Below are 55,563 nucleotides of genomic sequence, written 5' to 3' on the forward strand. Positions count from 1 at the left end.
GACGCGGGCGGCGATGACGACGCGGGCGGCGATGACGACGCGGGCGGCGATGACGACGCGGGCGGCGATGACGACGCAGGCGGCGATGACGCGGGTGGCGGCGATGACGACGCTGGTGGTGACGACGCTGGTGGTGACGACGCTGGTGGTGACGACGCTGGTGGTGACGACGCTGGCGGCGATGAGGTTGGCGGCGGTGCGGGCGAAGAACTGGATGCCGATTCCGACGACAGCACCGGTAGCTGGGAATTTGCCGAGGTGGAAGACGAAGCCGCGCGCGAAGAATTGGACGATCGCGACGAAGTGGACACTGACCGTGATGGCTTCCGCTATCGCCGGAGCGAGTTTATTGCTCTCGACCTAACCGAAGAAGACCTCTCCGAACTGCGCGAAACCGGGTTCGAAGTGCTTTCCACCGATCAATTGGCCAGTCTCGATAGCACGCTCCACCTGCTGCGCGGCCCGGCCCAGCTCTCCGATGAAAACGCACTGGATGCGCTTTCTGCCATGGCTGATCCAGATACCATCGGCCTAAACCATTTGTTTGATTCCAGCTCTGTCAGAACCAGCCGCGCGCGCGGCACAGCGGTCCCGCAACGGTCTGCCTGCGGCTGCGAGATCGGTCTGATCGATACGGGCGTCGCATCCAGCCTTTCGTATTTTCGCCACGTCACTCTGAACCAGCGCGCTTTCAACGGCAGGAACCCCCAGCCGCGCTTGCATGGTACGGCCGTTGCACATTTGATCGCCGGAACCCGCAGCAATTCTGCTCGCCCCACGAAAATCCATATCGCCGACATTTTCAGCGGGCCACGCGCGACCTCCGGGTCCAGCCATGCCTTGATCCGTGCGCTTGACTGGATGGCCGCGCAGGGTGTGCCGGTCATCAATGTCAGCCTGTCCGGGCCGCGTAATCCCGCGGTCGCTGGCGCGGTTGCAAGGGTCGCTCGGCAAGGTCACATAATTGTCGCCGCCGCGGGGAATGATGGGCCGGCTGCGCCCCCGGTGTTTCCCGGTGCTTACAGTGGGGTGGTAGGCGTGACGGCCGTCGATGCCTCTTCGCGGGTCTATCGCTATGCCAATCGCGGCGATCATGTCGACTTCTCGGCACGCGGCGTTGCAGTGACTGCCATCGATGCGCAGGGGGCGGTGCGCGATGCAACCGGCACGTCATTTGCTGCCCCGGTGATTGCAGCTCGGCTGGCCGGGCAATTGCAGCGCCCCGATGCCACCGCTGCGCAGCGGGCCATCCGCAGCCTGGAGGCGCAGGCGCTTGACCTTGGGCCGCGCGGGCGCGACCCGATTTATGGCGCGGGCTTTATCGGGGAACGTGACTGATGTTCGCGCTGTTTGCTGCCGCACTGGTGCTGCCCGGACTGAGCACCGCACCCGCCTATAATCCCGGTGACGCCTTCGTTTTTTCAAACGGGAGGGTCGAACGGGTTGTCGCAGCTGAAGATGATCGGATCACCTGGTCGGGACTGACTGGTACCAGCTACGAACGCAGCCGCAGTTTCTTCGTTCCGATCCTTGCCTGGCGCCGGGGACGCGGCACAGGCATGCGCGAAGTGCGCGGCAATCCGGAACGGCTGTGGCCGATGACTCAGCCAAAAACCGTGCGTTTCCGTGCAATCACCGAAACGCGAACCTCGCCCATGGCCAATGCAAAGCGCTCGGTCAGCCTGTGGGTTTGCAAGACGAATCGGGAAAAGTCGATCACGGTTCAGGCGGGAACTTTTGCGGCAGTCCCGGTCCTTTGCGACCGCTACTCAACCACCACAATGCGGCTGATTGAGAGGCGGGGATGGGATTATGCGCCCGAGCTGGGCCATTATGTCCGCCGCACGTCCATCAATTATCTGCGCGGCACAAACACCAGCATCGAACTGGTCGCGGCGCTTACCGGACCAGCGGCAACAACCGCACGGCTGACCGCGCTTGCACGCCGCGCACGGCAATCCGCTGCGGCGCAACGACGCTAATTCCACGTTCTAGCGGACGCGCAGTTGTTTCGTCATTCGTTGACGATTGGCAAGGCCGCTTCGTCGCTGATCGTAAGGTTGGCGAAATGGGCGCGCGATCCGTCACCAACCCATAGGCCAATCGGTCCGGTCACGTCCGGTTGGCGCAAGTCATCAATCGACAACACCAAAGCATCATCGACAAAGGCTTGCAGTGCCGAACCCCGAATGTGCAACCTTAAGCGGTGCCATGTACCAAGAGCCACATTTGCGGGCTGTTCGTAGTGATCCGGACGCAACGCGCGTGAATCGGCGAAATGAAAACCCGGATGCGCCACATATTGCACCGCTCGCGCGTTGCGCGGCGAGGGTGGCAATGGGTCGTTGGCAGTGCCATTGGCCATCCGCAGATAGACCGCTTCGAATTGCTCACCATCTGCTGACACGTGGAAAGCAATGCCTGCAAAGCCTCGCGCATCCCTGCCCCCACGCCCGTTGATTTCCGCCGCCACATCGACTTCGATCACGCCATTGGCGAAGGGGAAATCGAACAGGGCAAATGTCGGGCGGTTTCCGCCAGCCCCGGCCAGTTGAGCAGCTTGTTCTTCATCCGACAGTTCGACGCGTAGCGCTGACCGACCCTGGTGTTCAGCGGGCTCGAAGATCACGCCGATGGCTTCCGGCGATGGCGGATCAGCCAGCGCCGCGGTCTGAACGAGAAACGCAAGCGCAAGAGTTACGGGCAGTTTCAACATTCTGTCTTTCCTCTAAATGTTGCCAGGATCCTCGCAGCGTTTGCCAACTCCTGAACCGGCAAGGCCCATCTGGCAAAACGAATTCCGTCATAGTCCGCCTCGCCCGCGCGGCGCGCTCCAATGCGTGCCAATGCGCGCGGTGAGCGCGACAATGGCAGCAACACACTCGCGTCGCGGATGGACGTGTTGTGCACCAGCCAAGCGCAAGCGGCGCGAGTGATGACCATACCTAGGGAAAAGAACTCGGCGCGCAGCACCAGACCATAGTCCCAGTCTGGCCCCTCTTTTTGAAAGCCGCCCCATCCTGCATAGGCGCCGTCAATCATGATCGCCCAATGGCCCAGACCATCGCGCGCCCACGCCGCTGCCTTATCGGACAGAAACCGGGTGAGCACGGCGTCATCCCATTGCGCCCTTAACAAGGGCAGATGGCGCGCAATTCGCGGATCTCGCATATGGGCCATAAGATCGGTGCGAGGCACCGATTCCAGTGCGATGAATGTGACTTGCGGCGCAGGCCTGCAGTTTTCTTTTACCGGTTGCATCAAAACCTGCCGCACAGTTTCCAAGGTTTCTTCAGCCATTATTCGCGTCCGTATTGCTATGGGTTACTGACACGCCCGCCAGCCTTAAGAACCGCAACGACGCGCGCCTGCAATTGCGGGATCAGGTCCCGTTCAAACCATGGGTTGCGGGTCAGCCACATGCGGTTGCGCGGGCTGGGGTGCGGCAAAGTGACAGACTTCGGCAGGGTCTCCCGCCAACGCAAAACCCGGTTGGTCAGCGTCTCCTTGCCACCGGAAAAATGCCAGGCGGCGGCATATTGCCCGACGATGATCGTGAGTTGAAGGTTCTGCATCCGCGACAACAATGCATCGCGCCACAAATTCGCGCAAATCGGCGGCGGTGGCAGATCGCCGCTCTTTCCGCTGCCGGGAAAGCAGAATGCCATCGGCACAATCGCAAAGGCCGCAGAATCATAAAATGTGTCGCGCTCCACTCCCAGCCAATCGCGCAACCGATCACCCGACGGATCGTCGAACGGAATGCCCTTGGCATGGGTGCGGCTTCCCGGGGCCTGGCCGGCAATCAAGATCGGTGCAGCACGATCCCATTGCAATATGGGCCGGGGACCAAGCGGCAGATCCTGACACTGCGTACACTTCCGTATTGCACTCAGCAATTCGCTATCGTTCAGGCCTGCCGCTGTGATCATCGGGTTCGCTCCTTTGCGTGCTACCTTCAAGTCAATTGGATACCAATTGCGAGAATTGCAGCCCAAGACACCAGATAGCTCGGCGTGCGCAGATACGGGATACCAAGCGAATAGACGATGTAATGGACGACGCGGGCGTAATAGAACACCATCGCGCACTGGCCGACAAAGCCTGCGTCAACCCGGTCCGGCAGAAACCCTGCCGCCACGATCACCGCCACAAATGCCGGGAGCGTTTCGACCATGTTGAGATGCGCACGCTTGACCCGCTGAGCCCAAAGCGGGGGTTCGGGTTCGACTGCTGGAAAGCGATCAGGGTAATTGTTCAGAAAGTCCCCGATTCCCCACACGAATAGGCGCGAGAGGATGTAGGGAACCCACATCAGGACGGTGAACACCCCCGACAGGGCCAAAAAGTAATATGCCTGTTCCATATCTTGTGCCCTTTCTTAGGCTGCGAAACCGTTGTGGATCGCTTCGAGTTTGTGCCCGAATGGGTCGCGGACGAAGGCGGTGTAGACATCGCTGGCAGGGTAATCGGGACGCGGCCCCGGTTCGCCAGCGCAGACCCCGCCATGCTGTATGGCGACCGCATGGAATTGATCGACAGCGGCCGTCGCTTCGGCGCGAAAGGCAACATGGGTGCCGTTGCCGCGCGTATATTCCTCACCGTCAGTGGGTATCATCAGCAGGAACTGCACCGCGCCTTTGCCATAGGCAGCAAAGGCTTCATTGGCTGCCATGCAGGACAGGCCAAGCGCCTCCATTGCGGGATCGTAAAATTGCCGGGCGGTTTCGATCGACGGAACGCCAAGGCTGATATGGTCGAGTGTGTTCATTGGATTTTTCCCTGTTAGATGGATGGCGGCAGCTCCGCGCGGCCTTAGGGGGAAGCGGAGGACCGGCTGCGAAGCCGCCGCCATCCGGGCTACCGCATCAAAGTTCTGCGGCAGCCGTGCTGCGGATCTGGCGCCAATTGGCTGCTGCCTTGCGGATCGTTCCGGCTTCATCCTTCTGGAAGGCTTTCAGAATGTCCTCGTTGAGGAACACGTAAAGCTTACCATCGACGACAGCGGCGTAACGCGGGTCACCGTCGAATTTCTTGCCGACCGAAACGCCGAACGTGCAGTAGCCGCCATTTTGAGGCGTGAACCGGCCGGGAGTGGCCTGGAACGCATCGAGGTTTTCCTGCGAGGTAAAGTAATAGGCGACGCCTTCATGCACTGCGGTGAATTTTGCAGTGCCTTCGATGCGGTTGCCCAGCGTGACGAAAGCGACAGGATCGACCCCGTGCAGGCCCAGCGGGGCACCGGCAGCGGTAAGTCCGTTTGACACATTGTTTTCTTCGACGGCCAGTGCCGGCGATGCAAAACTAACAAGCTGCGCCGCAATCAGCGCGGCAATAATCGGCTTCTTCATGATTTTACTCCAATAATGTTGGGGTTGAGAAAGTGACTGTTCAGGCAGCCTTGGTCGAAACAACCGGGAAATCGATTTCGGTTGCAGCGATGTGGTTGAAATAATTGGTGAAGATGTTCATCGCGGTCACGGCGATGAGCTCTGCGAGGTGACCTTCATCGAACCCGGCACGGAAAAAGGCTTCGATTTCACCGTCACTGATGACGCCGCGCTGGCTGACGATCTTGCGCACCATGGTCACCAAAGCGCCCTTGGCATCGGCCAGTTCGCCGCCTGCAACGACGGTCTGCATGTCGGCTTCGTCGAGACCTGCCATCTTGCCCAGCGCCGTATGCGCCGATGCACAATAGTCGCAGCTGTTTTCGCCAGCCGCTGCCAAAGCGATCAATTCGCGCTGCCCGGCGGTGAACCGACCACCAGATAGCGCCTCGCTCAGACCCAGATAAGCCTGAAGCGCGGCGGGCGATGCGGCCATCGTTGCCATGATGTTGGGCACGCCGCCCATCTTTTGACGGATAGCTGTGAACAAGGGAGCCACCGCTGCGTCTGCGGTGTCGGCCGGGATTGCGGAAATTCGTTGCATGGAAGTGTCTCCGTGTTTGCGTTGTGAACGCGGCGGAGATGCTACCAATGGGACGAAAGGGCAATATACCGGCTATATATTGGGATTATGGGTTAATCCAATAGGACGATATGCAAAATCAAGCCGCCATTCGCATGCGGAATCCTGTCGGGGTTTCGCCAAACATATTGGTGAAAGCGCGGGTGAAGGCGGCGGGTGACTGGTATCCGATTCGCCCGGCGACCTCTTGCACCGACAGGCGTCCCTCGCGCAGCATCGCGCAGGCTTTCTGCAACCGCCATTCCGCAAGATAGGTCAGCGGGCCGCAGCCGACCAATTCCTGAAACCGCGCGGCAAACCGGCTGCGTGACATGGCCGCCTCGCCCGCCAGAGTGTCGACGGTCCAATGCGTGGCGACATCGCGGTGCATGGCCTGGATCGCACGGGAAATCTTTGGATCGGCCAAAGCCTCCATCAACCCGCTCAATTGCTCGGACTGCGCCGAACATGACCGGATGGTTTCGATAAAGATGATCTCCGACATCCGCCGGACGACCGCGATGGAGCCCGGATTGTCGTCTGCCATCTGCCTTGCCATCAACCGCAGCGCTTCATCCAGCCAGAACGACGCGCTGCGCATACCGGCGCTGAGATGGATCATAGCGGGTAGCGAGCGCAGCAGCGGGTGGTCCCCGCCCTCGGCAAAGGTGAAATGTCCGCACATCAATTGCGTGGCAGCGCGCTCACATCCGTCGCCCACGATAAAGGTGCCATTACCGGTATAGCCATTGTCTTGCATGACCGTTTCAAGGCCAACGGGCCTCCGTTCGGGCGTGTCGGACAACACATGTGCCGCGCCGCAAGGCACCAGCACCAGATCGCCTTGCCTGAGATGGATCGGATCATCGTCGCCAGCGCGCACGTAACATTCACCCTGCACCGCAAAGTGAAACCGGATCGCAGCGGCATAATCCGGAACCCCGATGGACCACGGGCTGTTGAAACAGGTTCTGAAATAGAACTGCCCCTGAAGGGCGAGCGAATCAAGAATATCGCTCAAAAGGTCCATCGGCGCTGCTCCCGGTTAATTTTGGCAAGGACGGGACCGATGCCGCGCACCGGCCCCGCATCATGCTTAGAAGTTGTAGAGAATTCCCGCCAGCACCTGATGCCGGTCCCAGCTTGCGCCGCCGGAACCCAGATCACTGTAACGATATTCGACGCGGGTGCGGATGGCATCGCCAAAGCCATATTCCAGGCCCCCGCCTGCCAGCCACCCATCGGCATTGTCTGCGTCGCGCACGGTGGGCGAACCGGTCTCGATCAAAGTCGCTTCGACGCGGCTGTTCTGATACCCGCCGCGAAGATAAACGAGCGCCTTATCGCTGACAAGATAACCGGCGCGGGCGGTGAATTCGAACGAATATTCGGGATCGAGTTTGATCGACCCGGAGGTGTCCTGCAGTTGTAATTCATCCTCTGCACCAATGCCGATGGCTGCCTCCACGCCCAGCCGGACCTTGGGCGCGACTGCGTGATCGTATCCGGCAAATAGCTGGAAATAGGCCGCATCTGCGGTCAATTCATCGGGCAGCGCGGCACCGTCACCCAGTTGCGGGCCGATTTCGTCGCGATTGTATCCGGCGGCTGCGCCGACAAATGGGCCTTCGAACTGTTCGGCCTGCGCCGGTGATGACAGCGTGATGATGGCAAGCGGCGCAATCAGGATCGCACCAAAACGGGTATTCATGTCCATTCCTTTATTGATCAGCGCCCAAGATCAGCGCAACCGCGCACCTAGGAAAGTTGGACGCGATGACAATTCTATGGGTGGATATTGGGATTTGACGCAAAGAAAATGGGACGATGCGCAAGTCATTCGCCTGGGCCGGCACCTGCAGACTGCAAGTGCACGCTGATCGCAAGGGCTAAACGAGACCAGCCTGATGATCTTCCAGATTGGTTCCGAAAGCCGCTATCATCCCAAGGATAAACGGAACCGCGCCTCGCGCTGCTGGCCATTCGCTCCAATCACGACGAGGCGAATAATCCACACCGCAGAGCCGCGGAAACGCTCCGCCGGAACAATCCCAAGCCGCCCGCCAGGATTGGCAGCGACAGGGTCGATCACCCGCGTCCATTGCTGCGGATCTTCGCCCGCCCCGATCTCGACATAGGCAGCCGAAAGCCGGTCCGCGGCCACACTGCCGTTGACAGCAACGCCGGTGCCTTCGGCGGTCTGGACCACCTCTACGCCGCTGATCGCAGCGGTGACAAAGCTGTCAGGTTCGGCCTGCAACGCCGCTGCCGCATTGACCATGCCATAGCCGCTGAACTGGTCGACACCCGGAATGCCAACATCGCGCGCCGTTGAAATCAGGATATTGCGGAGCTGCGCAGGCGTAAGCTCAGGCCGAGCCGACAACAGCAGCGACGCGATGCCGGTTACAATTGGCGCGGCAAAGCTGGTGCCAGAGGCGCGGTAATAGCGGCGATCCTCACCGACATAGGCCGCGCCCGGAGTGTAGTTGGCACCCGGTATGTCGCGCAAGGTATCGGTCCGCCGCGCGCGCAGCGAGAGGATATCGACCCCCGGTGCCAGCAAGTCGATGGCCGAACCGTAATTCGAAAAAGGCGCGCGCAGATCGTCAAGCCCAGCGGCCCCCACCGTGATAACCTGTTCAGAGCTGGCCAGCCCGAAACCTTCGACCGGCTGGCCGTCATTGCCCGCAGCGACCACGATCAACACGCCTTTTTCGGTTGCATAGCGCAGCGCCTCGCGCTCCACCTCGGTCAGGCCCGGGCCGCCAACCGACATATTGATGATGCGTGCGCCATTGTCCGCTGCATAGACAATCGCCCGCGCGAGATACGAGGCGCGGGTGTTGCCAAAGGTGTTGAGCGCGCGCAGCACCATGATCCGCGCATGCGGGTTCACTCCGGCAACGCCCACGCCATTGTTCCAGCCAGCGGAAATCTGTCCGGTGACAAAGGTGCCGTGCCCGTCATGGTCCCAAGGCTGGTTTGAATTGTCGAGAAAGTTCCAGCCGATCATGTCGTCGACATAACCATTGCCGTCATCATCAACGCCGTTGTCGGCGATCTCGCCGGGATTGGTCCAAAGTGCATTCCAGTCGACGTCCAGATGGTTCCAGTCGAGACCGGAATCGATCACCGCGACAATCACCGGCGCGGGATTCGCTGGCAGTTGCCGCCATGCCGACTGCGGGCCGCTGCCCAACCCGACGCGATCGGCCCACCAACTGTCGGGATAATCCTGCTGCCAGGTGCCGTTGCTGGCCATGAAAGGATCGGCGGGGACTTGCGCCTGTGCCTGACCGGCCAGCGTCAACAGCGCCATCATCGCAGCAGCAAGGGCGGCTCGCATGTTCAACCGGCTCATCATTCGTGCTCCTCGTGAAATTGCGCCAGATCGAGCGCGGTTCCGGGCAGTTCTTCGTGCGGATCGGGCGGAGTGAGCACCCGCGCACCCGCAGGCGGGACGCGGTCGCCCAGCTTGCAGGCATGGTATTCGGTGACCGCCGCCGGTTCCTTGATCCGGCACAGGTTTGGCTCGATCAACAGGAACGGAAATTCGAGCCGCAATTGCGCGGTGATCCGCTCGCCCTGATCCTTGTCGAACATCAGCGTACCGAAGGTAAAACCACCAATCGTCCCAAAGTCCGAAAACCGCCCGAAGAGCGCTTCGCGTGACAATACGCCGGCCAGATGTTCGGGCCTTTCAGCGAGCACATTGACGCTGTCTTGCGGGGTCGCATCATATTCCACACGGATGCGGCCGCCCAAGGTGACGCCGCTGTCGCATTCGCGCGAGGCATCGAAATTGAACCGGAGGCGCTGGCTGACCTTGGTTGTTGGAGTGCAAGCTTCTTGCCCCGCCTCGTCATAGGCCAAACCAATTCTGCCTGACCCGGGAAGCCGAATATCCGAAGGCACCGATAATTGCGCATCGCCATTGCGGTCGGTCACCGCCTGCACCGGATCGGCGGCGTGATCGTCCTGCGGACGCGCGCCGCCGGGGGTGGGTAGAGCTTGCGCGAGCTGCGAAGGGGCAAAAAGGCGGACCACCTGACCGCCCAGTTCGCTGGCGTCACTGCCGCGCGCGATGGCATCCGAGGTAGCCTTCACATTGACGATAACCGGCGGCGTGACGGGCTGAGGCCGCGGTTCAGGCTCTGGGACAGGTTCTCCGGGATCAGGCGGTTCTTCGCCGGTGGGAAAGGGGCGTTCCCGCGTGCGCTGACATTCGGGGAACACTTCGTCCAATCGCATTTCCAGCGCATCTGCCCGCGCCTTCGCCGCACGTCGGTCCTCTGGGCTGAAGGCAGGATTCATGGCGTCGCGGACCTCCTTTTCGAGGCCATCTCGAAGCAAATTGAATTCCTCGCACGGAGGCAGGTCTTCAGGGATCGGGGCGGAGGGGAACGGCATTTCGCGGAAGGGGCCGCCGCTGGGGGGCTGCTCTTCTTCTCCCTGCTCGGGAGGCGGTTTGGGCAGACATTCCTCAGCGATCTGACGAACCCGCGCCTCCAGTTCCTCGGCCCGGTTCAAAGCCGCCAGCCGATCTTGCGGAGAATAATTCTCGTTGGCGGCGTCCTTATATTCCTTTTCGATCGCTTGCCCCAGCAGGTCTAGCTGCTCGCAAGGCGGCAAATCCTCCGGCAGCGGGGCCGAGGGGAATGGGCGCTCGCGGAAGATCCGCTCACCCGGCTCACCCGCAGGACCGGGATCTTCGCCCGGTGGCTCGCTTGGCGGCGGCACTTCACCGACCGGTGGTCCTTCTCCAGAAGGCGGAGGCACTGGTTCTTCCAGCGGCAGGAAAAACGGAATGAACAGCGGATTGGCTTCGGTGAAGGTGCAGAACGTTGTGCTGTCGAAAGCAAAGGTCAGTCCGGTTTCGGGAAATGTCAGCGCCGCATCATCGTCTTGCGGGCAATCATCGATCAGTCCAACCGGTTTCAGCAAAGGCCGCATCTGCTCCACTCGCTCCAGCAAGACAGTCAGCGCGCGGCCCCAGCTTTCACGCCGACTGCCATCGGGTAATTGATAGGTAAAGTCGGGCAACCCAGCAGAGACAGGTTCCCGCGAACCGGGCCCGCAATTGGCCCGCAACATGCAGCCAATCAAATCAGCCTGCACACCGCGCAGGGCGGCCAAGGCATCAATGGTGGCAAAACGCCGGTCCTGAACCTTTTGCAGCGCGATGAAGGCCTGGCCGCGCACGGCTGCCTCGCTACCCGATTGCTGGATCAGATCGGCAAGCCTTTGCTGACGTTCGGCCAGTTGTCCCTTGGCATATGTCGAAAGCAATTGCTGAACGATCTCGCCCGCATCCGCCAGCGAGCTGGTGGCTCTTGGAGCCGGACCCGAACCTGAAAATCCGATAACGCTGCCGCGCAGCGCCTGCGCGGCGGTTGGTGCGCGCGCGGTGACATTGATGCCTTGCGCCGCGATGGCGGACTGAGCGCTGGTCGCAGCCTGCCGCAGCGCGGCCTCGGCCGCCTCGACCTTGGTCAGTGCTCCGCCAAGAGAGCCAGTGACCGCCGCTGAATCGCTTACCTCCAGCCCGCGCAATTGTTCGGCTATCAGCCCCAGCTTGAACGCGCTCAGCAATTTGTCCGCGCGGCTGCTGTCTCCGCTGGCCAGGCTTTGCACCGAACCGATGACGGTTGCGATCTGTGCGAGCGAATCGGAGAACCGGATCAGCGCATCCTGCACCGCTATCGCTTCGATCAATGCCGCTTGCTGCGCGCCCGTGGTGGATTCGTTCGCCACCAGATTGCTGAAATGCGCAAGAATATCGCGGTTCGCCAATTCGAGATAACGCTGCTGCGTTTCGAGCAAGCCGATCATGATGCCAACATCGCGTTCCAGCTGGCGCGCGTCTTCGCAGGTCTGAAACTGGGGACACTCCATCGTCTTGCAGCGCTCTGCCATCTCGGCAAGCACCTGAGCGCGGGCGATAATATCCTGAAGGTCGGCGATCCCGGCTGCGCCCAGTGCGCGGTCGATGGCGCTGGCCTCGCGCTCGATCACATCGGCGGGCAGCGGCGCGGGCTGGCCCTGCGCCAAGGCCGGGCTGGCCCACAAGGATGCGACCGCTATTGCCGAGGCAGCAAGCCATCCGGATCGGCGAAGGGTCATGCGTGATTGGATCATGGTTGCCCCCAGTCTGCTGATTCATTCAAGCTGAGCGCGGCACCCGGCAGTCCCTCGCGCGGATCGGGCGGAGTAAGCAACCGCGCACCGGGCGGCGGCGCGCGTTCGCCCAGCTTGCACGCATGGTATTCGGTCACCGCAGCCGGTTCCTTGATGCGGCACAGATTGTCCTCGACCTGTGCGCCGGGAAGGGCGTGCTCGATGTAACCCCGGATCAGCTCATCAAGGTCCGTGGGATAGACCAGAGTGCCGACCTGATAATCGCCGATCTGATCGACTCCCACCGTGTAATCGTCGAGACCAAAGCCAGCTAGGGTGTCTTGAAGTATAGCGCTGTCTCGCGGAGCAATCAGGTTGATGCTGGTATGGCCGGTCACGTCAATCGTCACTTCGATGTCGAAACCGCCGTGATGCGTGGGGTCCGGGTTGCCGAAGAAATCCAGCAGACCCGCCGTCAGCTGTGCGTCGCCATTGCTGTCGGTCACCGCCTGAAGGGGATCGGAATCATGGCCTTGCTGCGAACGCTGCGCCTGCTGTTCGCCCCCACCTGGCGTTGGCAGCGCGACGTCGATCTGTTCGGGCGCGAACAGGCGGATCACTTGCCCAGCGGTTTCCTGTGCCCGCGCCCCCTGATCGAGCGCATTGGAAGTCGCCTTTACGAATATATTGGAAGGCAGCGCGGGCGGCGTTTCGCTGATCGGATCTTCCGGATCTGTCGGCGACGGCGCAGGTCCAGGCAAATTTGGCGGTTTGCAAAGCTTGACCAACCGCGCTTCTTCCAAACGAAGTTCATCGGTACGATTATAGGTCCGGCGCACCACTTCTGCATCGAGTGGGGCGCTGGCGGCGCTGGCCTGTTCGATGAGTATGCGAATCTTGCGCAATTCTTCCTGCTCCTCGCGTACCCGGCGAAGTTGTTCGCATGGATCGCTCTCACCAGTTGGCACCCCACCTGCCAATGGCGGCTGTGCAGGAGGTGCACGGGGCGGCAATTCGTCAACGGGGTCTTCGGGATCTATCGGCGGCGGTGTAGCGGCAGGTGTTTCTGGCGGCGGATTGCAAAGGTCTACCAGCCGCGCCTCCTCAAGCTGAATTTCCTCGGCACGCAGGATGGATTTGCTGGCAACGTCAGCATCGATCGGGGCTCCGCTTTCGCGTGCTTTGGCAATAAGTTGCTGAATTCTGAGCAGCTCAGCCCGTTCCTGACGCAATCGGCGAAGTTGTTCGCACGGGTCGACCTCGCCTGATGGCGTTCCGCCCAAAGGAGGCGGTGCCGTGGGCGGTTCTCTGGTCGGAGGGCTGCTGGGCTGCGGGGTTTCAGCAGGCGTTGTTACAGGGCCGGAATCAGGCGTGACGAACACAGGCGTAAAAACCACATTGCCATCTCGGAACGTGCAGAAAGTGGTGCTGTCGCTGGCCAGAGGAAGCGCAAGATCCAATACGAACCGGCCCGCTGTGGCTGCACCAACCGCATCTTTGGGACCGCAGCGCGCCTTCAATTCCGCGATTTCTCGCACGGCAAGTGCTATTCGCTGGAGCAAGAAAAACTCGGCATTTCTTTCCCGTTGCGCAACCTCGCCAAGTATCGCCGATATCCGTTGCTCAGACGCAAACGGATCGTCGGTTAGCATTCGCTGGAGTTCGGTCCTAAAACGATCAGGCAGCCCAGCCTGCTCAATCTGCAATTCCTTCAGATTTTGCTCAAGCCGCTGAAGTTCCTCAGCATAAGAAGAAGGGCAAGGCGTAATTATTGGATTCGACCGAGCCGCGACGGAAAAGCCCGAAGCGTCGATTGTCGGATCGATAGATCGGGATAGGTCTGCTGTTGGACCAACCGGCAAGAGAGCACATGCCCTACGCAAACTATCCAATTGGGGCTTAAAACTCTGATTGAATTGAAATGCGACGAATGCTCTTTGATTTTCTGAGACAGCTTGTTGCAGCGAATTCAAAAGATCCCCAGCCTGGGCGAGGCGAATACACGGATCGCCCCCTCGATCAATGATCTGCGTCAATTCGGGAAGCGCCTCATCTACCCGCGTCGCGATCCATTCCTCTTCATCCTTCGTCAAAGATTGCGAGACGGTGCTCTGCGCATTCTCCAACGCCCTCGTTTGCGCCGCGGCGGGGTTGGGAACTGCCAACCCGGCTGCTGCGGCAATCGCTATCCAGATCAGGCGGAATCGCGCCTGCACCGATCATTCCAGCCCGATGGTCAGCAACACAAATGCGCCGTAACTGGTGCCCGAATCGAACCCGATTGCGGTCGGCTGATTTCGCACGAACAGATCATCACCGGTGCGCGGGTTGACGATTTGCGCGATCTTGTCCCGGTGATTGGCAAAGCCGTTGACCGAGACCGCCAGATTGCCGCCCAGCTTGACGCCAATTCCGGCAAATCCGCGCGCCGCAAAGGCAGTGCCGTCGCTTTCGTCATCCACCAACAGGGTGAAATTCGCATCCGGCCCGGCGCACAGATTGCAGATGACATTCTGCCTCGATTCAAGTGATACATCGTAGAAGTCGAGACCCAACCCCCCTCCTGCATGAAAGAACACACCCCTTTCCACCGTCTGGGAACCGTCATAGTCGAGGTTAAAGAACACGGTGATGCGATCATCATCCAATGACTGATCGTAATCCGCGCTGATGTCGTTCCCGAAAGTGGGAGAGGTGACGCGGGCAAATATATCGGTCTGCGTGCTGGCATATTGGAACGTAAATCCGAGGCCGACTTGCCCATCCAACCCGACCGGATGACGGTAGCCGCCGCCGACAGAGAAATGCTCCACTTCGCGCTCAATCGCAGTGTCGAGCCCGACATTGCCAAGGAACAGGCCAGTCGATCCGCTTGGCGCGAAATCGGTGAAGACGATGCCTGTGTCGATGTCGCCGCCGGGCGGGGTGGAATTGCTCGCCCGGTCACTGCCGTCGGCATAGCGGAAATCGAGGTGACCTGATCCGCCGAACATCGGGAAACTGGCCGAACCCCCGCCCACCGGGCCGCTGACACGGTCATCGGTCTGCGCGGCGAATTCTTCGCCATTGCCAAATATCAGCGTGCCTGCGCCCACGGGAGGCACGAACATCTCCCCATATCCGCCAAACAGATTGATCATCACGCGAGGGGTGTCTGGCCCGCCGGGCATATCACTGGGACCGCGCGGCACCGCCCGCGCGCGGTTGCCGGGCAGGTCGATCACCAGATCGCTGCCTCCGGGAACCATCGGCACCGCGATCCGCCGCTGCGGCTGACCGGGGACCGCCACAATCAGCGTTCCCGGCTCTGCTGTATCGCCGGGAAAGACGATCACGAGCGAGCCGTCGTCATCTTCTTCAACCGGCGCGGTCGTGCCATCGGGCAATTCAAAGCTCAAGCTGCCGCCCGGTATCTCTTGTCCGGTGCCGGTATCAACGATGACGCGCTGATTGAAAGCTGCCATCGCTGGCGCTGACGCGCCCGCGAGCAGACCGAGCACAATCGCAGATTTAAGAATTACCTTCTGATAACGCATGATTGCCCCCAAAGACAGTTGGTGATGAGTCGATGCGCAACCTAACAAGGCTCGCGTCGGGGGCCGTCATCAACATTAATGATGCGAACAGAATTTCCTGTCAGCGCAATTGCGCAGCGGTAATCACCCTGCGCACCACGGCGGCCTGATCCGGCGCGTCCAGTTTCATCTTTACCTGTGCAAATTGGGTGCGCACCGTATTGATGGAAATGCCGTTCGCCCTGCTATAAGCAGAAAGCGACAATCCGCCCGCAAATGCAATGGCAAGCTTGGCTTCGGCATTGGTCAATCCATACCAATCGATCAAACAGCGCGCGTCGAGCTGCAATTGCTGCTGTTCGGGCAACAGCCGCAACACCACCACCGGAGGAGCGGATGCGGCATCCTGTTCCAGTTGCAACTGGCTGGATCGGACAAACAACAAGGCACCATCCTTGCCATCCTGCAAGCGCGCCAGATGCATTTGTGCCTCTCCGGTTTGCCCATTTGGAACGAGCGCACTGGCGATGGCCGCCTCCAGTTTTGCATGCGCGGCGGGAGTGTTGCCTTGCAGCACACCCTCGCGGCAATGCAGCCAGCGTCCGCTTTCCAGAATATCCCTCGCGCGGAAATCGGCAAAGATCACCTCACGCGTGGCGCAAATCATCATGATTCCGTCTTGAGCTGATGAGGCATGGGTTTCAATCAGGGCTTCCACCAGAGCCTTGCGCCGATCGACGGTGCCAGACATGGTCAGCCGTTCGCGGAAGAACCGGGAGAGCCAGGTTTCGTTCTCGCGTTCGGCCCAAGCGCTGATTTCCTCAACCCGGCGCTGCAAGGTTGCGCGCAATTGGGCGGGTGTCACCCGGCTGACAGATGCCGATAGGTCGGCGGGCTCGCCTTCTTCGATCACGCCGCCATATCCCCAAAATGCGGATCTGGAATGGCCGCTTTCAAAAACTGCCCGATAGAGGCGAGTGAATCGCTGGCTTCGGGAATATAGGCCGCCAGTCGCTGCCAGACATGCGGCATGTTGCGCCAGATATCGAGCCGGGCCCGCCCGCCTGCGGCACGGATGCCATCCACAATGCGCCGGGAATCGTCGAGCAGCAGATCGGTGCTGCCGACATGCACCAATGTCGGGGGCATACCGTGCAAATCCGCGAGCGCCGGTGAAGCCAACGGGACTAACGGCGAATGGCCTTGAAGATAAAGTTCTGCACAGACCGAGACAAACTCCACATCTGACATGAAGGGGTCGCTGTTTGCGTTGTAGATCACCGAACCGCCTGAAAACGTAAGGTCGGCCCAGGGCGAAAGCGCAGAAAACGCCGCCGGCATGGGAATGCCGCGATCGCGCATCGCCACAAGCGCTGCAAGCGCGAGCCCTCCGCCCGCGCTGTCGCCAACCACCGCAATGCGGCCCGCCGGAGTTCCGGTGGCGAGCAAGTGGCGGTAGGCCGCGACAATATCCTCCACCCCCGAGGGGAAGGGATGCTCCGGGGCCAGCCGATAATCGACAGAAAGCACCCGCGCATCGCTTTCGCGGGCGATATGGGCGGCCAGAACATCGTGCAGCGCGTTGCGTTCCAGCACATAGGATCCGCCATGGACATACAGCACCGTGCGCGCCGCAGAATTGCCAATTCGGCGTGCCGTATCGCCAAACCATTCGCTTGGCACCGGAATGTCATCCGCATCGGCCCGCGCCACGTCGCGCGGAAATTTGGCCGCCACCCCTTCAAATCGCGCGAATCTGCGCCGCGTCCCTTCCCAGTCGTAATCAGGTGAGCGCATGTCGCGGCTGGGCAAGCGCCGCATCAGCCATACCATGCATCGGACATAGAACACTGCAAGACGGCCGCGCCATTCGTCAGGGTGAACCGGGGCTTCCTCTGCCCACCAGGCAGAAGTCAGTAGCGCGTTAAGATCATAGACCGCCGCAGCCATCGCTTGTCCCGCCGTCAACTCTCCCCAAGAACCAAACGCTAGACCTGTTTGCAAAAGCCGGTCAACCGCCCAAATGATGCGCCGTTGAATTGCCTTGAGATTATCGTTGAACGCAAAGGCGCCGCGCTCGTCTCACAAGCGAAAGCATCATCTACGCAGGGACCGCGATAACCTTCCCGCTGAACACCGACTGCCAATTCTGGATTTCTGCAAAGACTGCATCGTCAGTGGCGCGAACAATCTCGGTTGCGGCATCATAGGTCATGGCATTGCCCGGCGCTGACAGGATGGCATCGATACGGGTAGCGATCACATCGAGTTTTTCTGCGGTTACCTGGGAGATTTCGGCAAAGCGTTCAAAGTCCCCAAAATAGCGAATGCCTGCCAATGCGCTGCCAAGGGTGGGGAGCGCGACCGCCAGAACCGTAAACCATTTGGCCGCAAATTTGAGCCAGTCCGGGTCGACCAAACCGATCGCCGAAAATCCTGCCATGAACAGATACAGGCCCACGAATACAACCGCGCTGACAAACAGCCTTTCCGACAGCACGTCCAATCCATGATGCGCCCGGTTCAGTCGCAAGAACTTGGCGCGATGATAGGTCCGCTGAGGCACTACATGTTGGTCCCTCAAGGTCTCCAATGCGGCCCGAAGATAGGCCTTGTCGATCCTCGCTTCGGGCAAACCAACCGCTCTGACAGAGTGTTTCACATACCATTCCGGCCACCAACTGTTCGTGCCATGCGGCCATGCCCCGTTGGGCCGGGACACCCCCATCACCGCGAGCATCGAGCTATGCCGGAGATACTCGGCCGCGCGGCGCGTCTCAAACCAGCGGTCATGCAGCCGCATCTTTCGTCCCGCAGCGGTGTTGATCAGAATGGCAAGAAGGAACAACAATTCGCAGCCGGCAAAAATCCACTTCTGATCCGTGCTGACCAGCGGCAGATACAAAATACCCGAAATAATCGCACAGGCACCAAGGATGAAATTCACGGTCATGCCGGAACGATGGCGGTCAGACAGATTTGACGAAATCCCGTTGAGCCATGCAAACCGGGTGAGGATTTGAGCGTCGATGCTGCCTACGGTTCGATCATCACCAGCTGACATTGATCGGACAGCCTCCAACAATCCCTTTGCGCTTCCCTCCCCAATCGCGTTGGGGGCTTCGTAACGCTGCCGGACAGATGCCAATCGCTTCGCCCAAGTGGCCTCGCCGAACAGCGCCTCTACCCGCCGGAAAGCATGCCCAAGCAGAAGACTGTGACCGCGCCAGCGTTCCCTGCCCAGCCCGGCCAGACCAGTCTCTGTGGGCTTATTGCCGGGTCGCAAAGGCGAAACGGCCTGCGACACCACTTTCGCCAATGCAGACGCCTGCACATTGGCGTCCGTCTCGAATGTGGGACTTGCTAAGGCTTCGGGTGAGTGATGGACGGCCCAATTCTGCGGCACGGCAGGGTTGATCCAAAGCACCGGCACACCTGCTTTCAGCGCCGCAAGGGCTGTATGGCCCGTGCCGCCGACAATCGCAGTCGACTGTCCATCCCAGATCGCAACGATCAGGTCGGACTGTTCTATCAGAATTCGCCCGGCGATTTCTGCCCGGCGACCTATCTCGGCGGCAAAGGCGCTCGCCGCAGCCTTGTCTTCGGGAGCTTCCAGCGCCGTGCAGAACAAGTTTGAAAGCCGCTCGTCATTATCGGCCAATTCGAACACTTTGCCGCGGGCCGTCAGCCCTTTAATCGCCTCAATGCGCGCCCTTGTCGCTGGGTCCACGATCTCTTCGCCGCGCAAAATGGCCTTTGCGTCGCGCGCCTTGGCTGGCCTTGCATTGATCGCGGTGTTGAGCGCCCGGCCGAAGGGAAGCGGAATGGCGAGGTCCCAGCCGCGCTCCAGCCCCAGCCGCGCAGCCAGATGATCGGCACCGTCCGATAACAGCGTCAAGAGCCGTGGATGGGCCACCGCCGAGGGGATTTCGCGCCCTTCCAACGACTTCAAGATGGCTCTTATCTGCTCCAAGATGCCTGCAAGCGCGGCGGCAAGCGCTGCCTCGTCGGCAGGATAGGAGGGATGCGAGGCCCGGTGGCCCGTCACGCCAACCGCAAAGACAACATCTGGCAGCGGCGGAGCCGTTCCCTGTTGGCCTGCGCTTTGTATCTCTGCGGAAATGACCCGATGCCCCCAGTGGTTTACCATCCAGTCCGTCGCCGACCATCAGGCTTGGAATTTTTCCGTTACGCAATTCAGGATAGCATTCCAACCATAAGGGCGCAGCGTTCCCCATTCATTTCCTCATTTCAGGGATATGTGTGCCGCGTTCTTGCATTGGCGCGGCGCGCAGCGATCTTGGCGCCTTCTATCCACCCGAGGTAATAGGCGACATCGACATAAAGCGACGGCGTGTTCCGCAGGCCGCAGCCTTTCCCGCCGGACACCAACCCGACAAGCGTGTTGGTGTCCCGGTCAACCAGCGGCCCGCCGCTGTCTCCCCGGCAGGAATCGGTGCCCACCCTTGTCCCGGCGCACAATTGTCCGGGGTAAACCCTGATCTTGTTGCGGCGAAAGACGGGATTGTTGCTGCACTCGGTGTCATCGAACAATCTGAGCATGCCGCCGCGCAAGGTTTCGGCTGCCCGGTCCTGAAACTCTCCATCTTGAGCGATTGGATCGCCGGCGTCGATTGTCGGTCGAATAAAGCCCCAACCGCTCACCAGAAGGCCAGCCCTTGGAGGAGCAAATTCCGCTGTCAGAGGCAGGTTCACCTGCCGCATTCCCGCAAAACTCGGCACTCGCTTCAGCTCAATCAGCGCAATGTCATTCCTTAAAGTGCGGCTGTCAAAACCAGCATGCGTGATGACCGAACGGATCTCCACCAGATTGTGCAGACCATCAATCCGCTGGCTTCCCAGTCGGATGCGGCGACCGTCGAAAAACCTCTGGTCGGGAAGGGTGCTGACCACGCAATGGGCTGCGGTCAGAACCCAGCGGTTGCCGATATAGACCGCACCGCAAGTGTGATTGATTTCCCAATCCATAAGCGCGCGGCCAAACTGACGGACCTGATTGGCGCGCTCTTCGGCAGTGTGATACGCTCTCGTGCTGGGGCCAAACAGCGAAAGTTGCGCCTGATATTGGGCCTCGCCCGACTCCAATTCATAACCACGGGTGACATACTCGGTCGAAGGGAAAAAAGCCGCACGAAGCTCCATTATGGGTTCACTACACAGCTGCCAATCACCGGGCGTATAGGCGACACATTTGTCCGAATCTTCGAGAAATTCGTTGCGGACATTGGCAATGTCTTCTTGGCCGAGCACATTCAGCAGCACCTCCCAATCCGAATATTTGCGTTGCCGCAGAACATCGGTGGCATAGGTGAATTGTTCGGGTTCAAAACTGTCGAACAAGGCCAGAAATTGATTGGCTGGCTCGGTCTCTGCGCGCGCCAGCAACAGCCCGAGAGTTCCGCGCTGGCCTTCCTCTATGCGCTCCGCAATCCGGGCAAAAACCGCCACGCCTTCAGGCGTAAGCTTCTGATAGAAAGCATCAAATTCTGGGTCTTCGTCGGCGTAGAGCTCTTCTGCGACCGCCGCATACACCTCATCGGCAGGCACGGTCCCGGCGATGGTCGCATTGGCTGGATTGGCTGCAAACACAGAAAACAGCACCAGCCAGCACAGCAGCAGCACCCTGCCCCGGCTGCGCTGACGGGCGCGTTCATTTTTCATCAGATGCGGCACCTTTTCCAAAGCGGGCAAGGGCGGGCATGGGGCCAATCAGCCTATTTTATTGATCGACGGGATTTCCGTTCTGGTCCAGTTTGCCGGGCTTGCTATCGTCATCTGTGTTATCATCTGCGTCGTCTTCGATCTCGATGGTTTCCGGCTCAGCCGTATCGCCCGCTTCCTCAGCCGCAGGCGTGCAAGCGGCAAGGCCAAAAGCGGCCCCAAGAACTACACTGGTCAGGATAAACTTCTTCATCATTTCCCCCATTCAAACACATTACGCGAACCCGAGACGCTGTTGTAATGACTGAAATTGCGGAGTTTGTCGAACGGGATCTAGATTCTGGTCTGTATGCGACAAGACCAGACCAGCATCCCCCACTTCATAAGCGCGTTCGAGTGTCGCCAGCGCCTCTGCACTTTGCCCCCATTGCGCCAGCACTTGCGCCTGTTGATACAGACTGTTGTCGCCAAATTGATCAACCATCCGGTCAAATTCGCGTTGCGCCGCGGTGCGATCGCCCGCTTGTTCTTCCAGCATTGCCAGGCTTGGCAATTTCGAAAGCAGGCTGGTTTCCTGCACGTAGAATGATCGCGCCTCTTCAATTCGCCCCGCAAATCTTGCGATGTCGCCGAGGATGCGATTGACGACGCTTGTTTCCCTGTTCAGCGAAAGCGCCCGCCGTGCCGCTTCGGCGGCTCTGGCATAATCCCGCGCAGCCAGTTCGAGCACGGCCGCTGCGCGGAACACCGGCGCGTTGAGCGGATCGAGCCGTTCGGCCCGCTCGATTGCATCGCGCCCCTTGGCGAACGCGCCGATGTAGGAGGCAAACAAAGTGTATCCCATGAGGATCCTTGCATTGCCAAAACCCAGCTCAAAGCTTCGTTCATAAGGTCGCCGCGCCGCCGCCATATCGAGCCGCCCGTTGGCCAGAATCGATCCGAGCGCGTCGTGCCCATCGGCAAGATCAGGGGCAATCTCGATGGCGCGCTGCGCTGCATCCAGAGCATTGCTGTAGTAAGTCTTTGTCTCGTCGCCGGCGGCGTGGCGGTTGCCAATCGCCGTTAGCACCCGCGACCGCCCGGCATGTGCGGCGCCGAATTCGGGATCGAGTTCAACGGCCCGATCAAGCGCGGCAAGCGCTTCTCTATCGGACTTTTCCAGCGCGCCTGAACGCCCGTAAAGATCAATCCCGCGCAGATAGGCGTCCAGCGCATCGGCGTTCTTTGTCCCACCAATGCGGCTGGTCCCCAGTGCGCCCGCGCCCGAAATATTGGCGATCAGCGAATCCACGACGCGGGTGGCGATTTCAGTCTGAACGGCGAGTACATCGTCCAATTCGCGGTCGAATTGTTCGGTCCACACTTCGAGATCGTTCGCCCCGTCGATCAGCCGCACCGCGACCCTCAGCCGGGTGCCCGCTCTTCGCACGCTGCCTTCCAGAACATTGACCACAGCTAACGCTTTGGCGATCGCGCTGGCGGTCTGTTCGCCTGCGCTGAATTTGTCGGTGGAGGTTTGCGCCGCGACGGTAAGCTGCGGATTGAGGCTCAAGATGCTGCGCAATTCCTCTGACAGTCCGGCGGAAAAATATTCCTGTTCCGGGTCATTGCTGAGGTTTTCAAAAGTCAGGACAGCGATGCTGTTGGGCCGGCTTTGCCCGGCAAACATCCCTGATTGCCAGATCGCGAAGCCGCCACCCGCCGCCAATAGGCCAATTCCGCCGCCCACCATGAGGTTTCGCCGGTTCAGCGCCCCGGTCGGCACCATGGTCGGCGTATCCTGCAACACCTTCGGCGCCTGCGCACTCACCGCGCCGCCAAATTGTTCGAGCGCTTCAAGAACGCGGGGAAAACCAGGGCGCAGCGCCGCATTGCCTGCGCCCGACAAATCGACATATTGAATCTGGCGAAATCCCAGCGGCGGCTCCGTGCCGTCAAGCGAAACCGACAGCAGTCGCCTGCAATCCCTGCCCCGGGTTGCCTCATCGCGCACCCAGTCCGAATTGACCGATGTCTGGGTCCACATCACCAGCACCACATCACAGGATTCAAGCGCGTTTTCAGTAACCTGCAGGAACCGGTCGCCGCCTTTGAGCAAACCGTCCCACCAGACAGAATAACCCGCCTGTTCCAGCGCAGGGATTATCGGCAGGACCTGTTCGCGGTCAGTCCGCGAATAACTCAAGAATATTGAGCGCGTGCCATCGCCGACGGGACTGATTTCGCTCAATTTCCCCCCCTTTGCAAATGCAGACAACAGCTCTTCGTATAGCATTGTTGCAAGCTTGGGAATTGGGCGCAGTTTTGCGGGTGAAGGCGCAGCCATTGCCGATGCTGAACCCGTGTTATGCCGCCAGTGGGCAGAGGCGCAAATCGCGCTATTCTGTGCGAATGATCGGAAAGGGTTGTTGGCGGAGCGGGTGGGATTCGAACCCACGAAAGAGTTGCCCCTTTACACACTTTCCAGGCGTGCGCCTTCGACCACTCGGCCACCGCTCCGCATGCCGTTGCTGGCAAGAGGGCGCGGATAGACGGACCTTTGCTCTTTCGCAAGCGCGTTGGTGGTGGCACATGTGGCTGCATGAAAAACATCGCCATTTCAGCCGCCGCGCTGGCGCTCGCCTTGCCCTTGTCCGCGCAGGTCGTTCCAAGCCCGAACGAAATTGTAAACGCTGCCGTGCCTGAGGAATGGGTGGCGATCCCGGCAGAGGATTTGCTGGTGATGACGCTGGCGCCGGATGCGGACGGCAATGCGCGGCAGGTGGTGATCCAGTTGATGCCCGCACCGTTCTCGCAAGGGTGGGTGCACAACATCCGCCTGTTCGCGCGCTCGGGCTGGTATGACGGGATTACGGTCAACCGGGTGCAGGACAATTACGTCGTCCAGTGGGGCGATCCGAACTACGACAACCCGGAAACGGGCGGTGAGGCAAAGCCCTTGCCCGAGGGGCTGCGTGTGATGGGGGAGGAGGATTACAGCACGCCGACCAGCATCATCTCCATCCATGAACGCCCGGCAGAATCGATCTCAAATAGCCACAGGTCGAGAGGGGACGCCTACGCCGAGTTCACAGGTTTTGTGCGCGGCTGGCCCGTCGCCCGGGACCATCAGCGCGACTGGCCCACCCACTGCTACGGCATGGTCGGCGTGGGGCGGAACTATTCGCCGGACACCGGCTCGGGCGCGGAGCTTTATACTGTCATCGGACATGCGCCGCGCCATCTTGATCGCAATATCGCCCTCGTAGGACGGGTCATCGCGGGGATGGAGCACCTCTCTTCGCTGCCGCGCGGGTCGGGCGCGCTGGGGTTCTACACCGCCGAGGAAGCCGCCAAGCGCACTCCGATCCTATCCGTCCGCGTCGCCGCTGACCTGCCCGAAGGCGAGCGCCCGCTGTTCGAGTACCTTTCCACCGAAAGCGACACCTTCGCCGCCTACGCCGAGGCGCGCGCCAATCGCCGCGATCCATTCTTTATCGCTCCCGCAGGCGGCGCGGATATCTGCAACATTCCGGTGCCGGTCAGGCCGTTTGAATATGCGGAATGATACGCATCCGCCAATGCGAGGTGGCCCCAACTTGTTTCGGGGCGACGCGGCAATCCAGAGCGCCGCGCGAGGCCGCATTGGATTGCTTCGCAACGCTCGCGATGACGAATGAATGACACCGTCTCCGCCGCCCTCCCCCTCACGAGCTGGCAGGGGGAGAAGGCAACCTACCACCTCGTCATCTTCACCGGCCCAGAGGCCGAGGCGCTGGCTGGCCATGCCTTAATGCAGCGGCTTGAATTTGGACGGCGCGCGGGCTTCGGGTCGATCAAGGTCACCGCGCGGATCGGGGCGACCGCGTGGAAAACCTCGGTCTTCCCGCAGAAACATCAATCCCAATGGGTGCTGCTGATCGGCAAAAAGGTCATGCGCGCCGAAGGCCTCGCCCCCGGCGACACCATCGAAGTCGCGGTGACGCCAGTCTGATTATGCGCGCAGACGCTGCATGATCTCGATCCGGTTGCCAAACGGGTCTGCGGTGAAAAAGCGCGCATAGCCCGCCACCGGCTTGTCCTGAACGATCGGATAGCCTGCCTCCGCCAGCGCCTGCTCCAATGCCGCAATATCATCGACCAGAAACGCCGGATGGGCTTTGGTTGCTGGGCGAAAATCGGGATCGACGCCGATATGCAGGCGCAGCGACCCGCTTTCAAACCAGCATCCGGTGGGCGACAGATTGGCCGGCTTGGCGACCTCGCGCATCCCCAGAATGCCGGTGTAGAATCCGCGCGCGGCGTCTTCTGCGCCTGTGGGAATGGCGATCTGAAGATGGTCGAGGCCGGTCACTGCCATCAGATCCGCTCCGGTCAAATACGCTCGGCCTGGGCCACAGCGTCGCTGGCGCGCAGCGCGGAAAGGATGCGGGTAAGATGCGCCAGATCCTGCACCTCTGCGTCGATATTATAGGTGGTAAAGGGGTAATCGAGCTGGGTCTGGATCAGGCTGGTCACGTTGATCTTGTTCTGCGCAAAAATGCCCGCCATTTCCGCCAAAGTGCCAGGCCGGTCGTAAATCGTCACCGTCAGCCGCCCGACCGCGCCGTGCGAACGGTTGCCCCAGTTCAGATCGATCCAGTCATTGTCCACGCCATTGGCCAATTCCAGACAATCGATGGCGTGCACCGCCACGCGCGCGCCTTTACGCCGCAACCCGACGATACGGTCACCCGGCACCGGATGGCAGCATTCCGCCAATTCGAACGCGACCCCCGGCGTCAGCCCCCGGATCGAAATCTGGCGTTCGTGGCGCGACCAATCCTCGTCTTCCTCGAATTCCGAAGTGCAGCCCGGCACCAGCGCTTCCATCACTTCGCGGTCGGTCAGCTTCGCCGCGCCGATCGCGAACATCAGGTCTTCGGGTTCGTCCATGCCCAGCCGTTCAATCGCCGCTCGGATCGCCTTTTTGCCGATCCGGGCGGGCACGCGGCTGGCGATTTCGTCGAACAGTTTCGACCCGATCTCTGCGACTTCGCTGCGTTCTTTCAGCCGCACCGCGCGGCGGATGCCCGCCCGCGCCTTGCCCGTCACGACAAAGCCGAGCCATGACATTTGCGGTTCTGCGCCCGCCCCTTTGATAATCTCCACCACGTCGCCATTGTTAAGCTGCGTGCGCAGCGGCATGTGCCGCCCGTTGATCTTGCCCCCGACACAGGCCAGCCCCAGATCGGTGTGAACGGCAAAGGCAAAATCGACCGCGGTTGATCCCTTGGGCAGTTGGAACAGTGCGCCCTTTGGGGTGAAGGCAAAGATGCGGTCCTGATACACCGCCAGCCTTGTGTGTTCGAGCAATTCCTCGGCATCGTGGCTGGCATCGACAATCTCGATCAGATCGCGCAGCCAGCCGACCTGGCCATCGGCCTTGTCATGCTGTTTATAGGCCCAATGCGCGGCCAGCCCGAATTCGTTGAGGCTGTGCATTTCGCGGGTGCGGATCTGCACCTCCACCCGCATCGAATTTTCATACATCAGCGATGTGTGCAAACTGCGATAGCCATTGGTCTTGGGGGTGGAGATGTAATCCTTGAACTTGCCGGGCAGGAATTGCCAAGTGGTGTGCAAGATCCCCAGCGCGGCGTAACTATCCGCCTCGCTCTGGGTGATGACGCGAAACGCCATGATATCGGTCACCTGTTCAAAGCTGACATGGCGTTCCGACATCTTTTGCCAAATCGAATAGGGGTGCTTCTCGCGCCCGGTGACTTCGACTTTCAGACCCGCTTCGGCCAGCGCCTGTTTGATCTTGAGCGCAATCGCATCAACCTGTCCGCCATCGGTGCTGCGCAATTGTTCAAGCCGCCCGGTGATCGTGGCATAGGCTTCGGGTTCAAGCTCGCTAAAGGCCAACGCCTGCATTTCGCGCATATATTCATACATGCCCACGCGCTCTGCCAGCGGGGCGTAGATATCCATCGTCTCGCGCGCGATCCGCTGACGCTTCTCGGGCGATTTGATAAAATGCAGCGTGCGCATATTGTGCAGCCGGTCCGCCAGCTTGACCAGCAGAACGCGAATGTCTTCGGACATGGCAAGCAGGAATTTGCGCAGATTTTCGGCCGCGCGTTCATTCTCTGGCATGGCCTCGATCTTGGACAGCTTGGTCACCCCATCGACCAGCCGCGCGACCTCGGGGCCGAACAGCGCCTCGATATCCTCGATCGTGGCGAGCGTATCCTCGACCGTGTCGTGCAGCAATGCGGTGATGATCGTATGCTGATCCAGTTGCAGGTCGGTCATCAATCCGGCGACTTCGATCGGATGGCTGAAATAGGGATCGCCGCTGGCGCGCTTCTGGCTCCCATGTTTCTGCACCGTATAGACATAGGCGCGGTTCAGCAGCGCCTCATCGGCGTCAGGGTCATAGGCCTTGACCCGTTCAACTAGTTCATATTGGCGCAGCATTGGCATGAATATGGGCGCGGCGATGATGGGGGGCAAGCGCGATTGTTACAGTAGCGAAACGAGTTGCTTGGCTTTGCGGCAGAGCTTCGTTATAACGACCGTATGAACAAACCCACCACCCACGCTCGCAACCTGAAAATCACCAAAATCGGGAATTCCGCCGGGATTATCCTGCCCAAGGAATTGTTGGCTCGTCTGCGGGTCGAAATCGGTGATGATGTCTATATTTCCGAAGCTGCGGATGGACTGCGCGTGACCGCGTCCGATCCCGATTTCGCGGCGCTGATGGATATGGCCGAGGGAATCATGCGCAAAGACCGCGACGTCCTTAAAGTTTTGGCGAAGTAGGCCGCAGTGCGATGAACGCGGACCGAAACGAGCCAGTCTGGCTCGACAGCAAGATTGCGCACGCCATTCATGACCGGCAGCTTGCCGAACATGGCGGCGGAGTTGGGCTGCGCGATGGGGGTGCGCTGGAATCGGCGCTGACGCGTGCCGTAAATCAATGGGCCTATGGCGAGGACGATTTGTCGCAGCTCGCCGCTGGCTATGCCTTTGGGGTGGCCCGCAACCATCCGTTTGCCGACGGCAACAAACGGACCGCTTGGATTCTCGCTCGCCTGTTCCTGTTGGCCAATGGGATGGAGCTTGAATTCGACAAAGTCGAAGCAATCAATATCGTGCTCGCCCTCGCCGCAGGCGAACTCAGCGAATATGAACTCGCCGATTGGTTCCGTCAGCGGGTGGTGACCGCGACCTGAGTCCGCGCTACGCTCTGGTCGCGCGTTAACTCCAGGTTGCTCTGGGCGGCAGGCTCATCAGGATGGCTTCGATATTGCCGCCGGTTTTCAGGCCAAAGATCGTGCCCCGGTCATAGACCAGATTGAATTCGGCATAGCGGCCCCGGTATTCGAGCAAAGTCGCCTCATCCTCGGCAGAAAAGGCAGCGCCCATGCGTTTGCGCACCAACCGCGGATAGATGTCGAGAAACGCCTTACCGACATCCTGCGTAAAGGCGAAATTGCGATCAAAGCTGGCATCGTCACTGCATTCCAGATGATCGTAGAATATCCCGCCCACGCCCCGGTGCACTTCGCGGTGAGGGATGTAGAAATATTCGTCGGCCCATTTCTTGTAACGATCATAATAGGTCGGGTTGTGCCCCATACAGGCGGCGCGCATCACCGCGTGAAATTCGTCCGTATCCTCGGCATAGGGGATCGGCGGATTTAGGTCAGCTCCGCCGCCGAACCACGCCTTGCCAGTGGTCAGGAACCTTGTGTTCATGTGCACTGCGGGCACATGCGGATTGGTCATATGCGCAACCAGGCTGATACCGGTCGCGGTAAAGCCGGGGTTGTCTGGGTCCGCGCCGTTGACGCTGGCGGCGAACTCCTTGGGAAAATTACCGCGCACGGTCGATACATTGACGCCGACCTTTTCAAACACTTTGCCCTTCATCAGGCCCTGAGTGCCGCCGCCGGGATCGTCATTGCCTTCTTCGGAGCGCTGCCAAGGGGTGTATTCAAACGTCGCATCCGAACCGGCGTCGCGCTCGATGCTTTCAAATGCCGCGCAGATCGAATCGCGCAAACCTTCAAACCATGCCTTTGCCCGGTCTGTGTGGGCCGCCCATTCATTCATCAAAATTCCCCGTCGTTAGTGCCATAAGCATGAACCATAGGGCAGCGGTGTCAACGGGATTTGACGCGCATCAAACTGCACTGCGAAACGCTTGCCAAATGGCAGCTGGCGCGCCACAGAGCGGGTATGGTTCCTGTTTCGTTCGCGCCATTTGGCTTTACCGGCGAAGAGTTCGTGCTGCTTAAGAGCAACGCGCTTTATTGGCCGCAAGAGCGCGCGCTGCTGGTGGCGGACCTGCATCTGGAAAAGGGCAGCTGGTATGCGGCGCATGGCCAGATGTTGCCCCCCTATGACAGCCGCGAAACGCTGGAAAGGATTGCCGACGCGGTAAAGGCGACCGGCGCGCGCCGGGTCATCACGCTGGGCGACAATTTCCACGATGACGCGGGCGCCTCGCGGCTTGATCCCTATGCCGCCGGGATGCTGGAGGCGCTGACCCGCGCACTCGACTGGGTGTGGATCACCGGCAATCATGACGAACAGATGCAGCGCAAATTCGGCGCGGAGCTGGTCGCAGAACTCGAAGTGAACGGCATCATCCTGCGTCACGAAGCCAAGCGGGGGGAGACGCGCGCCGAACTGTCTGGCCATTTCCACCCCAAGATGCGCGTCGCCGTGCGCGGCCGTCATATCGCCCGGCCCTGCGCCGTTATCAGCCGCCGCGACGGGGCGGACGCTATGGCAACAGAACGCATGATCCTGCCCGCATTTGGTGCCTATACCGGCGGCATGGACGCAGGTTCGCCAGCGATATTGCGCGCGCTGCAACCTGCCAGCACGATCGACGCGGTGCTCCCGGCAAAGGGCAAACTGGTGCGCTTTCCGCTCTATCGCAGCGCGGCATAAGACTCATCTGGTTTTTCCGCGCCGAAGCGCTTACATAGCGCCGTTCCAAAGACTCAGGCTGTAACAGGAGAACACACATAGCCCGTCCACCTCGGCGTACGATGGCCCCGCCAACTAAAAGCGGCCCTCGTTTCGATACTTTCATCCAGGTTCCCAAAGTCCGCGTTATTGATGACGAAGGCGAGAACCTTGGCGTAATGTTCACCCGCGAAGCTATGGAGCAGGCCAATGAAAAAGGTCTGAACCTGGTCGAAGTGTCCCCCAATGCGGACCCGCCGGTGTGCAAATTCCTCGATGTCGGCAAATATCGCTTCGAAGCGCAGAAAAAAGCCAATCTGGCGCGCAAGACGCAAAAGACTCAGGATATCAAAGAGGTCAAGATGCGTCCCAATATCGACACGCATGATTATGACGTGAAGATGCGCAACGTGACCAAATTCATCGGCAACGGTGACAAGGTGAAGATCACCCTGCGGTTTCGCGGACGCGAAATGGCGCATCAGCACCTCGGCATGGACCTGCTGAAACGGGTGCAGGATGACGTGGTCGAAGTAGCCAAAGTCGAAGCGTTTCCCCGTCTCGAAGGGCGGCAGATGCTGATGGTGCTCGCGCCGAAATAGCGCCCTTAATCTGGCGAACACATCAAGACGCAAAGGGGCGGAAGCGCGGATCGCTTTCGCCCCTTTGCTCTGGTTTCTGGATGCAAATGCATTTGGTCCTCGACGAAACGCTGGTGTATTCGACAAATGCCACACCGCAGCCGATTGGCGGGAACAAATCTGCGCCAAACTGTTCTATAGACTGGATTATGAGGCGCCGGACCGGTCCTTGCCCGCCACCCGCCGGGTATTCCCCCGCTGGATCGGTCCCGCCTCATACCCGAAATGACCTGCCCCGCAGTGGGGTGCCCCGCCTACGCCCATTATCTGGGTCCGCGCTTCGCACAATGGAGTGATACAGATGCCCCGCATTCAGTTCCTGATCTCGGCAACCCTCGGCGCGGCCTCGGCGCTGGCGCTGGGCGCGGCCCCTGCTTTGGCGCAGGACAATTCGGCAGAGTCGCAATTCGCAACTTTCGCGCCCACCAACAATCCGAACAATGACGGGATCGATTATTCGATCTGGGACGAAGCGATGAAAAACCTCGTCGTGTCGATGGGACCATCGCTGCGCGAAACCGCCGGGCGGCCTGACCCCAGCTTTGGCACCCGCCGCCAATATGGCCACGTCTCGCGCTATCGGCTCGAAGGCACGCGGTTGATGTTCAGCTTCCTCGACAGCGACGTGATCGCCAGCTTCACCGAATATCGTCAGGATCTGGAACGCACGGCCGATATCGTCGATATTCAGGCGCTCAGCCGCAACGAACAACTCGCGTACTGGATCAACCTCCACAATGTCGCGCTGATCGAACAGATCGCCAACGCCTGGCCCGTGCGCCAACCGCGCGAGATCATGGTCGGCGGGGTTCCGCTGGACGATGCGCGCTTTATCACTGTTGAAGGCATTGCGCTGTCCCCGCGCGACATCCGCGAAAAGATCGTGTTTGCACATTGGAACGATCCCAAGGTTATTTACGGTTTCTGGCGCGGCGAAATCGGCGGCCCGTCGATCCAGCGTGAGGCTTTCAACGCTGATAACGTCGCCCGCCTGCTCGACCGCGGCGCGCGCGATTTCGTCAACTCATTGCGGGGCACTCAGAAAAACGGCGACACGCTTGAAGTGTCCGAATTGTTCGCCGAGGCCGCGCCGTATTTCTTCGGCAATTTCGACGCCGACCTGCGCGCCCATCTTGCCCAATATGCCGATGAGGACACCGCTGCGCTGCTTTCGGCCACCACCGACATAAGAGCCAGCGTCAACGAACACGATATTGCTGATCTCGCCGGCGGCGTGCGCGAGCCAACCTATCAGAATATTCAGAACGCTGACGGCAATCAGCAAAGCTTTCGCATCCCGCAAAGCATGGCTGCCCTGCTCGCTCAGCGCGAACAGAAATTCCAGCGCATCATCCGCGAAGGGCGCACCGGCACGGTGACATTCAGCAACATTCGTCTGCCCGGCGATCTGGACGAAACCGAAGTCGAATAGCACCCTACCCTGCTCAACACGCAAAATCAGGCCGATGAGATTGCCTTGCCGCCGCAGGGCTTTCGCTGATACCCCCTCACCCACCGAATAATCGGTCAAACGGGGTGAGGACACAGCCGCCATGAACGCGCGCCAAATCGGCCTGATGCTTGGCCCGCTGGTCTTTGCGCTGAGCGCATTGACGCCGCCGCCTGGCGGGCTGGAACCGCAGGGCTGGCTGGTCGCGGGACTGGTCATCTGGATGGCCGCCTGGTGGATGACCGAAGCGGTGCCCCTGACGGTCACGGCGCTGCTGCCGTTTATCGTGCTGCCGCTGGGCGGGATCATGAGCGCGGGCGACACCGCCAGCGCCTATTACGCGCCGATTCTGTTCCTGCTGCTTGGCGGAGCGTTCATCGCGCTCGCCATCGAGCGCACCGGATTGCACCGACGGCTTAGCGCGGGGATCTTGCGGGCTATCGGCACAGGCGGCGGGCAAACACGGCTGCTGCTCGCCTTCATGCTGTCGGCGGCGATCCTGTCGATGCTGATCTCCAACACCTCAACCACGCTGATCATGATGCCCATGGCGCTGGCGGTGCTCGCGGGCGGGGGATTGGCGCATCGAGAGAACGATCAGGATCAGGACGGCCAAACTCAAGAAGGGCAAGCACAGGAAGGGCTTTACGGCGCATTGCCGATGGGGATTGCCTTTGCCGCGACGATTGGCGGTTTGGGCACAATCGTCGGGTCGCCCACCAATGGGATCGCGGTGCAATTGCTGAACGATATGATCGGGCTGGAAATCAGCTTTGCCTTGTGGATGCTCTACGGCCTGCCGGTGGTGCTGATCGGGGTTCCGCTCGCGGCCTTTGTCATCGCGCGGGTTCAACAGGTGGCGGCGCATCCGTTCGATGTCGCCGCTGCGCGCACCGCGATCGACAATCCCGCGCCCTGGACGAGCGCGGAAAGGCGGCTGGTGCCGATCATTGCGCTCGCCTTTCTGGCCTGGATGACCCGCCTGTGGGTCGCGCCGCTCTTGCCCCCGGACAGCTGGACTGATGGCACGATTGCAGTGATCGCGGCGCTGGCCTTGTTCCTGATCCCCGACGGCACCGGAACCGAGGGAAATCGGCGGCCGCTGCTCAAATGGAACGAGGCAGACCGTGCGCCCTGGGGCGTGATCCTGATGTTTGGCGGCGGGCTGGCGCTGGCCGCAGGAATGCAGGCCTCAGGCCTCGCTGACTGGTTGGGGCAGGCGCTGCTGCCGCTTGATGCGGTGCCGCTGTTGGTGATGGCGCTGGCGATTGCGGCGATGGTGGTGGTGATCACCGAATTTGCGAGCAATGTCGCCACCGCCAGCGCGATCATCCCGATTGTCGCCAGTCTTGCCGCGGCGCTGGGACTGGGCGAGGACGCGATTCTGATCGCCATGCCCGCTGCGCTCGCGGCAAGCTGGGGCTTTATCCTGCCCGCCGGGACCGGCCCCAACGCGATTGCATGGTCCACCGGGCGACTGCGGATAGAACGGCTGGTGCGCGCCGGGATCGTGCTCGACATCATCGGTATCGCGCTGATGGTGGGAGTGGTTTGGTGCGCTTCTACGATATTCTGAGCTAAAACACGTATGTTTGTTGAGAGTTTCTCAACCTTCTGGTTACAAACTATCATTCATGATTAATGCTGCCGAAGCCGTTCGTTCGGACCTTGATGGCGAAGATTTCGCGCTCGCACCTGCGGTCGGCGGGTTTGAGCGTGTGGATGACCAGTCGGTTGATCGCATCCTGAAAGCCGTGCGGCAACATCTGGGCACCGAAATCGCTTTCGTCTCTCGCTATGTCGAGAATTTCGAGAAAGAGCTAACGCATATCGATGCCGACATCGAATTGCCAATGGGGCCGGGTTACCGCGATTCACGCAATGACAGCTATTGCTGGCACATTGCCGAGGGACGCTTGCCGCAACTGATTCAAGACCCGGCGGACTTTCCCTTCACACAGTCGCTGGCGATCACCGACATGTTGCCCGTGGGGTGCCACCTCAATGTGCCGCTGCGCCTTTCCGATGGCAGCTTGTATGGCAGCTTCTGCTGTCTCAGCCGCAAACCCGACCGCAGCATGACCGAGCGGGATCTGGGCGTGCTCAAGGCCTTTGCCGCATTGGCAGCCGAGCAGATCGAGCGCTCGGTTGAAAGCTCTGCCCAATCGCGGAACCAGAAATCGGCGATCCAGAAAGTGCTGGACACTGGCCATGTGACGATCCTGCATCAGCCAATTGTTGCGCTTAAAAATGGCCATCCGGTCGGTGTCGAATGCCTTGCCCGCTTTCCAGATGCGGCAGAACGCGGGCCGGACAGATGGTTTGCCGAGGCGGCCGGATTGGGCCTCGGCCCCGACCTCGAATTATTGGCCATCCAGTCCGGACTGGCGACGATCAACCACCTTCCCGCCGACGCCTATCTGTCGGTCAATGCCTCACCCGAAACGATCATGTCTGGCTTGCTCGACAAGGTGGTATACAAATATTCGAGCCGAAAGCTCGCTATCGAAGTCACTGAACACGAAAAAGTTGATGATTTCGGCAAGCTGAAAGAATGCCTCGCGCGGCTTTCCCCCTTTGCCCGGATCGCAATTGACGATGTCGGCGCAGGCTATTCGGGACTGCGCCACCTGGTTGAATTGAAGCCGAGCCTGCTCAAACTCGATATGTCACTGACCCGCGACATTCATACGGATCTGGCGCGTCAGGCGCTGGCCACGGCAATGGTCCATTTCGCCCGCGAGATCGGCGCCAAGCTGGTGGCCGAAGGGATAGAGCGCGAGGAGGAGCGTGTCGTACTGGCTGAGCTTGGCGTTGATTACGGTCAGGGCTTTTTCTTCGCCCGGCCCATGCCGGTCGTGGCCAGCGCGCAGTATATGCTTGGCTCGCGGATTATCTGAACAATGCTCTGAACCGGTTGCACATGCAACCATCTCGCGGTAATCATCGCCCATCCCGCAGCCGGTGGGGAGAGGCGTTTCTGCGGAGGTTAGAAACGGGTGCCCGGCCGGCTCCTCAATTGGCTCCTGCCTTCCTGGGAGCACGCATGAGGAAGGACGCGCCGCCATGACGGACAGCCCTGTCGATCAGAATTCCGCCCCCGACACTCCCACCCCGCGCCGCAAGCCAAAGCCGGAGCGCGCAAGGCTGAACGGCCGCCCGCTTAAACCATCGACCATGATGATGGGTCACGGCTATGATCCCGAACTGTCCGAAGGCTCTCTGAAAGCGCCGATTTTCCTCACCTCCACCTTTGCCTTTCCCAGCGCCGCCGATGGCAAGCGGCATTTCGAAGGGATCACCGGCAAACGGCCCGGCGGGGCAGAGGGCCTCGTCTATTCGCGCTTCAACGGCCCCAATCAGGAAATTCTGGAGGATCGCCTGTCGATCTGGGACGGGGCCGAGGACGCGCTGACTTTCAGCAGCGGGATGACCGCGATCTGCATCCTGATGCTGGCCTATGTCGGACAGGGCGACGTCATCGTTCACTCCGGCCCGCTCTATGCCGCGACCGAGGGTTTCGTTGCCAAGGTGCTGGCGAAATTCGGCGTGACCTATGTCGATTTCCCCGCTGGCGCGACGCGCGACGAACTGGACGCGGTGCTGATGCGCGCCAAACGGCAAGCGAGCGAAAGCGGCGGCAAGGTGGCGATGGTCTATCTCGAAAGCCCCGGCAATCCGACCAATGCGCTGGTCGATGTGGAGGCGGTGCGCGATGCGCGCGACGCGATCCTGGGCACATCGTGCCCGATTGCTATCGACAACACTTTCCTTGGTCCGCTGTGGCAGCGACCGCTGGATCACGGCGCGGATATTGTGGCCTATTCGCTCACCAAATATGTCGGCGGGCATTCCGATCTGGTGGCGGGCAGCATCGCCGGGGCCAAGCACTGGATGGACCCGGTGCGCGCGCTGCGCAACACGATGGGCGGGATCGTCGATCCCAACACCGCGTGGATGCTGCTGCGCAGCCTCGAAACGGTCGAACTGAGGATGCAGCGCGCAGGCGAGAACGCGGCCAAGGTCTGCGCTTTCCTCAAAAGCCACCCCAAGGTGACCGGGCTCGGCTATCTCGGCGATATTCAGGATGTGCGGCAACAGGACATCTATGACCGCCACTGCCTGGGCGCGGGCAGCACGTTCAGCGTGTTTTTGAAAGGCGGCGAGGCCGAATGTTTCCGCTTCCTCGACAATCTACAAATCGCCAAGCTCGCCGTCAGCCTTGGCGGGACCGAGACGCTGGCGAGCCACCCGGCTTCGATGACTCATCTGTCCGTCCCCGACGAACGCAAGGCGGCGCTGGGGATCACCGACGCTCTGGTTCGGATCAGCGTGGGGATCGAGGATGCCGACGATCTGATTGCGGACTTTGCGCAGGCGTTGGATCACGTTTAAGACGGTCAGCCTCCCCTCTGCAACTGTGCGGGGAGCAAGGAGAACGCAATGACCGACACCCGCAAGCCCGTGTTCCTTGTTATCGGCGCCGGGGCCGGAATCGGTGGCAGCACCGCCGCGCGCTTTGCGGCGGGCGGCTACCATGCGGTGCTGGCGCGGCGCTCTGACGAGGCAGGGCTGGCGCGGCTGGTCGACCAGATCGAGGCGGCGGGCGGCAGCGCCTCGGGCACCTTGCTCAACGCATCCGAAGACGGCGCGATCGAGGAACTGGTGGAACGGGTTGAGCGCGACATCGGCCCGATCGAATGCGCGCTCTACAACCTTGGTGCGCAGATCGGAAACCGCAAGCTGCACGATACGCCGCATCGCACTTTCGAACTTGGCTGGCGGCTGGGGTGTTACGGCGTGTTCCGGCTCGCCCATGCGCTGTTCCCAGCGATGGTGGAGCGGGCGAAGAACGGCGCGCATGGGACATTGCTCGTCACGTCCGCCACCTCGGCCATGCGCGGCAATGCGGGGCAGCATAGCCACGCAGCGGCGATGGGCGGGCGGCGGATGCTGTGCCAGACATTGAACGCCGAATTCGGGCCGCAGGGCGTGCATGTCGCGCATATCGTGGTCGACGGCGCGGTCGATGCGCCCGACACTCTGGGCAAGCTGCTGGGCGACAAATTCGACGCGTTCAAAGCGGCCAAGGGCGACGAGGGTGTAATCGACCCGGCGCAAATTGCCGAAACCTATTGGCATCTCGCGCAGCAACCGCGCAATTGCTGGACGCATGAGGTCGACATCCGCCCATGGACCGACGTGGCGTGGTGGAACGACAACCCCAACCCCGAGATCGACGGGCGCGGCAAAAGCTTTGCCGGGCCGAAAGACTAACCGATCAGCTTGCCCACCAATGCGCGAAGCTCGGCATCAAGCGCATCATCGTTCAGCTTCCCGGCCTCGCGGTCGAACACTTTGGTGTAATGCGGCACCGACAGGCACCCGACCACATGGCCGCCAAAATGCGGCGCGGCGTTCACCGCAAAGTCGAGCACCCGCCCTGCCCCGCCTGCGCCGTCCGAGGTCGCCAGCATCAGTATCGGCTTGCCCTGCCACACTTCGCGGCCCAACCGGCTGCACCAGTCAAACAGATTCTTGAACGCCGCGGGATAGGCCCCGTTATGTTCGGCAAAGGAGATGATCAGCGCGTCCACCGCGCCGATCCTTGCCAGAAAATCTCGCGCCAATTGCGGCACGCCATCGGCGGCCTCGCGGTCAGCGCGGTAAATCGGCATCTCGTAATCATGAATATCCAGCGTCTCGATCTCAGCACCGCCCGCTGCCGCGAGGCTGGCGGCATAATCGACCAGCGTGCGGTTGATCGAGGTCGACGAATTGCTGGCGGCAAAGGCAAGAATGCGCATGGGTGCTCCTGAAAAGAGTGATATTTTAATGGTTTATCCGCGCCATTCGCGGCGGTCTTCGGCGGCGCGCAGAACTTCATAGGCAACTTGCAGTTTCTGAAATTGCTGTGCGGCGTCCGCGTCGCCCGGCTTCACATCGGGGTGCACTTCCTTGGCTTTCACCCGGTACGCTTTCTTGATCGCGGCGAAATCGGCATCGGGTTCGGCCTCGAGCACTTCGAGCGCACGCATTTCATCGGCGCTGCGCGACCCGTCCCCCGATCCGCTCCACCCGTAATGCGACGCCTCGGCATAGCCTGCGCTTTCCTGCCTTTCGGCGCGGGCGCGTTCGTCGCGTTGTTCCTTGTCCAGCCCTTCGAAATAATCCCAACCCTTGTTGTATTCGGCGGCGTGGACCTGACAGAAATACCAGCGGTCCGGGCTGTTGGGCGATTTGGGCGCGGGGCACAGACCGGCCTCGGCGCAGCCATGCCGGTCGCATTCCCGCTGAGCCACGGCCTCCCGCGATGAATCGTAGGAGCGCCAGCGCGGGAAGCCCCAATCGTTGGAGCGGCGCGGCTTAGCCATCGTGAAAAATGTCGTTGATCGGGTGAGTCACGCGCTCAATCTAGAGACTATGGCGCGGCTTGCCTAGGTGTGGGAACCAGTTGCGAAGTGAAATGTTGCATTGCAGTAGAACGCATCAGCGCCTATTTGATGCAAGACACGAACCACGGGACTTCAATGAGCCAACAACTCACCATCTCCAGCCTGTTCTCGGCCTTTGCGCTGGTCGCGCTCGCATTGTTTGCGCGCGCAGGCGAGATCGCTGGCGATTCTGCCGCTGCGGCAATCGATGCACCGCAAATCGTGCTGATTCAGGCCGCTGCCGATCTCGACGGGTGATTTTCCGGCCCGCCCGCCGATTGGCGGGGCGGGCCGAAAACCTTGCACAATCAATTGATGATGATGCTCGCCGCGCGGCGGTTGCGTGCCCACGCGGTTTCGTTGGAAGCCAGCGCGACGGGCCGTTCCTTGCCATAGCTGAGCGTGCGGATACGGTCCGCCGACACGCCCAGGCTGACGAGGTAATTCTTGGCCGAATTGGCGCGGCGTTCCCCCAGCGCAAGGTTGTATTCGCGGGTGCCGCGTTCATCGGCGTGGCCTTCGACGGTAAAGGTCAATTGCGGGAAGCGCGCGAAATATTGCGCCTGCGCCTGAAGCGCGGCGGCATCGGTGCTGTCGATGTTGAAACGGTCGGTGTCGAAATAGATCACCGATGAACTGCCGACGGCGTTTTCGAAATGCGCCTGCGTTCCGACCGTCGCTCCGGTTGGCGCGGTCGGCGTCGGGGTCGCGGTCGGCGCAGGCGTCGTGACCGGCGGCGGCGGCAATTCCTCAGGCGCCTTTTTCGAACATGCGCCCAGCGCCAGCGCCGAGGTGAGCAGCACGGCGGTAGCCGTTTTTGAAACAGAGAAAGTCATAAGGGTTACTCTCCGATATTGGCCGGGCAAAAGCGCCCCGGCGCGAAAATAATTATGTGCGAGCTTAAGCGAATTCAGGGGCGAATGGGTCCCCATGCAGGGTCCGATGCATCCACCGGGGTTGGCAATCTCCTTTCGTTGCGGCCCGTCAGATCGACCTGCCACAGCGAAGACCGGCCCGCATCGCGGGTGGTCCGGAAAAACTGGATGATCCGGCCATTCGGGGCCCAGGTCGGGGCCTCATCCTGCCATCCGTTCGTAAGCACCCGAAGGTTACCACCCGATGGCGTCATGACCGCCACGTTGAAATCGCCCGCGATCCGCGTGAAGGCGATCTGATCGCCGCGCGGGCTCCATTCGGGCGTGGCGCAGCGTCCTCCGAAAAAGGTGATGCGCCGCTGATTGGTGCCGTCGGCATCCATGATATAGCATTGCTGGCTGCCCGAACGGTCGCTTTCAAACACGATCCGGCTGCCATCGGGGGAGTATGATCCGCCAATGTCGATCCCCGGCGTATCGGTCAGCCGCACGCTGCGCCCGCCGCTTACCGGCACGCGGTAAATGTCGGTGTTGCCCGCGACCGCCATCGAATAAAGGATATAGCGGCCATCGGGCGACCAGCGCGGGGCAATCGTCGGGTTCTGGTTCTCGGTCACCAGAGTTTGCTGCCCGCTGCCGATGTCATAGACATAGATGCGCGGATTGCCGTCGACATAAGAAAGATAGAGGATCTTCGAATAATCGGGCGAATAACGCGGGGTGAGCGCGGTCGCGCTGCCCAAAGTCAGGAAACGGTGGTTGGCCCCGTCGCTGTCCATCACCGCCAGCCGTTTGACCCGGTTATCCTTGGGACCGGTTTCGGCGATATAGGCGATGCGGCTGTCGAAAAACGGGCTTTCGCCGGTCAGCCGGGCATAGATCAGGTCCGAACATTTATGCGCCGCGCGGCGCCAGTCGGCCGGGCGCACGACCCAGCCTTCGCGGATCAGTTCATCCTGCAAGGCAACGTCATAGAGGTAACACCCGACGACCAGCCGGTCATCGCCCTGCGCGCGGACATAACCATGCACCAGCATTTCCGCACCGCGCCCGGACCAGCTGCCCCAGCTAGGCGCGGTGATCTGCGCGAAAGCGGGGCTAGGCAGCGCGTCCGGCCCGGTCGGTTTGAACAGGCCATTGTTTTGGAGATTGGCGGTGATGACACGGGCAATTTCGCGCCCCAATGCTCCGGTGCCGTCGCTGTTGGCCGGGGTCGGTGCGTTGCGATCGGTGGCAAAGGCGGGGATGGCAATGCCGAGGTCTTCCCAATCGCTTTCATCGGTGACGGTGCCGCGCAGCGGACCTTCGCCGCCATCGTCGCCTTCAATCGCGATACCCGCAACCTCGCCGCCATCGCCCAGCGGCTCACCAAGGTCCTGCGCCTGTGCCGACGCGGTTGCCGCGAGCAGTCCCGCAAGGAGGGAAAGAACAAACGTCGCCTTCATATATCAGAGCCTTCTGTCGAATTGCCATTCGAGATCGTCCCAGCGACTATAGAACTGTGCAGGGAGGTTGAAAGGGGCCGCAAGCTGGACCGCGCGGATTGCACGCTCGCAATGAAGGTCAGCCTGCGGGCGGTTCGATTCGGTGATGCTGCCCGCTTCGGTGCGGCAGGTCGGTCTGCCCTTGAGGCTACCGTCCTCGGCCAGCCGCCAAGAGACGATTGACACCAGCCTGTCGGCATCGACGCCCGATGGCGCGTTCCAGTGGGGGCGCAATTGCCGTGTGATCGCACTGGCGAGCGCGGCCTGCTCTGCCCGCCCAAACGTCGCGGCGGGAGCGCGGGTTTCGTCGCTGCTTGTGCTGCTGCCCTGACCTTCAAGAAAACTGTCGCCGATGCGGCTGCCGCCAGCGTTTGCCGCAGGACGACTTGGCGCAGGGGCCTGCCGCGCGGGTTCAGGGCGGCGGCGCGGGCGCGGATCGGCAGGCGCGGGCCGCTGAGGGCGCGTCGCTGCGCGCGGTGCGGGCGGCGGCGGGGGTGTGACCGTCACAGGCGGCGCTGGCGCTGTCGCAGGTTCGGACGGCGGCGCAGGCACATCTGCCAAAACCGGCGCAATCGCGGCGCGGCTTTCGGGGACAGGATCGGGGGCGGTGGATTCCAGACTGACTTCGGTGGCGAGATTGACAGACATCCGTTCCGGCGTGACGGCACGCGGCGGAGCAAAGGCAAATTGCAGCGCCAGCACCGCCACCAGCAACAGATGCAAGACCACAGCCCCGGCAAGGCCGACTTTGTCCTCGGTATGGAAACCGGCGCGAAGTGCAGTCTCACCCATTGCAACCCTTCCTTATGGCGGGGTAACTGAACCGTCGGTGACCAGCGAAATCGAAGTAAACCCGGCGCGGCCCAATTCGCCCATCACCGCCATCACCCGGCCATAATCGAGGCTGCGGTCACCGCGCAGCACGATGGTCGGCAGCTCGCCCGTTCCGCCGCGGTCCAGCGCCGCCAGCGCATCGGGCAGCGCGCCTGCGGCGATTGCTTCGTTCTCGATATAAATCCGCCCCTGCGCATCGATGCTGATCGTCACCTGATCGGGGGTCTCTTCGACCGCATTGGCGCGGCTTTCGGGCAGTTCGAGCGGCACGCCGACCGCGGGTAGCGTCACCGTAACCATAAAGATAATGAGCAAGACCAGCATGACATCGACCAGCGGCGTGACGTTGATCTCCGCCATCGCCGCGCGGCGCGCACGGCGGCTGCGGCGGGAGGAGGAGGAAAGGTTCATCGCCATTTCGCTTGCCCCTCGTCATTGCGAGCGGAGCGAAGCAATCCAGAGCGGCTCGCTGTTACGCACTGGATTGCCGCGGCGCCTGCGTCGCCTCGCAATGACGAAAATCCTGCCATCATGCGCGGTCCAGTTCGCGGCTGAGCCCGGCGTTGACCTTGTCGGCAAAGCGTTGCAGCCGCGCTTCATATTGGTTCACCGCATGGCTGAACCGGTTGTAGGCGATCACCGCCGGAATGGCCGCGAACAGGCCGATGGCGGTGGCGAACAATGCCTCGGCAATGCCGGGGGCGACCACGGCGAGGCTGGCGCTTTGCTGCGCGCCGATCTGGAAAAAACTGTTCATGATCCCCCAGACCGTGCCGAACAGGCCGACGAAGGGCGCAACCGATCCGGTGGTGGCGAGGAAATTCAGCCGCCCGGCCAGTTCGTCCGCCTCTGCCGCGACCTGGCTTTCCATCGCCGCACCGATGCGCTGGCGCGCGGCGTCACGGTCAATCGGAGTTTTCGCGGTCGAACGCTTCCATTCATCCAGCCCCGCCCCTGCGACCCGAGCCGAAGGCACAGTGCCGCGCATTTTCTTGCTCAGCGCCGCCTCACGGTCTTTGGTGTCCCAGAAATCGCTCTCATACGCGCGCGATTTGCCGTTCAGCCCGCCGATCCTGAGGGTGAAGGCAACGATGATCGTCCAGGTCCAGATGCTGGCCAGGATCAGGCCCACCATCACCGCCTGCACGACAATATCGGCCGCCAGAAACAGTTCAATCGGGTCGAGCCGCGCCGGGCCAAGGGTCGAGGCGGTCTGGACCGCCGCAGCGCTCATCAAATCAATGGGCACTCTTAAATGTCCTCTCTGTTCATGAATTGTTTGAACGCCGCGCGCCATTCGGGCGGCTGGCGGCGCGGGCGTCCGTCAAGCGAGATGAAGCCGACGCGCAGATTTGCCTCGCACAGGGCTTCCTTGCCGTCCAAGGTCAAACGGCGCGCGACCTGATGCATCCTACAGCTTGCCGCGCCCAATTCGGTGCAAATCGTTTCGATCACCACATCGTCGTCCAGCTTGGCCGGGCGCAGATATCTGAGATTGATTTCCGACACCGCATAGGCGCCGCCTTCTCCACCCTTGGCCCCCGCCTCGATCGCGGCGCGTTGATCAATCTTCAGCATCCGCAGCAGATCGGACCGCGCGCGTTCAAACCAGCGCAGGTAATTGGCGTGATAAGTGATCCCGGAAAGATCGGTGTCCTCGTAATAGACGCGCACGCCATACAGATGGCGCGGGCCATCGAAGACGCCGCCGGGAAGAGGAGGATTAACCATCAGGGAGCCACCTAGCGCAGCAAGGAATCGCTGCAAAGCCGCGTTTGCAAACTCTGCGATGAACAGCGGTGAAACGAATCTGGCCTGCGGCCAATTCCGTTCATTTTCTCCAGATCATCGGCCCGAGCGGCTGCCCGCCGAACACATGCACATGCAGATGCGGCACTTCCTGCCCGCCATGTGCGCCAATATTGGCCATCAGCCGGTAGCCGGGTTCGACCAGCCCCTTTGCCCTCGCGACTTCGCCCACGGCGCGGATGAAGCCGCCGATTTCTGCATCCGGTGCCTTGGCGCTGAAATCGTCCCAGCTGACATAGCGCCCTTTCGGGATCACCAGCGTGTGAATTTCGGCCTGCGGGTTGATGTCCTCAAAGGCGAACGCCCATTCATCTTCATACACCTTCTTACAGGGGATTTCCCCGCGCAGGATCTTCGCAAAGATGTTGTTGTCATCATAGGGCAGCGTCGGATCAATCGGCATATCGTCTTCTACTCCTTGGTGCTCCGGTTCGCTTTTTCCTCAAGGCCCGAAAGCCCCTCGCGCCGGTCAAGTTCGGCCAGCACATGGTCGAGCGACACGCCCTTCGCGTTCAACAGCACCAGCAGGTGAAACAGCAGATCGGCGCTTTCGCCAACCAGTTCCTCGTTCGAGCCGGAAACGGCGGCAATCACCGCTTCGGTCGCTTCCTCGCCCAGCTTCTGCGCGATCTTGGGCAGGCCTTTCGCGTTCAGTTTGGCGACGTAGGATTCGTCGGGCGAGGCTGCGCGGCGCGCGGCAATGGTGGCTTCGAGGCGGGATAGGGTGTCGTTCACGTTTCAACTCTCGTCATTGCGAGGAGCGAGGCGACGCGGCAATCCAGAGCCGCATCGCGTGACGCTCTGGATTGCTTCGCTACGCTCGCAGTGACGAAGGTTCAACAGTCAAACCCCGCGCGCGGGCAAGCCTGCCGCGCGGAGCGCCGCGTGTGCCTCACTGATCGAGTGGGTGCCGAAGTGGAAGATGCTCGCCGCGAGCACCGCGCTCGCCTTGCCCTTTGTCACCCCTTCGACAAGGTGATCGAGCGTGCCGACCCCACCGCTGGCGATGACAGGCACGCTAACGCTTTCGGCGATGGTGGCGGTGAGATCGAGGTCATAGCCGCGCTGCGTGCCGTCGCCGTCCATGCTCGTCACCAGCAATTCGCCTGCGCCGAGGTCCGCGACCTTCACCGCATATTCGACCGCGTCGATACCCGTGGGCTTGCGCCCGCCATGGGTGAAGATTTCCCAGTTTCCGCGCGGCGTTCGGCGGGCATCGACACTTGCGACGACGCATTGGCTGCCGAATTTGGCGGCGATTTCCGCGACCAGTTCGGGCCGCGCCACGGCAGCGGAATTGATCGCGACCTTGTCCGCGCCCGCAAGCAACAGCGCGCGCGCATCCTCGACACTGCGCACTCCGCCACCGACGGTCAGCGGCATGAAGCACACCTCCGCCGCGCGTTTGACGATATCAAGCAGCGTCCCGCGCCCTTCATGGCTGGCGGAGATATCAAGAAAGCACAGTTCGTCCGCGCCCGCCGCATCATAGGCGCGCGCCTGTTCGACCGGATCGCCGGCGTCCTTGAGATCGACGAAATTGACGCCCTTCACCACGCGCCCATCGGCAACGTCGAGACAGGGGATGACACGGACGCGGACGGTCATGGGGTAGTTCCTTCGTCATTGCGAGCGTAGCGAAGCAATCCAGAGCGTCTCACGAAACGGCTCTGGATTGCCGCGCGGCTGCGCCGCTCGCAATGACGAAGTGGATTTTCACGCCCGCGTCTCCGCTCTCGCCCCCATCTGGATCGCCGCCGCGAGGTCGAGCTTGCCCTCATACAGCGCCCGCCCGGTAATCACGCCTTCGATCCCCTCATGCGCGTGGAGCGCGAGGATGTGGATATCGGACAGGCCCTTGACCCCGCCGCTCGCAATCACCGGAATGTCCACCCGGCGCGCCAAATCCACGGTCGCGTCGATGTTCACGCCCTTGAGCAGCCCGTCGCGGCCGATGTCGGTGAACAGCAGCGCGGCGACGCCCGCATCCTCGAAACGGCGGGCAAGGTCCACCACCGGCACGTCGGACACCTCGGCCCAGCCCTCGGTCGCGACCATGCCGTCCTTCGCATCGACCGCGACGACGATGCCGCCTTCCCATTCGCGCGCCATTTCCTTGACGAACTCGGGGTTCTTGAGCGCCGCCGAGCCCATCACCACCCGCGCCACGCCGAGGCCAAACCAGCCCTCGACCGCCTTTGCATCGCGGATGCCGCCGCCCAGCTGGACGTAGCCGGGGAATGCTTCGATGATTGCCTCCACCGCCGCGCGGTTGCGGCCCTCGCCTGCGAAACTTCCGTCGAGATCGACGACGTGCAGATGCTCCGCGCCGCTTTCCGCAAAGAGCATCGCTTGCGCCGCCGGATTGTCCCCGTAAACGGTGGCGCGGTCCATATCGCCTTCGGCCAGCCGCACGACTTCGCCGCCTTTAAGGTCGATGGCTGGGAAAACGATCATGGCTTCCACTCCAGGAATCGTTCGAGGGTCGCCAGCCCATAGGCCTGGCTCTTCTCCGGGTGATATTGCACGCCGCAGATATTGCCGCGTGTGACCGCGGCGACAAGCCCTTCACCGTGATCGGTCAGCGCAGCAACATGATGCGGGTCTTCGGCGACGAAGTGATAGGAATGGAGGAAATAAGCCTCTCCCTCCTCAATCACCCGATGCCCGCGCGCATGGGGCATCACGGCAACATCGTTCCAGCCCATATGCGGGACCTTGATCGCCGGATCATGCGGGGTGATCAGGCGCACCTCGCCCGGAATCCAGCCCAGCCCCTTATGCGCGCCAAACTCTAGCCCCCGGTCCGCAAGCAATTGCATCCCGACGCATATACCAAGGAACGGCGCGCCGCCGTGATAGACGCGCTCTGTCAAGGCCTCGACCATGCCGGGAACGGCGCGCAGGCCATCGGCGCAGGCCGCAAACGCGCCAACACCCGGCAACACGATGCGGTCAGCCCGGCGCACCACATCGGCATCGGCGGTGACAACCACATCGGCGCCCACCGCTTTCAGCGCATTATGGACCGAGTGAAGATTGCCCGCGCCGTAATCGATCAAAGCTATGGTCATTGTTTGTTTCGCGCAGCCCCATCCGGGGCTGCGTCCTCGCTAGACGTCCTCCGCTTCGCTACGGACCCGCTGCGGGCGGCCAGTCGGCCTTGCGGTCGCTGCGCGACCGATTGGTGCCTCTTGTTAGAACACCTCCTAACCACCCAACTGGCCCTTGGTGCTCGGGATCGCGCTGCCTTTCCTCGGGTCGCGTTCAACCGCGATCCGCATCGCGCGGGCAAAGCCTTTATAGATGCTTTCGCAAATGTGGTGGTTGTTGGTGCCGTAAAGCAGTTCGATATGCAGCGTCAGACCGGCGCTTTGCGCGACCGAATGGAACCAGTGCTCGATCAGCTCGGTGTCCCATTCGCCCAGTTTTTCCTGCGTGAAACGCGCGTTCCACACCAAAAACGGCCGCCCCGAAATATCGAGCGCGACGCGGCTGAGCGTTTCGTCCATCGGCGAATAGGCCGCGCCGTACCGCCCGATCCCGGCCTTATCGCCCAGCGCATCGGACAGCGCCTGACCCAGCGCAATCGCCGAATCCTCGGTCGTGTGGTGCTGATCGACATGCAGGTCGCCCGACACCTTCATCGTCACGTCGATCAGCGAATGTTTGGAAAACTGTTCGACCATGTGGTCCAGAAAGCCGATCCCGGTCGCCACATCATAGGCGCCGGTGCCATCGAGATTGACGGCGATCGAAATTCCCGTTTCTGCGGTCTTGCGTTCGACCGTCCCTGTGCGCTGGTCTGTGTTCATGCTCTGCGCCTATACGCCCGGCCCGATGCTGCGCAAGCATGAGATCAGGATAAAGCTCTGCTGCGCTGCACGAAACGCTTGACCAGCGCGGCGCGCGCCGCCACGATTCCAGCTGCAATGACCGAAGATACACCCGATAGCCTGATCCCCTATGACGAGATCGTTCAGGAAGCCTTGCGCGCGGTCGTGGGCCGCGTGCTGCGCGAGATTGAGCGCGGGGGGAGCGAGCTGCCTGGCAGTCACCATTTCTACATCACCTTCAAAACCCATGCGCAGGGGGTCACGATCCCGAAACATCTGCGCGAACGGTTTCCTGATGAAATGACCATCGTTTTGCAGAACAAGTTCTGGGATCTCGACGTGCGCGACGATGGGTTCAGCGTCGGCCTGTCGTTCAATCAGATCCCGGCAAAGCTCGAAGTGCCCTATTCCGCGATCACTGCATTCGTCGATCCGGCGGTCGATTTCGGGCTGCAGTTTCAGGCTTCGGCTGCCGAAATGGCGCATGAAGAACACGAAAACGCTCAGAATGATGCGGCAATTCCCGATGGCTCCGCCGAACACAGCAATGCCGATGGGTCGGTCGCTGACACGGCCGAAGATGATGGCTCCAACGTCGTGACGGTCGATTTCGGCCGCAAGAAATAGCGCAGCGGCGGGCCTGAATGGCAAAGCGCGCGCGCCCGGCAAATGCCCATCCCGCTGAGGAGGCGCAGGAGCGTATCGCGGTTGACAAAACCCCGGATTCGGACTGGCAAACGCGCGGTCTGCCGCTGCCCAGCACCAATCCTGCGACCAATCTGCTGATCGCGGATATTGTGCTGCGCGGGGCCTCCACCTTGTTTCGCAAAGGAGTCGAACAGCGCGTCGCCAGAGCCGGTTCGCAGCACGAAGGCGCAGCGCAGGAATTGCTCGACGGGCGAACGCTGATCACCACGCTGGCGCTGTATGGAGCGAGCAAGCTGGCGACGAGGTCTGTGCCGGGCCTGATGATTGTCACCGGCGGTCTTGCGCTCAAAACACTGTATGATCGCGGCAAGGCGCGGCAGCGGCGGCTCGCGCAAAAACCGCGCGGCGATTGAACCCGGCGCAACATCGCGCGGCAGGATCCTGCGTGCGCACTTGATTTTGCCCCCCGATCTGCGGCATCGGGACCTATGGGCGAACCAACCAAACATAGCCAATCCGACAAGCTCCACCGCCGGGGCCTGTTGTTCATCCTGTCCTCGCCATCGGGGGCAGGCAAGACGACCTTGTCGCATATGTTGCTGAAACAGGATTCCGACATCACGCTATCGGTGTCGGCCACCACCCGCCCGCCGCGTCCGGGGGAGGTTGACGGGGTGGATTACCATTTCGTTTCCGATGCCCAGTTTGACGCCATGGTTGCCGAAGATGAATTCTACGAATGGGCGCATGTGTTCGACCATCGTTACGGCACGCCCAAGGGGGCAATCCGGGCCGCGCTGAAAGAAGGGCAGGATTTCCTGTTCGACATCGACTGGCAGGGCACACAGCAGCTCTATCAAAAGGATCAGCAGGACGTTGTCAGCGTCTTTATCCTTCCGCCCAGCCTTGATGAACTGCGCCGCCGGCTCGAATCGCGCGCGCAGGACAGCAACGCAGTGATCGACGACCGGATGGACCGCGCCCGCGCCGAAATCAGCCATTGGGCCGAATATGATTACGTCGTCATCAATGACAATGTTGACGAATGTTTCGACCGGGTGCGCGAAGTGCTCGATGCAGAACGCATGCGCCGCACCCGTCAGACCGGGCTGATCCCGTTCGTGCGCGAATTGATGGGCGGATGATGCCATGATCGCCACTCTGCGGGCATTGGATCCCATGATCCGCGCAGACTTGCGTTGCGGCACCATAGCGCTTCACGAATTCATCAGCGACGCTGCCTACCCTTGCGTGGGAGCGAAGGCGGCAATCGGTCAGGGCACGCTCGCGGTATTTCAGGCGGGGGATATGACCAGCGCGCAAGATGACCGGGCAATTCACAGAGCCCTTACTCATGCGGCGCGCAGGACCGCCGCAGATTTGGGCAATTTCCGAAGTTTCGCCGTGCTGTTCGGCGGCCCGGTGATGGCCAGCGAAGCCGAATTCGAAGACGCCATGTGGGACCGTTTGCAAGCGCTCGCCGATTGGGATGCACAGCTCGGGTTTTCGTATGACGAGCGGGTCGATCGCGATCCGGTCAGCCCACATTTTGCGCTGAGTTTGGGGGGCAAGGGATATTTCGCCATCGGGCTGCATCCGCGCGCCTCGCGGCCCGCGCGGCGGTTTCGCTATCCAGCTATTGTCCTGAATCAGCACGCTCAGTTTGAACAGCTGCGAGACAGCGGGCAGTATGAAAAAATGCGGGCCACGATCCTGTCGCGCGACCTGCGATTGGCCGGGTCGGTCAACCCAATGCTGTCCCGCCACGGCGAAACAAGCGCGGCGCGGCAATATAGCGGGCGGGCGGTTGACGATAGCTGGCGCTGTCCCTTCCGCGATCCGCGCGCGTGAGTGAAACCAGGATAATCCCGCCGCGGTCTGGCACCGCGTTTCGGCTGAACCGTGGCCAGCGCCTTGTCGTGATCGACCCCATGGGATCGCAGGTCGCCGATTTGCTGGCGTTCCGCGCCGATGACCCGCGTGAGGTGATTTCGAACGGGCGCACATTGGATTACGAAGAGACGATCCGCCTGACGACCGGCAACCGACTGTGGTCAAACCGGTCGCAGGTGATGCTGACGATCGAGCGCGACGACACCGGCTGTCACGATTTTCTGCTGACGCCGTGCAGCACTGCGACGTTCCATCACTTTTACCCCGATCAGCCGGTTCACCGCGGATGTTTCGGGAATCTTGCCGAAGCGCTGGCGCCCTTTGGCGTCGCGGAGGACGGTATACCAACCGCGTTCAATATTTTCATGAACGTGGCGGTCGATGGCACGACCGGGCGCATCAACGTGCGCCCTCCGATCAGTAAGCCGGGCGATTGCATCGTCTTTCATGCCGAAATGGATCTGATCATCGGCCTGACCGCATGTTCGGCCTATGCGTCGAATGGTGGCAGTTTCAAGCCGATCCATTACCAGATCGTCGGCTGAAGGCATGGCCGTGCCAGCCGAATTGCCCGGTTAGACGCTCCGATGAATCTGCGCCGCCTGCCCGCGCTTCCGCTCGCGCTGGTCCCATCGGCGCGGCTGCGCATCGCGCTGACCTATGTGTGGCGGCATGGGAGGCTGCCCGATCTTCGCAATCCTTTGCGCTTTACCGAACTGGTGCAGCGCCGGAAACTGGACGACCGCAACCCCGCTTTGCCGGTCCTCTCGGACAAGATCGCCGCAAAGGCCTATGTGCGCCGCGTGCTCGGCGAAGACTGGATCATACCGACCCTATGGTCGGGCACGGACCTGCCCGCGCAGCCGCAATGGCCCTATCCGTTTATTCTGAAATCCAGTCACGGCTGCAATCAAAACGTGATCTGTCGCACCCCGGCGGACTGGCGCGAAGCGCGCAGGCGCGCCGCCCGGTGGGTCCGGCGCCCCTATGGATTGTGGCTGGACGAATGGGCGTATCGCCGCATCCCGCGCGGCTATATTGCCGAACCGTTTCTGGGCGACGCGGACGGGCGCGCGCCGGTCGATTACAAGATTTACGTGTTCGGCGGCAAAGCTGCCTATGTGCAAGTGCATCAGGACCGCTTTTCCGACCACCGCTGGGTGCTATACGACCGGCGCTGGAGCCAAGTTTCGATGTTTACAGAACCGGCTTCACGCCCGCCATCCAGCCTTGAGGAAATGCTCGATGGGGCCGAACGCCTTGCCCAATCCTTTGATTTTGCCCGCGTCGATTTCTACGAGATCGAAGGCCGCCCCAAATTCGGAGAAGTAACGTTCTATCCCGGCTCCGGGCTCGATCCCTTTGACCCACTCGAACTTGACCGGATCATCGGGCAGCGCTGGCTCGCCGCGAAAGCGCAAATGGCGGCGGACTAGGGCCCGTCGTGGCTACTTGCGCGTTCGCTCCATCAGATCGACAAGCTCCTGAAACTTTTCGCGCTGCGCCAGCTCATCGCCGCTCTTGATCGCTTCGGCAACACAGCACGCAGCGTGGTCTTTCAAAACCTGCGTTTCCACTTTCGCCAAGGCTGATTTGATCGCCTGTATCTGGTGCAGGATGTCGATGCAGTAGCGATCATCCTGCACCATCTGCGCAACCCCGCGGACCTGGCCTGCGATGCGGTTGAGCCGGTTGATCGTGGCGGTACCAGTATCACTCATGCCAGTCTTTCCTGTTGAAATACCCCTAGGGGGTATATATGGTTTGGCCTGATTGATCAAGAAAGGCTGAAACCTCGCATGGCCGAAATCTCGCGCCGCAACCTTATCAAAAGCACCGCCGGACTGGCGGCTTTTACTGCATTGCCGATGCCCGCATGGGCAACCGGTCGCTCAATGACCCATGCAACCCAGGAGTTTGGCGAAATGTCGGGCGAGGATATTGCGCTGTCGATCGGCGACCATCATTTCACGACCGGTGGCCGGTCCGGCCATGCTTTCGCTGTCAATGGCACGGTGCCCGGCCCGCTGCTGCGCCTGACCGAGGGGCAGAACCTCCGGCTGCATGTCACCAACAATCTGCACGAGGACAGCTCGATCCACTGGCATGGCCTGCTGCTGCCATTCCAGTTCGACGGCGTGCCCGGCGTCAGCTTTCCCGGCATCCGTCCCGGCGAAACCTTCACCTATGAATTTCCGGTCCGCCAGAACGGCACCTATTGGTGGCATTCGCATTCGGGGCTTCAGGAACAGGCGGGGCATTACGGCCCGATCATCATCGAAAGCGCTCAGCCCGATCCGCGCCCCAAACGCCAATATGACCGCGATTATGTGGTGCTGCTCAGCGAGTTCACGCCGATCCACCCGCATGAAATCATGCGCAAGCTGAAGGTCGGCAAACATTATTTCCAGCGCCAAATGCAGACCGCCAGCGAAGGCGAGATGTCGGGCGAGATGCGGCGGATGTGGGGCGAGATGCGGATGAACCCGCGCGACATCGCCGATGTGACAGGCGCGACCTACACCTATCTTATCAATGGGCATGGTCCCGCCGATGATTTGCAACTGGAATTCCGCCCCGGCGAACGGGTGCGGCTGCGCGTCATCAACGGCAGCGCCATGAGCTTTTTCAACCTGCGTATCCCCGGCGTGCCGATGACCGTAATTCAGGCCGACGGGCAGGATGTGGACGAGGTGGAGGTCGATGAATTCCAGATCGGCGTCGCGGAAACCTATGACGTGATCGTCACTCCGCCTGATGGCAGCCATGCGATCGTGGCCGAGGCGATGGATCGCAGCGGCATGGGCGTTGCCAGTCTGACGAGCCACAGCGGCCACAGGGCAAATCCGCCGTCTCTGCGCACAATCCCGACGCTGACCATGACCGACATGGGCATGATGGACCACGCCGCGATGGGGCATGATATGGGCGGCATGGCGGGCGGGATGGAACACAATATGCGCGACACGTCGCTGCTGCCCGATGACGTGGCCGTCGGTCCCGGCATTGATATGGTCGCGCCCATGCCGATGGACCGGATGGACTTCCCCGGCCTCGGCCTTGACGATGCGCCGCACCGGGTGCTGCGCTACACCGATCTGAAGGCAAAGCGGATGAACCCCCACCGCGAGGTGGAGCGCGAGATGGAGATCCATCTCACCGGCAATATGGAACGGTATATGTGGAGCTTTGACGGTCGCAAATTCACCGCCGTCACCGATGATCCGATCCGCTTTGGTTATGACGAACGCGTGCGCGTCAAACTCGTCAACCAGACGATGATGGCGCATCCGATCCACTTGCACGGCCATTTCTTCGAAATGGTCAATGGCGCGGATCACATGCACCAACCGCTGAAACATACGATGGTGGTGCAACCGGGCGGCACGGCGACATTTGACCTCACCGCCAATGAACCCGGCGACTGGGCATTCCATTGCCATCTGCTGTATCACATGCATGCCGGGATGATGCAGGTGGTGACGGTGCGACCCTTCCCTGACGGTGCGGCATCCTGATGCGCGGCTTGTTGATTGCCTGCGCGGCGCTATGCGCTGCGCCGCTCGCCGCGCAGGATCATTCCGCGCATGGATCGCATGGTGCGCAGCAGACTGCGCCCCCGGTCGATCATTGCGCCATGGGCCACCTGCCGCCCGAGCAATGCCCGCCCAAGGACGATCATGCAGGCCACGCCGTGCCGCAGGACAAATCCGCCCCCGGCGCTGCGCCGGAAACGGCCGTCCCCGCGCGCGCCTTCGAAGGGCCGCGCCATGCCGCCGATGCGATCTGGGGCACCGAAGTCATGGCCTCGAGCCGCAGCCAGCTCGCCCGCGAAAATGGCGGTATGCAAACCGGCGTGGTGATGATCGAACGGCTGGAGGCGCGGATTCCCGTCGGCGGCGGCGAAGAGGCCTATCTGTGGGACGCGCAGGCCTTTTATGGCGGCGACATCAACCGCTTCGTTATCAAAACCGAGGGTGAAGGCGAATTCGGCGGCGCTGTTGAGGACGCGGAGATTCAAGCGCTCTACAGCCGCGCCATCGGCCCCTTCTTCGACCTTCAGGCCGGTGTCCGTTTCGATCCCGAGCCCGACACACGCGGTCATCTGGTTCTCGGCGTGCAGGGCCTCGCGCCCTATATGTTCGAGCTCGACGCGGCGCTGTTTCTGTCCGACCGGGGTGACCTTACCGCACGGATCGAAGCGGAATACGACCAGCGGTTGAACCAGCGCCTTATCCTCCAGCCCCGGATCGAGCTGGAGCTTGCCGCCCAATCCATCCCCGAACGCGGCATCGGCTCCGGCCTCACCAAGATCGAGCCCGGACTGCGCCTGCGTTATGAATTGGCGCGTGAGTTCGCGCCTTATGTCGGCTTGGAGTATGAAGCGAAGCTGGGCGACACCGCAGACTTTGCGCGCGGCGCAGGCGAAGACCCGGATGGCGTCAAACTGATCGTTGGCCTTAGAGCATGGTTCTGAATGCAGGGTTCTGAGGAAGGGGATCAGCATTTTCTTCGCGCAATAGCCAAGACGCCGTTTTCCTACAGCATCCTGCCTCGCTATGGTCGCGGCTTTGGCTCTTTCCCATCGTCGGTTTCCCCGCGCGCAGCGTTGCAATGCGAAATTTCACGGCAAAGTGTCAAGCGGGCATATTTGCATTTTCTCTTTTATTTACATTAGTTTAAGGTTAAAAATCTGCTTGACACCCTGTCAAATGTGTCAAGCAGATCCAACTTTGCGCTATTGCTGGCGTGGGCGTGAAAAAGCCCGCCGGATGGCTCCGACGGGCTTTGCGAATTTTGCTTGTGGTGCGCTGCGTCAACCCGCCGGATCGTTGAACTGCATCGGCAGCGCGGCGTTGACGACCCCGCCATCGACAGTCACCGTGTCGCCGACCACATAATCGCCCGCGCGGCTGCACAAATAGATCGCAGCGGCGGCCATATCTTCTTTGGTCCCGATGCGCTTTGCCGGGATCATCGAAGCGCTGGCGTCAGGCGCGTTCTTGGCGGCCTTGTTCATCTCGCTGGCAAAGGCGCCCGGCGCGATCGAGGTGACGACGATATTGTCCTGAATGAGCCGCGCAGCCATCCGCCGGGTCAATTGGATCACCGCCGCCTTGGACGCCTGATAGGCATAGGTTTCCCAAGGGTTGATGCGTTGGCCATCGATCGAAGAAACGTGGATGACCTTGGCCGGATGGCCGCTCTTGCCGCCCGCGACCAGCAGATCGTGGAGCTTCTGGGTCAGGAAGAACGGCGTCTTGACGTTTAGGTCCATCGTCCGGTGCCACCCCGCCTCGTTGAATTCCAGATAGGGTTGCCCCCATGCAGCGCCGGCATTGTTGATGAGGATGTCGAGTTTTTCCTCACGTTTCTTCATCTCATCCGCCAGCGCGATCATGCCGTCCATCTGGCTGAGGTCGGCTGGGATGCCGATG

60 protein-coding genes and 1 tRNA gene (1 of these 61 only partly in view) are annotated in these 55,563 nt (G+C 61.2%); 22 read left to right on the plus strand and 39 right to left on the minus strand.

The genetic code is table 11. The features are described from left to right. Both ACM64M_RS13080 and ACM64M_RS13085 read left to right on the plus strand, forming a co-directional pair. Nucleotides 1-1,338, plus strand: a 1,338-nt coding sequence (locus ACM64M_RS13080) for a S8 family serine peptidase (protein WP_416229150.1), incomplete at its 5' end; no start/stop codon positions are given. Then, nucleotides 1,338-1,982 (plus strand): hypothetical protein, encoded by a 645-nt coding sequence (locus ACM64M_RS13085; RefSeq protein WP_416229151.1) that lies wholly within the window; start codon nucleotides 1,338-1,340, stop codon nucleotides 1,980-1,982. The genes ACM64M_RS13080 and ACM64M_RS13085, both read left to right, overlap by 1 nt. Before the next feature lie 32 nt (nucleotides 1,983-2,014). On the opposite strand, the gene ACM64M_RS13090 is transcribed toward ACM64M_RS13085, so the two are convergent. From ACM64M_RS13090 to ACM64M_RS13185, 20 genes are all read right to left on the minus strand, one after another. Beyond that, nucleotides 2,015-2,716, minus strand: coding sequence for a family 16 glycoside hydrolase (locus tag ACM64M_RS13090; RefSeq protein ID WP_416229152.1), 702 nt, complete (start codon nucleotides 2,714-2,716; stop codon nucleotides 2,015-2,017). Then, a complete protein-coding gene (locus ACM64M_RS13095; protein ID WP_416229153.1) occupies nucleotides 2,710-3,300 on the minus strand; it encodes a hypothetical protein in 591 nt (196 codons plus the stop codon). Before ACM64M_RS13095 ends, ACM64M_RS13090 begins: the two co-directional genes overlap by 7 nt. A gap of 17 nt (nucleotides 3,301-3,317) precedes the next feature. After that, nucleotides 3,318-3,809, minus strand: coding sequence for a uracil-DNA glycosylase family protein (locus ACM64M_RS13100; protein ID WP_416229154.1), 492 nt, complete (start codon nucleotides 3,807-3,809; stop codon nucleotides 3,318-3,320). Nucleotides 3,810-3,958: 149 nt separating this feature from the next. Beyond that, entirely contained in the window at nucleotides 3,959-4,366 is a 408-nt protein-coding gene (locus ACM64M_RS13105; protein WP_416229155.1) for an MAPEG family protein, read from the minus strand. Between the two features lie 15 nt (nucleotides 4,367-4,381). Beyond that, nucleotides 4,382-4,771: a VOC family protein gene (locus tag ACM64M_RS13110; RefSeq protein WP_416229156.1), complete on the minus strand. Its 390-nt coding sequence runs from the start codon at nucleotides 4,769-4,771 to the stop codon at nucleotides 4,382-4,384. A 97-nt stretch (nucleotides 4,772-4,868) separates the two neighbouring features. Next, a complete protein-coding gene (locus ACM64M_RS13115) occupies nucleotides 4,869-5,351 on the minus strand; it encodes a YHS domain-containing (seleno)protein (protein ID WP_416229157.1) in 483 nt (160 codons plus the stop codon). 40 nt (nucleotides 5,352-5,391) lie between these two features. Further along, nucleotides 5,392-5,934, minus strand: a complete 543-nt coding sequence (locus tag ACM64M_RS13120; RefSeq protein ID WP_416229158.1) for a carboxymuconolactone decarboxylase family protein — start codon at nucleotides 5,932-5,934, stop codon at nucleotides 5,392-5,394. 118 nt (nucleotides 5,935-6,052) lie between these two features. Then, complete coding sequence (locus ACM64M_RS13125) at nucleotides 6,053-6,982, minus strand: cupin domain-containing protein (protein WP_416229159.1); 930 nt, start codon at nucleotides 6,980-6,982, stop codon at nucleotides 6,053-6,055. A 66-nt stretch (nucleotides 6,983-7,048) separates the two neighbouring features. Then, nucleotides 7,049-7,663, minus strand: coding sequence for an outer membrane protein (locus ACM64M_RS13130; protein ID WP_416229160.1), 615 nt, complete (start codon nucleotides 7,661-7,663; stop codon nucleotides 7,049-7,051). A 228-nt stretch (nucleotides 7,664-7,891) separates the two neighbouring features. After that, a complete protein-coding gene (locus tag ACM64M_RS13135; RefSeq protein WP_416229161.1) occupies nucleotides 7,892-9,316 on the minus strand; it encodes a S8 family peptidase in 1,425 nt (474 codons plus the stop codon). Next, nucleotides 9,316-12,093, minus strand: coding sequence for a hypothetical protein (locus tag ACM64M_RS13140; protein ID WP_416229162.1), 2,778 nt, complete (start codon nucleotides 12,091-12,093; stop codon nucleotides 9,316-9,318). The genes ACM64M_RS13135 and ACM64M_RS13140 overlap by 1 nt, the downstream gene beginning before the upstream one ends. Next, complete coding sequence (locus ACM64M_RS13145; RefSeq protein WP_416229163.1) at nucleotides 12,090-13,610, minus strand: hypothetical protein; 1,521 nt, start codon at nucleotides 13,608-13,610, stop codon at nucleotides 12,090-12,092. The genes ACM64M_RS13140 and ACM64M_RS13145 overlap by 4 nt, the downstream gene beginning before the upstream one ends. Nucleotides 13,611-14,291: 681 nt before the next feature. Further along, nucleotides 14,292-15,608, minus strand: coding sequence for a hypothetical protein (locus ACM64M_RS13150; protein ID WP_416229164.1), 1,317 nt, complete (start codon nucleotides 15,606-15,608; stop codon nucleotides 14,292-14,294). A 100-nt stretch (nucleotides 15,609-15,708) separates the two neighbouring features. Then, nucleotides 15,709-16,500 carry a helix-turn-helix transcriptional regulator gene (locus tag ACM64M_RS13155; RefSeq protein ID WP_416229165.1) on the minus strand — a complete coding sequence of 264 codons (792 nt, stop codon included), beginning with the start codon at nucleotides 16,498-16,500 and terminating at the stop codon, nucleotides 15,709-15,711. Then, nucleotides 16,497-17,555: an alpha/beta hydrolase gene (locus ACM64M_RS13160; protein ID WP_416229166.1), complete on the minus strand. Its 1,059-nt coding sequence runs from the start codon at nucleotides 17,553-17,555 to the stop codon at nucleotides 16,497-16,499. Before ACM64M_RS13160 ends, ACM64M_RS13155 begins: the two co-directional genes overlap by 4 nt. A 133-nt stretch (nucleotides 17,556-17,688) precedes the next feature. Further along, on the minus strand, nucleotides 17,689-19,539 hold the full coding sequence (locus tag ACM64M_RS13165) for a hypothetical protein (RefSeq protein ID WP_416229167.1): 1,851 nt from the start codon (nucleotides 19,537-19,539) through the stop codon (nucleotides 17,689-17,691). A 299-nt stretch (nucleotides 19,540-19,838) separates the two neighbouring features. Beyond that, nucleotides 19,839-21,269, minus strand: a complete 1,431-nt coding sequence (locus tag ACM64M_RS13170; protein WP_416229168.1) for a serine protease — start codon at nucleotides 21,267-21,269, stop codon at nucleotides 19,839-19,841. A gap of 58 nt (nucleotides 21,270-21,327) precedes the next feature. Next, nucleotides 21,328-21,525 carry a hypothetical protein gene (locus ACM64M_RS13175; RefSeq protein ID WP_416229169.1) on the minus strand — a complete coding sequence of 66 codons (198 nt, stop codon included), beginning with the start codon at nucleotides 21,523-21,525 and terminating at the stop codon, nucleotides 21,328-21,330. 18 nt (nucleotides 21,526-21,543) lie between these two features. Next, nucleotides 21,544-23,499 (minus strand): TIR domain-containing protein, encoded by a 1,956-nt coding sequence (locus ACM64M_RS13180; RefSeq protein ID WP_416229170.1) that lies wholly within the window; start codon nucleotides 23,497-23,499, stop codon nucleotides 21,544-21,546. A gap of 179 nt (nucleotides 23,500-23,678) precedes the next feature. Next, nucleotides 23,679-23,768: transfer RNA gene (locus tag ACM64M_RS13185), tRNA-Ser, on the minus strand. An 82-nt stretch (nucleotides 23,769-23,850) separates the two neighbouring features. Here ACM64M_RS13185 and ACM64M_RS13190 point away from each other — a divergent pair. Then, on the plus strand, nucleotides 23,851-24,816 hold the full coding sequence (locus ACM64M_RS13190) for a peptidylprolyl isomerase (RefSeq protein WP_416229171.1): 966 nt from the start codon (nucleotides 23,851-23,853) through the stop codon (nucleotides 24,814-24,816). 108 nt (nucleotides 24,817-24,924) lie between these two features. Beyond that, nucleotides 24,925-25,242, plus strand: coding sequence for a DUF1905 domain-containing protein (locus tag ACM64M_RS13195; protein ID WP_416229172.1), 318 nt, complete (start codon nucleotides 24,925-24,927; stop codon nucleotides 25,240-25,242). Here ACM64M_RS13195 and ACM64M_RS13200 read toward each other — a convergent pair whose 3' ends face one another. After that, nucleotides 25,243-25,608, minus strand: coding sequence for a VOC family protein (locus tag ACM64M_RS13200; RefSeq protein WP_416229173.1), 366 nt, complete (start codon nucleotides 25,606-25,608; stop codon nucleotides 25,243-25,245). Between the two features lie 14 nt (nucleotides 25,609-25,622). Then, nucleotides 25,623-27,713, minus strand: coding sequence for a RelA/SpoT family protein (locus ACM64M_RS13205; RefSeq protein ID WP_416229174.1), 2,091 nt, complete (start codon nucleotides 27,711-27,713; stop codon nucleotides 25,623-25,625). Between the two features lie 102 nt (nucleotides 27,714-27,815). Between ACM64M_RS13205 and ACM64M_RS13210 the strand changes: the two genes are divergently transcribed. Both ACM64M_RS13210 and ACM64M_RS13215 read left to right on the plus strand, forming a co-directional pair. Continuing rightward, entirely contained in the window at nucleotides 27,816-28,061 is a 246-nt protein-coding gene (locus ACM64M_RS13210) for an AbrB/MazE/SpoVT family DNA-binding domain-containing protein (RefSeq protein ID WP_416229175.1), read from the plus strand. 11 nt (nucleotides 28,062-28,072) lie between these two features. Beyond that, nucleotides 28,073-28,474, plus strand: a complete 402-nt coding sequence (locus tag ACM64M_RS13215; RefSeq protein WP_416229176.1) for a type II toxin-antitoxin system death-on-curing family toxin — start codon at nucleotides 28,073-28,075, stop codon at nucleotides 28,472-28,474. Between the two features lie 25 nt (nucleotides 28,475-28,499). Here ACM64M_RS13215 and hemF read toward each other — a convergent pair whose 3' ends face one another. Then, nucleotides 28,500-29,357 (minus strand): oxygen-dependent coproporphyrinogen oxidase, encoded by an 858-nt coding sequence (hemF, locus tag ACM64M_RS13220; protein ID WP_416229177.1) that lies wholly within the window; start codon nucleotides 29,355-29,357, stop codon nucleotides 28,500-28,502. A 126-nt stretch (nucleotides 29,358-29,483) separates the two neighbouring features. On the opposite strand from hemF, the gene pdeM reads away from it, so the two are divergent. The 7 genes from pdeM (at nucleotide 29,484) to ACM64M_RS13255 (ending at nucleotide 37,589) form a co-directional block, all read left to right on the plus strand. Then, nucleotides 29,484-30,203 (plus strand): ligase-associated DNA damage response endonuclease PdeM, encoded by a 720-nt coding sequence (gene pdeM, locus ACM64M_RS13225; RefSeq protein ID WP_416229178.1) that lies wholly within the window; start codon nucleotides 29,484-29,486, stop codon nucleotides 30,201-30,203. Between the two features lie 101 nt (nucleotides 30,204-30,304). After that, a complete protein-coding gene (gene infC / locus ACM64M_RS13230) occupies nucleotides 30,305-30,823 on the plus strand; it encodes a translation initiation factor IF-3 (protein WP_416229179.1) in 519 nt (172 codons plus the stop codon). Between the two features lie 340 nt (nucleotides 30,824-31,163). Further along, on the plus strand, nucleotides 31,164-32,294 hold the full coding sequence (locus ACM64M_RS13235) for a DUF547 domain-containing protein (RefSeq protein ID WP_416229180.1): 1,131 nt from the start codon (nucleotides 31,164-31,166) through the stop codon (nucleotides 32,292-32,294). A 121-nt stretch (nucleotides 32,295-32,415) separates the two neighbouring features. Continuing rightward, nucleotides 32,416-33,888 (plus strand): SLC13 family permease, encoded by a 1,473-nt coding sequence (locus tag ACM64M_RS13240; RefSeq protein WP_416229181.1) that lies wholly within the window; start codon nucleotides 32,416-32,418, stop codon nucleotides 33,886-33,888. Nucleotides 33,889-33,946: 58 nt separating this feature from the next. Then, nucleotides 33,947-35,212, plus strand: a complete 1,266-nt coding sequence (locus tag ACM64M_RS13245) for an EAL domain-containing protein (protein WP_416229182.1) — start codon at nucleotides 33,947-33,949, stop codon at nucleotides 35,210-35,212. Between the two features lie 166 nt (nucleotides 35,213-35,378). Then, entirely contained in the window at nucleotides 35,379-36,707 is a 1,329-nt protein-coding gene (locus ACM64M_RS13250) for a cystathionine gamma-synthase family protein (protein WP_416229183.1), read from the plus strand. Between the two features lie 48 nt (nucleotides 36,708-36,755). Beyond that, on the plus strand, nucleotides 36,756-37,589 hold the full coding sequence (locus ACM64M_RS13255) for an SDR family NAD(P)-dependent oxidoreductase (RefSeq protein ID WP_416229184.1): 834 nt from the start codon (nucleotides 36,756-36,758) through the stop codon (nucleotides 37,587-37,589). Here ACM64M_RS13255 and ACM64M_RS13260 read toward each other — a convergent pair. Together ACM64M_RS13260 and ACM64M_RS13265 are read right to left on the minus strand one after the other, a co-directional pair. After that, nucleotides 37,586-38,119, minus strand: coding sequence for an NADPH-dependent FMN reductase (locus tag ACM64M_RS13260; protein ID WP_416229185.1), 534 nt, complete (start codon nucleotides 38,117-38,119; stop codon nucleotides 37,586-37,588). The genes ACM64M_RS13255 and ACM64M_RS13260 overlap by 4 nt on opposite strands. Nucleotides 38,120-38,152: 33 nt before the next feature. Further along, nucleotides 38,153-38,686, minus strand: coding sequence for a DnaJ domain-containing protein (locus ACM64M_RS13265; protein WP_416229186.1), 534 nt, complete (start codon nucleotides 38,684-38,686; stop codon nucleotides 38,153-38,155). A 156-nt stretch (nucleotides 38,687-38,842) separates the two neighbouring features. On the opposite strand from ACM64M_RS13265, the gene ACM64M_RS13270 reads away from it, so the two are divergent. Then, nucleotides 38,843-39,004 (plus strand): hypothetical protein, encoded by a 162-nt coding sequence (locus tag ACM64M_RS13270; RefSeq protein WP_416229187.1) that lies wholly within the window; start codon nucleotides 38,843-38,845, stop codon nucleotides 39,002-39,004. Between the two features lie 50 nt (nucleotides 39,005-39,054). Here the strand turns inward: ACM64M_RS13270 and pal are convergent, their stop codons facing one another. The 12 genes from pal to hisB all read right to left on the minus strand — a co-directional run bounded on the left by pal (nucleotide 39,055) and on the right by hisB (nucleotide 47,563). Then, the gene (pal, locus tag ACM64M_RS13275; RefSeq protein ID WP_416229188.1) at nucleotides 39,055-39,582 is read right to left on the minus strand and encodes a peptidoglycan-associated lipoprotein Pal; all 528 of its coding nucleotides are present in this window, start codon (nucleotides 39,580-39,582) and stop codon (nucleotides 39,055-39,057) included. 74 nt (nucleotides 39,583-39,656) lie between these two features. After that, the gene (gene tolB / locus ACM64M_RS13280; protein ID WP_416229189.1) at nucleotides 39,657-41,066 is read right to left on the minus strand and encodes a Tol-Pal system beta propeller repeat protein TolB; all 1,410 of its coding nucleotides are present in this window, start codon (nucleotides 41,064-41,066) and stop codon (nucleotides 39,657-39,659) included. Between the two features lie 3 nt (nucleotides 41,067-41,069). Then, nucleotides 41,070-41,897 (minus strand): energy transducer TonB, encoded by an 828-nt coding sequence (locus ACM64M_RS13285; RefSeq protein WP_416229190.1) that lies wholly within the window; start codon nucleotides 41,895-41,897, stop codon nucleotides 41,070-41,072. A 12-nt stretch (nucleotides 41,898-41,909) separates the two neighbouring features. Next, entirely contained in the window at nucleotides 41,910-42,356 is a 447-nt protein-coding gene (locus ACM64M_RS13290; protein ID WP_416229191.1) for an ExbD/TolR family protein, read from the minus strand. A 112-nt stretch (nucleotides 42,357-42,468) separates the two neighbouring features. Next, nucleotides 42,469-43,188: a protein TolQ gene (gene tolQ, locus ACM64M_RS13295; protein ID WP_416229192.1), complete on the minus strand. Its 720-nt coding sequence runs from the start codon at nucleotides 43,186-43,188 to the stop codon at nucleotides 42,469-42,471. A gap of 2 nt (nucleotides 43,189-43,190) precedes the next feature. Beyond that, nucleotides 43,191-43,670, minus strand: coding sequence for a YbgC/FadM family acyl-CoA thioesterase (locus ACM64M_RS13300; protein WP_416229193.1), 480 nt, complete (start codon nucleotides 43,668-43,670; stop codon nucleotides 43,191-43,193). 100 nt (nucleotides 43,671-43,770) lie between these two features. Then, a complete protein-coding gene (locus ACM64M_RS13305; RefSeq protein ID WP_416229194.1) occupies nucleotides 43,771-44,151 on the minus strand; it encodes a histidine triad nucleotide-binding protein in 381 nt (126 codons plus the stop codon). An 8-nt stretch (nucleotides 44,152-44,159) separates the two neighbouring features. Further along, entirely contained in the window at nucleotides 44,160-44,483 is a 324-nt protein-coding gene (locus ACM64M_RS13310; RefSeq protein ID WP_416229195.1) for a phosphoribosyl-ATP diphosphatase, read from the minus strand. A 108-nt stretch (nucleotides 44,484-44,591) separates the two neighbouring features. Next, nucleotides 44,592-45,356, minus strand: coding sequence for an imidazole glycerol phosphate synthase subunit HisF (gene hisF / locus ACM64M_RS13315; RefSeq protein ID WP_416229196.1), 765 nt, complete (start codon nucleotides 45,354-45,356; stop codon nucleotides 44,592-44,594). Between the two features lie 108 nt (nucleotides 45,357-45,464). Beyond that, complete coding sequence (gene hisA / locus ACM64M_RS13320; RefSeq protein WP_416229197.1) at nucleotides 45,465-46,205, minus strand: 1-(5-phosphoribosyl)-5-[(5-phosphoribosylamino)methylideneamino]imidazole-4-carboxamide isomerase; 741 nt, start codon at nucleotides 46,203-46,205, stop codon at nucleotides 45,465-45,467. Beyond that, nucleotides 46,202-46,822, minus strand: a complete 621-nt coding sequence (hisH, locus tag ACM64M_RS13325) for an imidazole glycerol phosphate synthase subunit HisH (RefSeq protein ID WP_416229198.1) — start codon at nucleotides 46,820-46,822, stop codon at nucleotides 46,202-46,204. The genes hisA and hisH overlap by 4 nt, the downstream gene beginning before the upstream one ends. 135 nt (nucleotides 46,823-46,957) lie before the next feature. Next, a complete protein-coding gene (gene hisB, locus ACM64M_RS13330) occupies nucleotides 46,958-47,563 on the minus strand; it encodes an imidazoleglycerol-phosphate dehydratase HisB (protein WP_416229199.1) in 606 nt (201 codons plus the stop codon). 117 nt (nucleotides 47,564-47,680) lie between these two features. Here hisB and ACM64M_RS13335 point away from each other — a divergent pair, with 117 nt between their 5' ends. From ACM64M_RS13335 to ACM64M_RS13360, 6 genes are all read left to right on the plus strand, one after another. Further along, the gene (locus tag ACM64M_RS13335; RefSeq protein ID WP_416229200.1) at nucleotides 47,681-48,211 is read left to right on the plus strand and encodes an SspB family protein; all 531 of its coding nucleotides are present in this window, start codon (nucleotides 47,681-47,683) and stop codon (nucleotides 48,209-48,211) included. 17 nt (nucleotides 48,212-48,228) lie between these two features. Further along, on the plus strand, nucleotides 48,229-48,645 hold the full coding sequence (locus tag ACM64M_RS13340) for a hypothetical protein (protein ID WP_416229201.1): 417 nt from the start codon (nucleotides 48,229-48,231) through the stop codon (nucleotides 48,643-48,645). Between the two features lie 75 nt (nucleotides 48,646-48,720). Beyond that, nucleotides 48,721-49,377 (plus strand): guanylate kinase, encoded by a 657-nt coding sequence (gene gmk, locus ACM64M_RS13345; protein ID WP_416229202.1) that lies wholly within the window; start codon nucleotides 48,721-48,723, stop codon nucleotides 49,375-49,377. Between the two features lie 34 nt (nucleotides 49,378-49,411). Next, nucleotides 49,412-50,083 carry a guanitoxin biosynthesis heme-dependent pre-guanitoxin N-hydroxylase GntA gene (gntA, locus tag ACM64M_RS13350; RefSeq protein WP_416229203.1) on the plus strand — a complete coding sequence of 224 codons (672 nt, stop codon included), beginning with the start codon at nucleotides 49,412-49,414 and terminating at the stop codon, nucleotides 50,081-50,083. Then, nucleotides 50,080-50,670 (plus strand): DUF1989 domain-containing protein, encoded by a 591-nt coding sequence (locus ACM64M_RS13355; protein WP_416229204.1) that lies wholly within the window; start codon nucleotides 50,080-50,082, stop codon nucleotides 50,668-50,670. The genes gntA and ACM64M_RS13355 overlap by 4 nt, the downstream gene beginning before the upstream one ends. 42 nt (nucleotides 50,671-50,712) lie before the next feature. After that, complete coding sequence (locus tag ACM64M_RS13360) at nucleotides 50,713-51,561, plus strand: ATP-grasp fold amidoligase family protein (RefSeq protein ID WP_416229205.1); 849 nt, start codon at nucleotides 50,713-50,715, stop codon at nucleotides 51,559-51,561. A 12-nt stretch (nucleotides 51,562-51,573) separates the two neighbouring features. Here the strand turns inward: ACM64M_RS13360 and ACM64M_RS13365 are convergent, their stop codons facing one another. After that, on the minus strand, nucleotides 51,574-51,846 hold the full coding sequence (locus ACM64M_RS13365) for a metal-sensitive transcriptional regulator (protein ID WP_416229206.1): 273 nt from the start codon (nucleotides 51,844-51,846) through the stop codon (nucleotides 51,574-51,576). 78 nt (nucleotides 51,847-51,924) lie between these two features. Between ACM64M_RS13365 and ACM64M_RS13370 the strand changes: the two genes are divergently transcribed. Then, nucleotides 51,925-53,643, plus strand: coding sequence for a copper resistance system multicopper oxidase (locus tag ACM64M_RS13370; RefSeq protein ID WP_416229207.1), 1,719 nt, complete (start codon nucleotides 51,925-51,927; stop codon nucleotides 53,641-53,643). Further along, nucleotides 53,643-54,602, plus strand: a complete 960-nt coding sequence (locus ACM64M_RS13375; protein ID WP_416229208.1) for a copper resistance protein B — start codon at nucleotides 53,643-53,645, stop codon at nucleotides 54,600-54,602. Before ACM64M_RS13370 ends, ACM64M_RS13375 begins: the two co-directional genes overlap by 1 nt. Before the next feature lie 339 nt (nucleotides 54,603-54,941). Here the strand turns inward: ACM64M_RS13375 and ACM64M_RS13380 are convergent, their stop codons facing one another. Continuing rightward, on the minus strand, nucleotides 54,942-55,563 hold the 3' portion of the coding sequence (locus tag ACM64M_RS13380; RefSeq protein ID WP_416229209.1) for an SDR family oxidoreductase. It continues 182 nt past the right edge of the window; the window shows 622 of its 804 coding nt (coding positions 183-804); the start codon falls outside the window, past its right edge; it ends in the stop codon at nucleotides 54,942-54,944.

It is taken from the genome of Qipengyuania sp. ASV99 (genome assembly GCF_047872805.1).
GTDB lineage: Bacteria > Pseudomonadota > Alphaproteobacteria > Sphingomonadales > Sphingomonadaceae > Erythrobacter.

Excerpts from the sequence above, each read along its gene's own strand:
- ACM64M_RS13140 (WP_416229162.1), bottom strand. The coding sequence starts at position 12,093 with ATGATCCAATCACGCATGACCCTTCGCCGATCCGGATGGCTTGCTGCC.
- ACM64M_RS13340 (WP_416229201.1), top strand. The coding sequence starts at position 48,229 with ATGGCAAAGCGCGCGCGCCCGGCAAATGCCCATCCCGCTGAGGAGGCG.
- ACM64M_RS13085 (WP_416229151.1), top strand. The coding sequence starts at position 1,338 with ATGTTCGCGCTGTTTGCTGCCGCACTGGTGCTGCCCGGACTGAGCACC.
- ACM64M_RS13215 (WP_416229176.1), top strand. The coding sequence starts at position 28,073 with ATGAACGCGGACCGAAACGAGCCAGTCTGGCTCGACAGCAAGATTGCG.
- ACM64M_RS13090 (WP_416229152.1), bottom strand. The coding sequence starts at position 2,716 with ATGTTGAAACTGCCCGTAACTCTTGCGCTTGCGTTTCTCGTTCAGACC.
- ACM64M_RS13335 (WP_416229200.1), top strand. The coding sequence starts at position 47,681 with ATGACCGAAGATACACCCGATAGCCTGATCCCCTATGACGAGATCGTT.
- ACM64M_RS13195 (WP_416229172.1), top strand. The coding sequence starts at position 24,925 with ATGAATGACACCGTCTCCGCCGCCCTCCCCCTCACGAGCTGGCAGGGG.
- ACM64M_RS13210 (WP_416229175.1), top strand. The coding sequence starts at position 27,816 with ATGAACAAACCCACCACCCACGCTCGCAACCTGAAAATCACCAAAATC.
- ACM64M_RS13120 (WP_416229158.1), bottom strand. The coding sequence starts at position 5,934 with ATGCAACGAATTTCCGCAATCCCGGCCGACACCGCAGACGCAGCGGTG.
- ACM64M_RS13290 (WP_416229191.1), bottom strand. The coding sequence starts at position 42,356 with ATGGCGATGAACCTTTCCTCCTCCTCCCGCCGCAGCCGCCGTGCGCGC.
- ACM64M_RS13360 (WP_416229205.1), top strand. The coding sequence starts at position 50,713 with ATGAATCTGCGCCGCCTGCCCGCGCTTCCGCTCGCGCTGGTCCCATCG.
- ACM64M_RS13255 (WP_416229184.1), top strand. The coding sequence starts at position 36,756 with ATGACCGACACCCGCAAGCCCGTGTTCCTTGTTATCGGCGCCGGGGCC.
- tolB (WP_416229189.1), bottom strand. The coding sequence starts at position 41,066 with ATGAAGGCGACGTTTGTTCTTTCCCTCCTTGCGGGACTGCTCGCGGCA.
- ACM64M_RS13375 (WP_416229208.1), top strand. The coding sequence starts at position 53,643 with ATGCGCGGCTTGTTGATTGCCTGCGCGGCGCTATGCGCTGCGCCGCTC.
- ACM64M_RS13240 (WP_416229181.1), top strand. The coding sequence starts at position 32,416 with ATGAACGCGCGCCAAATCGGCCTGATGCTTGGCCCGCTGGTCTTTGCG.
- hisH (WP_416229198.1), bottom strand. The coding sequence starts at position 46,822 with ATGACCATAGCTTTGATCGATTACGGCGCGGGCAATCTTCACTCGGTC.
- hisA (WP_416229197.1), bottom strand. The coding sequence starts at position 46,205 with ATGATCGTTTTCCCAGCCATCGACCTTAAAGGCGGCGAAGTCGTGCGG.
- ACM64M_RS13235 (WP_416229180.1), top strand. The coding sequence starts at position 31,164 with ATGCCCCGCATTCAGTTCCTGATCTCGGCAACCCTCGGCGCGGCCTCG.
- ACM64M_RS13150 (WP_416229164.1), bottom strand. The coding sequence starts at position 15,608 with ATGCGTTATCAGAAGGTAATTCTTAAATCTGCGATTGTGCTCGGTCTG.
- ACM64M_RS13115 (WP_416229157.1), bottom strand. The coding sequence starts at position 5,351 with ATGAAGAAGCCGATTATTGCCGCGCTGATTGCGGCGCAGCTTGTTAGT.
- gntA (WP_416229203.1), top strand. The coding sequence starts at position 49,412 with ATGATCCGCGCAGACTTGCGTTGCGGCACCATAGCGCTTCACGAATTC.
- hisF (WP_416229196.1), bottom strand. The coding sequence starts at position 45,356 with ATGACCGTCCGCGTCCGTGTCATCCCCTGTCTCGACGTTGCCGATGGG.
- ACM64M_RS13245 (WP_416229182.1), top strand. The coding sequence starts at position 33,947 with ATGATTAATGCTGCCGAAGCCGTTCGTTCGGACCTTGATGGCGAAGAT.
- ACM64M_RS13270 (WP_416229187.1), top strand. The coding sequence starts at position 38,843 with ATGAGCCAACAACTCACCATCTCCAGCCTGTTCTCGGCCTTTGCGCTG.
- gmk (WP_416229202.1), top strand. The coding sequence starts at position 48,721 with ATGGGCGAACCAACCAAACATAGCCAATCCGACAAGCTCCACCGCCGG.
- hisB (WP_416229199.1), bottom strand. The coding sequence starts at position 47,563 with ATGAACACAGACCAGCGCACAGGGACGGTCGAACGCAAGACCGCAGAA.
- ACM64M_RS13260 (WP_416229185.1), bottom strand. The coding sequence starts at position 38,119 with ATGCGCATTCTTGCCTTTGCCGCCAGCAATTCGTCGACCTCGATCAAC.
- ACM64M_RS13265 (WP_416229186.1), bottom strand. The coding sequence starts at position 38,686 with ATGGCTAAGCCGCGCCGCTCCAACGATTGGGGCTTCCCGCGCTGGCGC.
- ACM64M_RS13110 (WP_416229156.1), bottom strand. The coding sequence starts at position 4,771 with ATGAACACACTCGACCATATCAGCCTTGGCGTTCCGTCGATCGAAACC.
- ACM64M_RS13305 (WP_416229194.1), bottom strand. The coding sequence starts at position 44,151 with ATGCCGATTGATCCGACGCTGCCCTATGATGACAACAACATCTTTGCG.
- ACM64M_RS13105 (WP_416229155.1), bottom strand. The coding sequence starts at position 4,366 with ATGGAACAGGCATATTACTTTTTGGCCCTGTCGGGGGTGTTCACCGTC.
- ACM64M_RS13200 (WP_416229173.1), bottom strand. The coding sequence starts at position 25,608 with ATGGCAGTGACCGGCCTCGACCATCTTCAGATCGCCATTCCCACAGGC.
- ACM64M_RS13175 (WP_416229169.1), bottom strand. The coding sequence starts at position 21,525 with ATGATGAAGAAGTTTATCCTGACCAGTGTAGTTCTTGGGGCCGCTTTT.
- ACM64M_RS13135 (WP_416229161.1), bottom strand. The coding sequence starts at position 9,316 with ATGAGCCGGTTGAACATGCGAGCCGCCCTTGCTGCTGCGATGATGGCG.
- ACM64M_RS13130 (WP_416229160.1), bottom strand. The coding sequence starts at position 7,663 with ATGAATACCCGTTTTGGTGCGATCCTGATTGCGCCGCTTGCCATCATC.
- ACM64M_RS13250 (WP_416229183.1), top strand. The coding sequence starts at position 35,379 with ATGACGGACAGCCCTGTCGATCAGAATTCCGCCCCCGACACTCCCACC.
- ACM64M_RS13190 (WP_416229171.1), top strand. The coding sequence starts at position 23,851 with ATGAAAAACATCGCCATTTCAGCCGCCGCGCTGGCGCTCGCCTTGCCC.
- infC (WP_416229179.1), top strand. The coding sequence starts at position 30,305 with ATGGCCCCGCCAACTAAAAGCGGCCCTCGTTTCGATACTTTCATCCAG.
- pal (WP_416229188.1), bottom strand. The coding sequence starts at position 39,582 with ATGACTTTCTCTGTTTCAAAAACGGCTACCGCCGTGCTGCTCACCTCG.
- ACM64M_RS13205 (WP_416229174.1), bottom strand. The coding sequence starts at position 27,713 with ATGCTGCGCCAATATGAACTAGTTGAACGGGTCAAGGCCTATGACCCT.
- ACM64M_RS13300 (WP_416229193.1), bottom strand. The coding sequence starts at position 43,670 with ATGGTTAATCCTCCTCTTCCCGGCGGCGTCTTCGATGGCCCGCGCCAT.
- ACM64M_RS13095 (WP_416229153.1), bottom strand. The coding sequence starts at position 3,300 with ATGGCTGAAGAAACCTTGGAAACTGTGCGGCAGGTTTTGATGCAACCG.
- ACM64M_RS13365 (WP_416229206.1), bottom strand. The coding sequence starts at position 51,846 with ATGAGTGATACTGGTACCGCCACGATCAACCGGCTCAACCGCATCGCA.
- ACM64M_RS13285 (WP_416229190.1), bottom strand. The coding sequence starts at position 41,897 with ATGGGTGAGACTGCACTTCGCGCCGGTTTCCATACCGAGGACAAAGTC.
- ACM64M_RS13170 (WP_416229168.1), bottom strand. The coding sequence starts at position 21,269 with ATGAAAAATGAACGCGCCCGTCAGCGCAGCCGGGGCAGGGTGCTGCTG.
- ACM64M_RS13370 (WP_416229207.1), top strand. The coding sequence starts at position 51,925 with ATGGCCGAAATCTCGCGCCGCAACCTTATCAAAAGCACCGCCGGACTG.
- ACM64M_RS13125 (WP_416229159.1), bottom strand. The coding sequence starts at position 6,982 with ATGGACCTTTTGAGCGATATTCTTGATTCGCTCGCCCTTCAGGGGCAG.
- pdeM (WP_416229178.1), top strand. The coding sequence starts at position 29,484 with ATGGTTCCTGTTTCGTTCGCGCCATTTGGCTTTACCGGCGAAGAGTTC.
- hemF (WP_416229177.1), bottom strand. The coding sequence starts at position 29,357 with ATGAATGAATGGGCGGCCCACACAGACCGGGCAAAGGCATGGTTTGAA.